Here is a 56795-nt window from a genome sequence, read left to right on the forward strand (position 1 = left end):
TGGCCGTTTTCGGCTAAGGACGGGCCGATGGGCAAGGCGCCGCTGGAACTCGGCACGCGCGGCAACGCCATGGTGACGGCGGTCGCTTGCCACCCGAGCCAGGATGTCGTCGCCGTCGGCTATGACGACGGCATGGTCATGGCGGTGCGCTTTTCCGACGCCAAGGAAGTGCTTTTGCGGCGCCCGGGCAAAGGCGCCATCACCGCGATGATGTGGGACAAGGAAGAACGCCGCGTCGCCTTCGGCAGTGCCGCCGGCGACTGCGGCGTCATCGACATCACTGCGTAGTTTCGAAACAGCGGATTACTCGGCGCCGCAGGAAATCTTGCCGGTCAGATCGACCGGCTTGCCATCGCTGTCCTTGTCGGCCGTGCTGTCATAGACGGCGAGTTTGTAGTCTCCATCATAGACGCCCTCGTCGCTGGCCCTGGTCAGGATCGTGAGTTCGACCGAACTGTAGGTCTTGGCCACCTCCTGCTCGTGGTAGATGTTCAGCCGCAGCTCCTTGTTGTCGAGCCAGTATTGGGTGAGGTTGGAGTTCTCGAAAGTGGCCTTGCGCAGCTGATCGCCGGCCGGCCCTGCCTTGATCTCCAGGTCGCCGCGAAAATTGAAGGTCGGGCCGCCCATGCCAGTGGTGACGCCAGCATCGACCTGGAATTTCACCTGTGAATCATCGACGGAGCACCAGATGCCGCCGGTCGCAAAAGCCGTACCGGCCGACAGGAACAGTGCCGTCACGCAGATGATCGTCCGCATTTCCCTTGCCCCAATTGCCGTTCCCATTGGCGCCGACTTCGCGCAGAGCGTCAAGCGCCGCCAGCTAGAGCTGAGCCAATGCAGAACGGCCGCGCGGCCAATTGCCGTTGCGGAGGTGGATTGGCTAAGAGGAACGTGCCAGAGGGGTTTTCATGCACAGCGACAGTTCAAAAACCATCGGCGGTATCAGCCGCGACCGCATCGCGCAATTGCGCGAGACGGAAGGTGCCGTATTCCGCAAGGTGCGGCCAAAATCGCAGGCCAAGGTCGGCAACGGTGTCCCCGGCTTCTTCGGCGGCGTGCCGATGCACTGGATGAACGACTGGCCGACGCCGTTTCCGATCCTGGTCGACAGTGCCCGCGGCGCCACGATTACCGATATGGACGGCAACAAGCTCGACGATTTCTGCCTCGGCGACACCGGTTCGATGTTCGGCCATTCGCCTCCGCCGGTGGCACGCGCCATTCGCCGCCAGGCTGGGCGCGGCTTGACTTACATGCTGCCTTCGGAAGACGCGCTCGCCATCGGGCCGCTGCTGCAGCAGCGCTTCGGCCTGCCTTTCTGGCAGATCGCGACGACGGCGACCGACGCCAACCGGTTCGCGCTACGCGTCGCCCGCGCCATCACTGGGAGAGAAAAAATCCTGGTCTTCAACGGCTGCTATCACGGCTCGGTGGACGAGACGATGGTGCGGCTGATCGACGGCAAACCGATCAACCGGCCCGGACTGGCGGGCGAATTCCGCGACCTGACCCGAACGGCCAAGGTCATCGAATTCAACGATGTCGCCGCTCTCGAAGCGGCGCTGAAGGACAGGGATGTCGCTTGCGTCATCGCCGAGCCGGTGCTGACCAATTCCTGCATGGTGCTTGCCGATCCCGGCTACCATGATGCGCTGCGAAAGTTGACGCGCGAAGCGGGCACGCTGCTTTTGATCGACGAGACGCACACGATCTCGACCGGCCCGGGCGGCTACACCAGGAAATATGGGCTGGAACCGGACTTGTTCGTGCTGGGCAAGCCGATTGCCGGCGGCGTGCCGGCGAGCGTCTGGGGGATGAGCGAGGAGGTCGCGTCGCGCTATGCCGACTACAACAGGACGAAAGAGCCTGGCTATTCCGGCATGGGCACGACGCTGTCGGCCAACCCGCTGCAGTTCGCGGCGATGCGCGCCACGCTCGAGGAGGTGATGACGCAGGAGAATTACGACCGCATGGATCATCTGGCGCGGCGGCTCGATGCCGGGCTGACCGGCGTGATCGATCGCTATCGTCTGCCCTGGCATGTCTCCCGTGTCGGGGCCCGCGTCGAGTTCATCTGCGCGCCCGGCCCGCTGTGCAATGGCGCCGAGGCCGAGGGTGCACATGCACCGGAACTGGAGGCCGCCATCCATGTCGCGCTGGTCAATCGCGGCGTGCTGATCGCACCCTTCCACAACATGATGCTGATCTCACCGGCAACGTCAGGCGCCCAGGTCAACCGGCTGATCACCGCTTTTGGCTCGGTTGCGGCAAAGCTTGCGGCATGAGACAAGCCACCAAGCCAAACCCGAGTTCCATCATGACTTCACCTTCGGGCTCGACGCCCACCGAGGCGCAAGCCTTCCTCGACGCCCATCCCGAGGTCGAGGCCTTCGATATCGTGCTGACCGACGCCAACGGCGTCGGGCGCGGCAAGATCGTGCGCCGGCATGAGCTGAAAAGCATTTTCGAAGGCGGCCGGCATATGCCGATCTCGATCCTCGGCCTCGACATCACCGGCGAGGATGTGCACGAAACCGGGCTGATCTGGGACAGCGGCGATGGCGATCTGAGGGCCTGGCCGATTCCCGGCACGCTGGTGCCGCTTTACGGCACGAACCCGCCCCGCGGCCAGGTGCTGATGGCGATGCACCATCTCGACGGCCAGCCAATGTCGTCGGACCCGCGGCTGGCGCTTGCCCGGCAGGTCGACATACTGGCGGCCAAGGGCCTCCATCCGGCTGGCGCCTTCGAGCTGGAGTTTTTTCTGCTGGCCAATGAGCGCGATGTCGAGGGCAAGGTGCAGCCGGCGCGCGCGGTGCTTGATGGCCGCGTCTCGGGCAAAACGGAAGTCTATTCCGTCGACCATCTGCACGGCATGGAGCCGCTGTTCTCCGACATCTACGCCGCCGCCAAGGCGCAAGGCATTCCGGCCGAGACGGTGATCTCGGAATATGCACCTGGCCAGTACGAATTGACGCTGAACTACCGCAAGGACGTGATCCGGGCGGCGGACGATCTGGTCATGCTGAAGCGGCTGGTGCGGGCGCAGGCGCGCCGCCACGGCGTCACCGCCTGCTTCATGGCCAAGCCGATCGAGAAATATGCCGGCTCCGGCATGCATTTCCATGTCTCGCTGCAGGACAAGGACGGCCGAAACGTCTTTTCGGAAGCAGCCGGCGAGAACTGGTCGTTGCCGCTGCTGCGTGGCCTCGGCGGGCTGATCCAGACCATGGCGGAATCGATGCTGGTGTTTGCGCCGCACGCCAATTCCTGGCGCCGCTTCGTCTCGCAATCCTATGCACCGGTCGCGCCGACCTGGGGCGTCAACAACCGCTCGGTGGCGCTGCGCGTGCCGGCGGGCGATACGAAAAACCGGCGCATCGAACATCGTCCGTCCGGCGTCGACGCCAACCCCTATCTGATTGCGGCCACGGTACTCGCCGGCATCGTCAAAGGCCTCGATGAAGGGCTCGATCCAGGCCCCGAAACGACCGGCAATGGCTATGAGGCGTCCGTCACCCGTACGACGATGCCGGCCGATTGGCGCGCCGCCATCGAAGCAGCCAAGGCGTCCAGCTTTCTGAAAGGCGCGCTCGGCGAGGACCTGCACCGCACCTTCGTGGCGATCAAGCAGTCCGAATACCTGCGCGTGGCGCGCACGGTCAGCGAACTGGACTATCATCTTTACCTGCACGAAGTCTGATGGCTGCGTGACCCGGCGACGATCACTTTTCGCCGTTGTCATCAAAATGAGGTGGCGTATCGGCCTACCCATAGAAATATTGGCGGAACCTTCCCGAGGGCTCGCTCATTCCTGACTTGATCGCGAGAGCGGACAAGGCCGCCAGAGATATGATTGCGAAGATGCCGACAACGCCGGCGCCGCACCACGCCAAGGTGCAGGCGAGGCACTGGCCGAAGCAGCAGCCAGCCGAAATACCTGATGACGATGCCGCTGACACGGTTTCCGAATTGCGAGAGGTCGCCAAGGGATGCCGCCGCTGTCCGCTTTGGCGCGATGCGACGCAGACGGTATTCGGTGAAGGGCCTGACAATGCCAAGGTGATTTTTGTCGGCGAACAGCCGGGCGACCAGGAAGACATCGCCGGCCAGCCATTCGTCGGCCCGGCGGGCAAGGTGTTCGATGCCATATTGGACGATGCCGGGGTCGATCGCCTGAAGGTCTACGTCACCAACGCGGTCAAGCACTTCAAATTCGAGCCGCGCGGCAAGCGGCGCATCCATTCCAAGCCGAATGTCGGCGAGGTTCAAGCCTGCCGCTGGTGGCTCGACCAGGAGTTTGACCTGATCAAGCCGAACGTGGCCGTGGCGCTCGGCGCTACGGCGGCGCTGTCCCTGCTTGGCAAGGCGATACCGGTGACCAAGATGCGCGGCCAGGTGATCGAACGCGAGGATGGCTTGCGGGTCTTCATCACCATTCATCCCTCCTTCATCCTGCGCATTCGTGATCACGCCGACAAAGAGGCCGAACGCGAGCGGTTCTTGCAGGATATGAAGCAGGTGAAGCGGCTTATGGCCGCGTGATTACGGCCTAAAGCGCGTCGCGTCGAAACGGACTCATGCGACGCGCTTTAGGTCTTTGTTTTGATGAATGTCCTTCCCCCAAAACCGAGGTCACTTGGGCGACATGCATTAGCGGACGAGAATTGCCCTGAGATCGTTGACGTTCGTGCCGGTCGGGCCGGGCACGAAGAGATCGCCGACGGCATTGAAGGCCGTCCAGGCGTTGTTGCCGGCGAGCATCGCCTTGGCATCCACGCCCGCCGCGCGCATGCGCGAAACGGTCGAGCCGTCGGCGAAGGCGCCGGCATTGTTTTCCGAACCGTCGATGCCGTCGGTGTCGGCCCCCAAGGCATGAATACCCTCCATGCCATTGATGCCGATGGCGAAGGCGAGCAGGAATTCCGAGTTGCGGCCACCCTTGCCTTTGGCCCGCAAGGTCACGGTGGTCTCACCGCCAGAAAGGATCAGAACCGGCTTTTGGAAGGGCCGGTTGCGCGTCGCCACTTCGCGGGCAATCGCGGCGTGGACGCCGCCGACCTCGCGCGCTTCGCCTTCAACGGCATCGGAGAGGATGACGGCTTCTATGCCTTGCCGCCTCGCTTCCACTGCTGCCGCTTCCAGCGACACACCGGCGGAGGCGATCAGATGCACTTCGTTACGCGCAAAGCGCTTGTCGTCGGGATCTGGCGCGTCGGCCGCAGGCGACCGGATGTGCGCCATGACCGCGTCCGGTAGTTTCATGCCATAGGCTGATATCGAAGCCAGGGCATCTTCACGGCTGCCGGTATCGGGAACGGTTGGGCCGGACGCGACAAGGGCCGGATTGTCGCCGGGGATGTCGGAGACCACCAGCGACACCACCTTGGCCGGCCATGCGGCGGCAGCCAGCCGGCCGCCCTTGATGGTGGAGAGATGCTTGCGGATGGTGTTCATCGCCGCGATCGGCGCGCCGGAGGCGAGCAGCGCCTCGTTGACGGCGATCTCGTCGGCCAGCGTCAGGCCGGCGGCTGGAGACGGCAGCAGCGCCGAACCGCCGCCGGAGATCAGCGCCACGACCAGATCGTCCGCTGTCAGCCCTTGCACCTTGTCCAGCAGCCGCCGCGAGGCCTCGAGCCCGGCGGCGTCCGGCACCGGATGCGCCGCCTCGATGATCTCGATGCGCTCGCATTTGGCACCATAGCCGTAGCGGGTGACGACCAGCCCTTCGATCGGGCCATCCCAGACCTTTTCGAAGGCCGCAGCCATCTGCGCCGAGCCCTTGCCGGCGCCGATGACGATGGTGCGGCCCCTTGGCTTGGCCGGCAAATGGTCGCGGATGGTACGCTCCGGATCGGCGGCGGCGACGGCGGCATTGAAGATCGAGGTAAGAAAAACCTTGGGATCGGGCACGGTCATTCGGGGTCCGGGGACAGCGCCAGCTCGCGCCTGTCCATGCCCAAGTGATCGCATAGCGCATCGATCACCACGCCATGATCCTGGCGCTCCGGCAGGCCAGACACCGCGATCACACCGATGACACCGGCGCCCTTGACCGTGACCGGGAAGCCGCCGCCGGCCAGCACGTAGTCAGCAATATCCAGCCCCTCGCCGATCTTGAAGGTGCGGTCAGGACGTTGCTGTTCAAGCACCAGACGGTAAGTGCTTCTGAGATAGCGCTTCACGACATTGATCTTGCGCCGCGCCCAGTCGGGGTTGGAAGCGTTCGAACCCGGCATGGCGGCATAGAAAAGCGGCCGGTCCCATAGCCTGATGTCGACGATGATCGGCAGGTTCTCGGCCATTGCACGACCACGGATGGCTGCGCCTATCTCGAAGGCGACGGCCTCGTCGAAGGCTGCGAAGACAAGTGTCTCTTCCTGTCTCTTGATCAGAGCGATGTCATCAGCAACGGCCATGTCTCTTTTCTCCGAAAATCGTGACGTGTCGTTTGTACGACAACATCGGCCGGGTCAAGCTTGCATCGCGGCGCGCCCTCATCCGGCCGCTGCGCGGCCGCGTTCTCCCGGTTGGGAGAAGAGCCTGGCGCCAGCGCCGGCGGCCTCCTCTCTCCTTGGGGAGAGGCCGGATTGCCCCGAATTGCCCTTCGCAATTCGGTTGGCAAGACGGGGTTCACCCCGCGATCATGTCGCTCTTGGCCGCGCGCCCCGCCACATAGACCTCGCGCACGGCGCGGTCGTCGCCAAGCGTCTGCAGCAGAAACAATTCCTGCGCCAGCGTCTCGACCGTTTCCATCCTGAGCCGCATGGCGGGCGTCGCCCTGGCATCGAGCACGACGATGTCTGCATCGGTGCCTTCCTCCAGCGTGCCGATCTTGTCCGCCACCGACAGTGCCTCTGCATTGCCGCGCGTGATCTGCCAGAAGGACTGGAACGGGTTCAGCTTCTCGCCATTGAGCGCGATGACCTTGTAGCCCTCGTCCATGGTGCGCAGCATCGAATAGCTTGTGCCGCCGCCGACATCGGTGGCGGCTCCTATGCGCAACGGCTTGTCGCGGCGACGAAAGCGCTGATAGTCGAACAGGCCGGAACCGAGGAACAGGTTCGAGGTCGGGCAGAACACAGCCACCGAACCGCTGTCCGACAGCGCGTCCGCCTCGCGCTCCGACAAATGGATGCAGTGGCCGAACAGGCTCTTTTTGCCCAGCAGCCCATAGTGCTCGTAAACATCGGTGTAGTCGCTCGACCAGGGGTAGAGTTCCCCGGTGAAGGCGATCTCGGCGTGGTTTTCCGACAGATGCGTCTGCATGTGCAGGTCGGGATGTTCGCGGCACAACGCGCCGGCCATCTCCATCTGCTCCGCTGACGAGGTGATGGCGAAACGTGGCGTGATGGCATAAAGCTGGCGGCCCTTGCCGTGCCATTCGGCGATCAGCGCCTTGGTGTCGTCATAGCCTGATTGCGGCGTATCGAGCACGCCTTCGGGCGCGTTGCGGTCCATCATCACCTTGCCGGCGATGTTGAGCATATCGCGCGCATGCGACTCGGCGAAGAACGCTTCCGCCGACGCCTTGTGCACCGAGCAGTAGGCGGCAACCGTGGTGGTGCCATGGCGCACCGTCTCATCAAGGAACAGGCGCGCGATGCGGCGGCCATGCTGGGCGTTGGCGAATTTTGTCTCCTCGGGAAAGGTGTAGGTGTTCAGCCAATCGAGCAGTTCGGCGCCATAGGACGCGATGACCTGCATCTGCGGGAAATGCACATGGGCATCGATGAAGCCCGGCAGCAGCAAATGCGGCCGGTGGTCGATTTTTTTCGCCGTCTCACCGGCCTGTTTCTCGACATCGGCATAGGCGCCTGCTGCAACGATCCTGCCGTCGCTTATCAGCAGCCCGCCGTCCTCCTCGTAGCGCCAGGCGGAGTGGTCGTCGATGGTTTGCGGCCAGCGCACGAAGGACAGCGTGCGGCCACGCAGAAGTGTCAAGGTCATGCTTATTTCCCCGCGCCTTCGAACCACGCCACCAGCAACGCCCGTTCCTTGTCGGTGATCTGGCTGACATTGGCTGGCGGCATGGCGTGGCTGCGGCCGGCCTGCAGATAGATCTCGCGGGCATGCTCGGCGATGCCGGCGTCGGTATCCAGCATCACCCCCTTGGGTGCGTGATAGATGCCTTCATAGACCGGCTCCTGCGCATGACACATAGAGCAGCGGCCGAGCACGGTGTCACGCACCGCCGGGAAATGCGCCGATGCCATATAGACCTCAGCCGCGGCGGAGGCCTTGGGCTCGCCAGTCAGCACCTTCGGCACGGTCGACAGCCAGATGATGATGAGGAACAGGACAAGGGCACCCAGCCACGTCCAGTGCGGATTGCCGGCACGCTTGTGCACGGTGTTGAAATAATGCCGGATCAGGACGCCGATGATGAACACCAGCGAGGCGATGACCCAGTTGAACTCGGTGCCGAACGCCAGCGGATAATGGTTCGACAGCATCAGGAACAGCACCGGCAACGTCAGATAGTTGTTGTGGAGCGAACGCTGCTTGGCGATCTTGCCGTATTTCGGGTCCGGCTTGCGGCCGGCGATGAGGTCGGCGACGACGATCTTCTGGTTGGGAATGATGACCATGAAGACATTGGCCGACATGATCGTCGCGGTGATGGCACCCAGATGCAGGAAGGCGGCGCGGCCGGTGAACAGATGCGTCAGCCCCCAGGCGATGAACACCAGCACGCCATAGAGCACCAGCATCAGGCCGGTATCGCTTTTTCCGAGCGGCGAGCGGCACAAGAGATCATAGACCACCCAGCCGACGCCGATCGTCGCCATCGACAGCAGGATGCCGACCGGCACTGACATCGGCAGCACGTTGGGATCAATCAGGAACAGGTCAGCGCCGGCGTAATAAACCACGCACAGCATCGCGAAACCGGACAGCCAGGTGGCGTAGGATTCCCATTTGAACCAAGTCAGGTGTTCCGGCATCTCGGACGGCGCCACCAGATATTTCTGGATGTGGTAGAAGCCGCCGCCATGCACCTGCCATTCCTCGCCGAAGGCGCCGACCGGCATGTCCGGGCGCTGGCGCAGGCCAAGATCGAGTGCGACGAAGTAGAAGGACGAGCCGATCCAGGCGATGCCGGTAACGACGTGCAGCCAGCGCACGGCGAAGCTCAGCCAGTCCCAGAAAATCGCGAAATCCGTCATTGAAGTCGTCCCTGCCGATCCGGTGACTTTACGGTGTAGTGCGCAAACGAAAAGAGGCGAGGTGTACGATGACTTTCAAAAAAAATTGGAAAATACTAGGTTGATGGCCACAAACCGGCGAAGGTGCTCCGCATGGCCTATCTCGACAACATCGCCGTCTTCGTCCGCGTCGTCGAGCTCGGCAATCTGTCGGCGGCCGGCCGCGACATGCGTATTTCGCCGGCTGTCGCCTCCAATCGCATCAAGGAACTGGAGAAGCATCTCGGCGTGCGGCTGTTCAACCGCACCACCCGACAGTTGATGCCAACAGAACACGGCACCGTTTTCTATTCCGGCGCCAAGCAGGTGCTGGAAGCGATCACCGAGGCGGAGGCTGCCGTCTCGGCGCTGTCCGGCCAGCCGCGCGGCACCATCCGCGTCACCGCGCCGCTCGGTCTCGGGCGACGGCTGGTGGCGTCGGGCATTCCCGATTTCCATGACAAATACCCTGACATCGAGGTGCGGCTCAGGCTATCGGACCACAATGTCGACATCATGAAGGAAGGCATCGACGTCGCCTTCCGGCTCGGCATCATCGAGGATTCCAGTCTTCGGATGCGTGGCATCATGGAATGCGAACGCGTGCTGGTCGCCGCACCAAAATATCTGGAGGCGCGCGGCGAGCCGATGGAGCCGCAGGAGCTGATCGGCAGGAAACATGACTGCCTGATGCTGCGCTATTCCGGCGCGCGCGAATATGTCTGGACCTTGCAGACCCCAACCGGGCCACAAAAGTTCGAGGTACACGGCCCCTACGACACCGATGATGGCGACGTGCTGACCGGTTGGGCGCTGTCAGGGCGCGGCATCATCAACAAGCCGCGCTTCGAGGTCGAGCCTTTCATCCGCGACCGCCGGCTGAAGGTGATCCTGAGCAATACGCCACCAACGCCGGTGCAGTTCGCGGCCGTTTATCCGCACAAGAAGCTGCAGGATCCCAAGGTGCGGCTGCTGCTCGATTTCATGGCGGAGCGCTGCCAGCGGCTGATCAAGGACATTCTGGCCGGCAAGTAGGCGGAAGAGCGAACTGGCCTGCAAGTGATCGCCTCGTGGCTTATCCGATCCGGTTGCCTTGCGTGAAAGCCAGCCTAGCCTGGTCTAGCCGGGCCATCACCCTGCCCTGCAGAGCCCGATGATCCGCGGTCACGTAGCTGACCAGCGCCGTCATGATCTCGGCGGCGGCCAGCGCGGCGATGACGGGCGGGCGCTTGTCCTTGACCGCATCGCCGCCGATCGGCGAGACGAGGCGGGCGAATTCAGCCTCCGTACCGTCCGCCGACTTCAGGAACCAGCTCCTGAACGTGGCTTTCTTGGTCTTCGAACCGATCATGCCGACATAGGCCGCGTCGTCGCGTTTCAGCGCTTCGGCGACGATCAGGAAATCGAGCGCATGGTCATGAGTGAGGATGGCGAAGGCGGTGCCGGCCGGGGCGTTGCGCACCTCGGCCTCCGGCATGGGGGTCAGCCGTGTCTCCACGGTTTCCGGCATTCCTTCCAGCGCCTCGGCGCGTGTTTCGATGACGACGCCGCGCACGGGAAGGAGCGCAATGGTCGACGCCAGCGCCTGGCCGACATGACCGCCGCCGAAAATATAGACATGCGGCATATGAGCTTCCTCGGCTTCCGCCGCCGCGACCAGTTCGGCGGCCAATGCGGTATCGATCAACCGGATCAGCACCTCGACCCGCCCGCCACAGCACTGGCCGATTTCGGGGCCGAGCGGGACGTCAAGCGTGGTGCGGACTTCGTCGACCGCGACGCGGGACGTCGACTGCAGGCGGTTGGATCCACCCGATGGCGCCATCATCTGCCGCGCCTTGTCGATGGCCATGTATTCGAGTTGACCGCCGCCGATCGTGCCAAGGATCGCCGTTCGCGAGACGAGCATGAAGGCGCCCTTCTCACGCGGTGTCGAGCCCTTGGTGCCGGCCACTTCGACCAGGGCAAGACGGCCGGCGCCGCCGAGAAAGGCTTTCAGGTTTTGTACTTTCGAGGTCATGGTTTCACGGTTCCCGAATGGGAAATATAGGCTTTTTCGGTCCGAATTGCACGTTCTGCCCGATTCAGGCGCCAGCCTTGATCGCTTTCTTCAGCCGCTCGATTGCCATCAGCACGCGTTCCGGCGTTGCCGGGGCGTCGAGGCGCGGGCAGATCTTGTGGTCGGCGACGCTGGCCACTGCGTCCGACAGGGCGTGCAGCACCGCCATGCCATGCGGCAGCGGCGGTTCGCCGACCGCCTTGGAGCGATGGATGGTCGGTTCATAGGCCTGCGACCAGTCAGTCAGCGCCACGTTGAAGATCTTCGGTCGGTCGGACGCCAGCGGGATCTTGTAGGTCGACGGCGCATGCGTGCGCAGCCGGCCCTTGTCGTCCCACCACAATTCCTCCGTGGTCAGCCACCCCATGCCCTGGATGAAGCCGCCCTCGACCTGGCCGAGGTCGATGGCCCGGTTCAACGAACGGCCGCAATCGTGCAGGATATCGGCGCGCTCGACGACATATTCGCCGGTTAGCGTGTCCACCGACACTTCGGCGCAGGCCGCGCCATAGGCGTAGTAATAAAAGGCGTGGCCCTGGCCCTTGCCGCGGTCCCAGTGGATTTTCGGCGTCTTGTAGAAGCCGGCTGCCGAGAGCTGCACACGCGCAATATAGGCCTGCTTAACCAGATCGTTGAAGCTGACCTCCTGGTTGCCGACGCGCACCCGGTTTGGCAGGAACACCACCTGGTCGACAGGGATCTGGTATCTCTCGGCGGCAAAGTCGGTCAGCCGCTGGCGGATCTGGCGCGCCGCGTTCTGTGCCGCCATGCCATTGAGGTCGGCGCCCGAGGACGCCGCCGTCGGCGCGGTGTTGGGCACCTTGGCGGTGGTGGTGGCGGTGATCTTCACGCGGTCGAGGTCGATCTGGAATTCCTCGGCCACGACCTGCGCCACCTTGAGGTGCAGGCCCTGCCCCATTTCGGTTCCGCCATGGTTCATGTGCACCGAGCCGTCGGCATAGACATGCACCAGCGCGCCGGCCTGGTTGGACTCGGTCTTGGTGAAGGAAATGCCAAACTTGACCGGCGTCAGTGCCAAGCCGCGCTTGATGAAGCGGCTGTTGGCGTTGAACGCGGAAATCTCGCGACGGCGGCGTGCATAACTGGCGCTCTCTTCCAGTTCCGCCACGATGCGCTGGATGATGCAGTCCTCGACCTTCTGGTGATAGGGCGTGACGTTGCGGCCGCCGGTCGCTTCCATCGGATCGTAGAAATTCAGCTTGCGGATCTCGAGCGAATCCTTGCCGACCGAAAAGGCGACCTCGTCGATGACGCGCTCGGCGCCGATCATGCCTTGCGGGCCGCCGAAGCCACGAAAGGCGGTGTTGGAGACGGTGTTGGTAAAGAGCGGCGCCGATTTGGCCAGCACCGCTGGATAGAAATAGGCGTTGTCGCAGTGGAACAGCGCACGATCGCCGACCGGGCCGGACAGGTCGGCTGAAAAGCCGCAGCGCAAAGCGTAGGTGAAGTCGACGCCAAGGATGTTGCCCTCGTCGTCGAAGCCGACCTCGTAGTCGATGGCGAAATCATGCCGCTTACCGGTGGCGGTCATGTCCTCGTCGCGGTCGAGCCGGATCTTGACCGCGCGCTTCAGCCTCTTGGCGGCAATGGCGGCGATCGCGGCGCACTGATTGGCCTGCGTTTCCTTGCCGCCGAAGCCGCCGCCCATGCGACGCACCTCCACCGTCACCGCGTTACTCGGCACGCCGAGCGTGTGGGCGACCAGATGCTGCGTCTCGCTCGGCCCCTGGGTCGAACAGTAGACGGTCACCTCGTCGTCCTCGCCGGGGATGGCGAGCGACACCTGGCCTTCGAGGTAGAAATGGTCCTGGCCGCCAAGCCACATGCGGCTCCTAATGCGGCGGGGCGCTGCCTTGATTGCCGCGGCCGCATCGCCGCGCTTCAGGACCAGCGGCGTGGTCACCTGTTTGTCCCTCGTTGGATCAAGGTCCCAGATGTCGATCACGGCGGGAAGCTCGTCATACTCGATCCTGGCCAGGCGCGCGGCGCGCCGGGCTGCCTCGCGCGTCTCGGCAATCACCGCAAAGATCGGCTGGCCGAAGAACTGCACCTTGCCTTCCGCCAGCACCGGATCGTCATGCATGTTGCTGGGCGAGACATCGTTCTCACCCGGTACGTCGGCATAGGTGAGCACGTCGACGACACCAGGGGCCGCGCGTACCGCCGAGAGATCGACGCTTTTCAGAACGCCATGCGCCACCTTGGACAGGCCAAGGCCGGCATGCAGCGTGCCGGCCGGTTCCGGCATGTCGTCGATATAGACGGCGCCGCCGCTGACATGCTTGTGGGCGGAATCATGCCGCTGGTCGGTAGCGATGCCGCCGACGATCTTCTCGGCTTTGAGGTTTGATGTGGCGTGCTTGTTCATCAGGCCGCCTCGCTGCGCGATACCTGCACCGGCACCTTGGTGCCCGTGGTTTCCACATAAAAGCGCAACAAAAGGTTTTTCGCTGCCAGCGCTCGATATTCGGCGCTCGCGCGCATGTCGGTGAGCGGCGTAAAGTCCTTGGCGTATTCGGCCATCGCAGCCTCCACCGTCGCTTCGCTCCAGGCCTTGCCGATCAAAGCCTGTTCAACGGCCGTAGCCCGCTTCGGCGTTGCCGCCATGCCGCCATAGGCGATGCGGATATCGGCCACCGTGCCGTCCTTAGCCAGAGCCAGGCAGAAGGCCCCAAGGGTCGCGGTGATGTCCTCGTCGCGGCGCTTGGTGACCTTGTAGACGGCGAATTTCACGTCCTTTGCCGGCACCGGCACATGCACGGCCTCGACGAACTCGCCTGGCTGGCGGTCCTGCTTGCCATAGGCGATAAAGAAATCCTGCAATGGGATCGTGCGCCGCGTCTTGCCCTTGCGCAAAGTCAGCCGTGCGCCGAGTGCGATCAACGGCGGCGGCGTGTCGCCGATCGGCGAGCCGTTGGCGACGTTGCCGCCGATCGTGCCCATGTTGCGAACCTGTTCGCCGCCGATGCGGTCGAACAACGGCCCCAACGCCGGGATGCGTTTCGACAGTGTCGAAAAAGCTTCGGTATAGGTGACGCCGGCGCCGATCGACATGACACTATTGTCTTCCGTGACGGTGCAAAGCCCCGGCAGATTGCCGATGAAGATCGCCGGCGAGATTTCGCGCATATGCTTGGTCACCCACAGGCCAACGTCGGTCGAACCGGCGACGACGGTGGCTGTGGGTTCTTTTTCGAAGACGGTCGCGAAATCGTCGGCATCGGTCGGCACGACCAGTCGCGTCCCGCCGGCGCCAATCTCGACCCTGGCGCCGTCGCGCAACGCCTGCAGCCGTGTGGTGATGTCCCGGCGCTCCACCGCCAGCACGTCTTTTGCCGCCTTGCCGTAGCCCGATATGGCATGCGCGGCGCGCATGATCGCCTCGTAACCGGTGCAACGGCAGAGATTGCCTTGCAAGGCTTTTTCGATGGCCGCGTTCGAAGGGTCCGGTGATTTCATCCACAGGCCATAGAGCGACATGATGAAACCCGGCGTGCAGAAGCCGCATTGCGAGCCGTGGAAATCGACCATCGCCTGCTGCACAGGATGCAACTGGCCAGCTTCGCCACGCAGATGCTCGACCGTCACGACATGGGTGCCGTCGAGCGAGCCGAGGAAGCGGATGCAGGCATTGACGCTTTCATAGACCAGTCCGGCGGCCGAAAGCTTGCCGATGAGCACGGTGCAGGCGCCGCAATCGCCCTCGGCACAGCCTTCCTTGGTGCCGCGCAGCGAACGGTCGAGCCGCAGCCAGTCGAGCAAGGTCGCATCGGGCGCCACGGATGACAGCGCGATATCCCTGCCATTCAGAATGAAGCGGATTTCGTTGCGGATGTTGACCTTGGCCATGCCTCAGCTCCCCCTGTAGGTGGAATAGCCGTACGGCGAGATCAGCAATGGTACATGATAATGCATCGCCTCCGCCATGCCGAAGCGGATCGGCACGCTGTCCAGGAAGGCAGGCGCGGGCAGCTTCGTGCCCTGGCCGCGCAGATAGTCGCCAGCCGCGAACACCAGTTCGTATTCTCCGGTGCGGAAGTCGGCACCCGCCAGCAGCGGCGCGTCGCAGCGGCCGTCGGCGTTGGTGACGACCTCCTTCAGAAGCGTGCGATCGGCACCGTCGAGACGGTAGAGCGCGATCGACAATCCCGCCGCCGGCCTGCCGGTCGCGGTATCCAGGACATGGGTCGTCAGACGCCCGCCATCGGCTTTCGACGTTTCTGCCATTGGCCGCCTCCCATTTTCCAATAAATTGGTCGGTACAATCGAGCACTAACGATGAATTGTGCGCCAATTAAAGGCGATGCATAAGTCCCGGTCGAGCGGAGTGCGACAAAAACACTTTCAAAAATTTTGAGGGGAATGCGAGAAGCACCCTTTCGATATCCTGATCATACTTCCGGTGATGCCGGGCGCGGAGGGACGATGCGTTACACCAGGGACATGCGTGGCTACGGAGCCAATCCGCCGGATCCGAAATGGCCTGGCGGCGCGCATGTCGCCGTGCAGTTCGTCGTCAACTACGAAGAGGGCGGCGAGAACTGCGTGCTCCACGGCGACAAGGCTTCGGAAGCCTTCCTGTCGGAAATCGTCGGCGCGGCGCCCTGGGTGGGCCAGCGCCACTGGAACATGGAATCAATCTACGAATATGGAGCGCGGGCCGGCTTCTGGCGGCTGCTGCGCCTGTTCAGCGAAGAGCAAGTGCCTGTGACCTGCTATGGCGTCGCCACGGCGCTCGCGCGCTCACCCGACCAGGTCACGGCCATGCAGGAAGCCGGCTGGGAAATCGCCTCGCACGGGCTGAAGTGGATCGATTACCGCGACCACGACGCCGAGGACGAGCGCCGCGACCTCGAAGCGGCGATCAAGCTGCATTACGAGGTGACCGGCCAGCGCCCGACCGGCTGGTACACGGGCCGCACATCGGTCAACACGGTGCGGCTGGTGGCCGAAGAAGGCGGCTTCGATTACGTCTCGGACACCTATGACGACGAACTGCCTTACTGGTTCGAGCATGCGGACGGCACGCAGCTCATCATCCCCTACACGCTCGACGCCAACGACATGCGCTTTGCCACGCCGCAGGGTTTCAACTCGGGCGACCAGTTCTTTGCCTACCTCAGGGATAGTTTCGATACGCTCTATGCCGAGGGCAAGGCAGGCAGGCCGCGCATGATGAACATCGGTCTGCACTGCCGCCTCGTCGGGCGGCCGGGCCGGGTGGCGGCGCTGAAACGCTTCGTTGATTATGTCAAATCGCACGACAAGGTCTGGCTGGCACGGCGCATCGACATCGCCAAGCACTGGCAAGAGAACCATCCCTATAAGCCGGCCGCTCTGCGCCCGTCGAAAATGGAATTCGAGACGTTCGTTCACACCTTCGGCGGCGTGTTCGAGCATTCGCCCTGGATTGCCGAACGTGCCTACGAGCTGGAGCTCGGCCCGGCGCACGACACGGCCGGCGGCGTGCACAATGCGCTCTGCCGTATCTTCCGTTCCGCCAGCGAAACCGAGCGGCTCGGCGTGCTCAACGCCCATCCCGACCTCGCCGGCAAGCTGGCCAAAGCCAGGCGGCTGACGGCGGAATCGACCAGGGAACAGGCTTCCGCCGGTCTCGACGCGCTGACCGACAAGGAGCGTGAATTGTTCTCCAAGCTCAACGCCGCCTATGTCACCACCTTCGGCTTCCCCTTCATCATCGCGGTGAAAGGCAAGACAAAGGAGGAAATCCTCGCCGAATTCGAAGCCCGCATCGGCAACGGCCGCGGCGTCGAATTCGAAACCGCCTGCAAGCAGGTCGAGCGCATCGCGCTGCTCCGCCTCAAGGACATGCTTCCACAATAGGTTTGAACCATGGATACGATCAGGATGCCCGAGCGCACCTATTATGCCCCACAGGGCGGCCATCCCGGCCAGAACGAACTTCTGACCGGACGCGCCGTCTTCACCGAGGCCTATGCCGTCATTCCCAAGGGCGTGATGCAGGACATCGTCACCAGCGCCTTGCCGTTCTGGGACAAGACGCGTGTCTGGATCCTGTCGCGGCCGCTGTCCGGCTTCGCCGAGACGTTTTCGCAATACATCGTCGAGGTCGCGCCCGGCGGCGGCAGCGACCGGCCCGAGCCCGATGCCGGCGCCGAGGGCGCCCTGTTCGTGGTCGAGGGCGAACTGACGGTTCTGCTCGACGGCAAGAAACATGTGTTGCGCCCCGGCGGTTTTGCCTTCCTGCCGCCGGCCAGCAGCTGGACGGTCCGCAACGAAGGCAAGGCGGCTGTCCGCTTCCACTGGATACGCAAGGCTTATGAGGAGGTCGATGGCCTTGAGATTCCCAGGGCCTTCTTCGCCAACGAACAGGAGATCGCGCCGACGTCGATGCCGGGCACCGAAGGCCGCTGGGCAACGACGCGGTTCGTCGATCCCGCCGATCTGCGCCACGACATGCATATGACCATCGTCACGCTCGAGCCCGGCGCGGTCATTCCTTTCGCCGAGACACATGTCATGGAACACGGGCTCTATGTGCTCGAAGGCAAGGCTGTCTACCGGCTCAACCAGGACTGGGTCGAAGTCGAGGCCGGCGACTATATGTGGCTGCGCGCCTTCTGCCCGCAGGCCTGCTATGCCGGCGGCCCCGGCAAATTCCGCTATCTGCTCTACAAGGATGTCAACCGGCATGCCAAGCTCGGCGGGGCTGGCATCGCGAAGCGGACGTCATGACCCGCATCGTCGCGCGGCCGCTTACCCGTGAGGCCTTTGCCGAATTCGGCGACGTCATCGACATGGGCGGCGACAATCACTATCCGATCAATGGCGGCAAGGCCGAGCGCTACCACGCCCTCGCCACCGCTGAAGCTGCAGGGCATAACGCCCGCGTGCTGATTTCCATGGTACGCGGCACGCCCTACGAGATGCCGCTGAAGCTAACCATGGTCGAGCGTCATCCCTTGGGCAGTCAGGCGTTCATCCCGCTGTCGCCGCGTCCGTTCCTGGTCGTCGTCTGCCATGACGGCAAGGAGGGGCCGGGCGAACCACATGCCTTCATCACCGCACCGGGGCAAGGCATCAACTATTCCCGCAATCTGTGGCACGGCGTGCTGACGCCCATCAGAGAGCCTCAGGACTTTTTGATTGTCGACCGTGGCGGCGACGGCGCCAATCTCGAGGAATTCCATTTCTCGCACGCCTACGAGATCCATATCCCCGACGAGAGCTTGTGATGACCGACATTTCGCTGATCGACCGCCTGCTCGACGTGATCGAGCACGAAATCGTGCCGAAGACGGCAGAAGGCGTCGCGCACGGCAACAAGCTGTTCGGCGCGGCGATCCTGCGCAAGGGCGACCGGTCGCTGGTGCTGGCCGAAACCAACAACGAGATGGAAAACCCGCTCTGGCATGGCGAGGTGCATTGCCTGAAGCGCTTTTACGAAATGCCCAAGGCCGAACGTGTCGACACGAAAGATGCCATCTTCATTGCCACGCATGAACCCTGTTCGCTCTGCCTGTCGGCGATCACCTGGACCGGCTTCGACAATTTCTACTATTTGTTCAGCCACGAGGATTCGCGCGACAGTTTCGCCATCCCGCATGATCTCAAAATCCTGAAAGAGGTCTTCACCCTCGACCCCGGCGGCTACAACGCCGAGAACGCCTATTGGAAAAGTTTTTCGATTCGCAGGCTGGTGAGAGCGCTGCCCGAGGTCGAGCGCCAGCGGCTGGAGGAGCGGATCGGCAGGATTTCCAGACGCTATGACGAGCTGTCCGGCGCCTATCAGGCGAACAAGGCCGAAAACGACATTCCGCTAAATTGACGCGGACCTCATATGAATGGAACTTGAGTTGCCACCTTTATGGTGGCAAATTGAGATATGGAGAATAGGACCATGATTTCCCCCGAAACCGGGGAGATGCTGATGGGCGGGGTCCGTTCATTCACCGTAACCTATAAGGGCGAGAGCATGATCATCGACCTGCCCGGTTATTATCCGCCATCGGATCGCGAGGGTGTGCATGTCGGCGACGACATGGCCGCTGTCGATGCCGCCTTGCGCGCGCTCAAGGAGAAGGTCGACGGCGTGCCGGCGCCGTCAACCATCCGCCGCATGCGCACGAAGCTCAAGCTGTCGCAACGCGAGGCCGGATCCCTGTTCAAGGTCGGCGAGAACGCCTTCGACAAGTATGAAAGAGGCTTGATCGAACCGAGTGGCCCGACCATTCAATTGATGACATTGCTGGAGAAACATCCCGAACTGCTCGACGAATTGCGGTAGCGGCACAGGTCGCATATTTCGCTGCTCCAGTCGCGAATGACGATTGAAAGTTCTCGTGCCGCGGAGCGTTATGCCTGCCATGAAAACCATCACCGAATTTCCCCGCAAGGTCGTCGAATTTCCCGACATGGGCATCGTCATGCCCGATGGCTGCCGGCTGTCGGCGCGGGTATGGATGCCGGAGGATGCGGGCGACGATCCAGTACCTGTCATCCTTGAGCACCTGCCTTACCGCAAGCGCGACGGCACGATCTTTCGCGATCAGCTTACCCATCCCTATTTCGCCGGCCACGGCTACGCCTCGATCCGCGTCGACATGCGCGGCAACGGTGATTCCGAAGGGCTGATGGACGACGAATATTCCGAGCAGGAACTGCAGGACGCCTGCGATGTCATTGCCTGGGCGGCGGCGCAGCCCTGGTGCAACGGCAATGTCGGCATGATGGGCATCTCCTGGGGCGGCTTCAATTGCCTGCAGGTGGCGGCCAAACAGCCGCCGGCGCTGAAGGCAGTGATCAGCCTGTGCTCGACCGTCGACCGCTATGCCGACGACATCCACTACAAGGGCGGCTGCCTGCTGCTCGAGAATTTCGGCTGGGCCTCGACCATGCTGTCCTATTCGTCGCGGCCACCGGATCCGCTGATTGCCGGCGACGACAAATGGCGCGATCTGTGGCTGAAACGGCTGGAGAACCAGTCGTTCCTTTTGCCGCTGTGGCTCAGCCACCAGCATCGCGACGCCTATTGGAAACGCGGTTCGATCTGCGAGGATTTTTCCGCTGTTCATGCTGCAGTGCTGTCGATCGGCGGCTGGCACGACGGATACCGCAACACGATATCGCACCTCGTCAGCAACATCGAGGCACCAGTCAAGGGCATCGTCGGACCGTGGATTCACAAATACCCGCACTATGCCGAACCCAAGCCCGCGATCGGCTTCCTGCAGGAAGCGTTGCGCTGGTGGGACCACTGGCTTAAGGGCGCCGAGACCGGCGTCGAGGCCGATCCCGACTACCGCGCCTATGTGATGGACAGCGTGCGTCCCGCCCGATGGCATCCGGAGCGACCCGGCCGCTGGATAGCCGAGCAGGAGTGGCCGTCGTCCAATATAGCGGTCGAAGCGATCGAACTCATTTCCCCTGATGCGGGGCCTTCAACCGTCGCTTCGCCGCAGACCTGCGGGCTTGCCGGCGGCGAATACTTTCCGTTCACCTTCGGGCCGGAATTGCCGGGTGATCAGCGCCCTGACGATGGGCTGTCGGCGTGTTTCGACCAGCCTGAGCTCACCAAGCCGATCGAGATCGTCGGCGCGCCGGAGTTTGAGGTCCTGCTTGCCTCCGATCGGCCCCAGGCCAACATCGCGGTCCGGCTTTGCGACGTGCATCCCGACGGCGCCTCGGAACTTATCTCCTATGGCGTGCTCAATCTGACGCACCGCAACTCGCATGAATTGCCCGAGGTGCTGGTTCCCGGGGAGGAGGTTTCGGCGCGTGTCGTGCTCGACCAATGCGCCTACCGCGTGCCGGCCGGCCACCGTCTGCGCGTCGCCGTTTCGACCGCCTACTGGCCAATGATCTGGCCTTCGCCGGAACCGGCACGACTGACCTTGTCGGAGGCCACGCTATCGGTGCCGTTGCGACTGCTGGCAACAGGTGACGAAGCCGTTTTCGCCGAGCCGGAAGGGGCCGCGCCCTGGGCGACCGAGACGATCCGTCCGGCCAATTCCGAACGCCATGTCGACCGCGACGAAAAGACGGGAATCGTCACGCTTTCCATTGCCGATGATTTCGGCGAAGTGCGCGATCTCGACCACGGCCTGGTCAACGGCAGCATCGCCCGCGAAACCTGGACCATCCATCCCGACGATCCTCTGTCAGCCTCGGGGAAAACACACTGGACGCAGACCCTGTCGCGAAATGGATGGTCGGTCCGCACCGAAACATGGGCCCAGATGCGGTCGGACGCACAAAACTTCATCGTCAGCGCCAGAATCGAGGCCTACGAAGGTGAAAACCTCGTCTTCGAGCGCGATTTCGACGAAAAGGTCCCGCGCGCGCTGGTTTGAGTGCTGAAATCGTTGGTCCAAATGCGACGTGCGATTTACGCCACGGCATGTCGCATTCGGTCTTGCTTACCGCTTTCCCTTGCGGTCATTATTCCCTTTAACAACAAGCAAGAAAATCGACCGCAGAGTCGAACCAACAGAGTGAGGAACTCAAATGTCAAATGAACTGGAATTCCTTAGCCGGCGGGTTGCGTCGGGCAAACTGAGCCGTCGTGATTTTCTCGGCCGGGCGGCCGCGCTCGGCATCGCCGCACCCTTCGCCAACGCGCTGCTTTCAAGCGCTGCGCGCGCGGCGGGTCCGGTCAAGGGCGGTACGCTGAAGGCCGGCCTGGTCGGCGGTGAATCCACCAACAGCCTCGATCCGGCGCTGATGATGACGCAGGTGCCGTTCGCTTTCGGCAAGTGCTGGGGCGAATTGATCGTCGAGCTGTCGCCGGACGGCAAGCTCGAGAACCGCATCGCCGAAGAGATCGGCTCTTCGGACGATGCGAAGACCTGGACGTTGAAGATCCGCGACGGCGTCGAATTCCACAACGGCAAGACGGTGACCGCCGAAGATGTCGCCGCCACGCTCGAGCGCCATTCGGACGAGAAATCGAAATCCGGCGCACTCGGCTATATGAAGGGCATCGAGACCATCAAGGCCAGCGGCAAGGAAGTGGTGCTGACGCTGAAGGAAGCCAACGCCGACCTTCCGTATTTGCTCAGCGACTATCACCTGATCGTGCAGCCCAATGGCGGCAAGGACAAGCCCGACGCCGGCATCTCGGCCGGTCCATACGTGGTCAAGACCAACGAGCCGGGCGTGCGCCATGGCGGCGAGCGCTTCGCCAATTACTGGCAGGGCGACAAGATGGGCCATGCCGACCAGATCGAGGTCATCGTCATCAACGACGCGACGGCGCGCACGGCAGCACTGCAGGGCGGCCAGGTCAACATGATCAACCGCGTCGAGCCGAAGATCGTCGACCTGATCAAGCGCGTGCCGGGCGTCACCATCCGCAACCACGCTGGCCCCGGCCACTACGTGTTCATCATGCATTGCGACACGGCGCCGTTCGACAACAACGACCTCAGGATGGCGCTGAAGCTGGCGATCGACCGCGAGGAGATGCTGACCAAGGTGCTGCGCGGCTACGGCTCGCTCGGCAACGACTTCCCGATCAACGCGTCCTATCCGCTGTTCAGCGAGATCGAGCAGCGCAAGTATGATCCCGACAAGGCCAAGTTCCACTACAAGAAATCTGGCCATGACGGCACCGTGCTGCTCAGGACCTCGGACGTTGCCTTCCCGGGCGCTGTCGACGCGTCACAGCTCTTCCAGCAGAGCGCGGCCAAGGCGGGCATCAAGATCGAGCTCAAGCGCGAGCCCGGCGACGGCTACTGGAACGAAGTCTGGAACAAGCAGCCCTTCTGCGCTTCTTATTGGGGCGGCCGCTCGACGCAGGACCAGATGTACTCGACCGCCTATCTGTCGACAGCCGACTGGAACGACACGCGTTTCAAGCGCCCGGATTTCGACAAGATGGTGCTGGCGGCTCGTGCCGAACTCGATGAGGCCAAGCGCAAGCAGATGTACCACGACATGGCTGTCATGGTGCGCGACGAAGGCGGCCTGATCCTGCCGATGTTCAACCAGTTCATCGACGCCACCGGCGCCAAGGTCGATGGCTGGGTGGACGACCCGCATCAGGAGCTGATGAACGGCTACGCCCTGGCGAAGTGCTGGCTGCAGGCCTGAGTCCGGCTTTGCAGAGATGTCTTCACCCATCCTGAAACTAATTGCCCAGCGCATTGCGCTGGGCATCCTGCTTCTGTTGGCCATCTCGGTCTTGATCTTCGCCGGCACGCAGATCCTGCCCGGCGACGTCGCGCAAGCCATTTTGGGACAATCGGCGACACCCGAGTCGCTGGCCAATTTGCGCGAGCAGCTTGGGCTGAACGACCCGGCCTATGTCAGGTATTTCCATTGGCTCGGCGGCGTCTTGACCGGCGACCTCGGCACTGCGATGTCGAGCGGGCAGGATATCGCGACCTCGATCAAGTCGCGCTTGTGGAACACACTGTTCCTCGCCTTCTGGGCGGCGATCGTGGCTGTACCGCTGGCCATCATTCTCGGGCTGATCGCGGTGCGCTACCGCAATGGCTGGGTCGACAAGCTGATCTCCGGCCTGGCGCTCGCCTCGACCTCCTTCCCGGAATTCTTCATCGGCTATGTGCTGGTCTATTTCTTCGCCGTGAAGTGGCAGATCTTTCCCGGCATTTCGACCGTCTATGAAGGCATGCCATTCGGTGAGCGGATGCAGGCGATCGCGCTGCCGGCGACGGCGCTGACGCTGGTGGTGCTCGCCCACATGATGCGCATGACGCGAGCTGCGATCCTCAATGTCATGCAGTCGGCCTATGTCGAGACGGCGGAACTGAAAGGCCTGTCAGCCTTCAACGTCATCCGCAAGCACGCCTTCCCCAATGCCATCGCGCCGATCATCAACGTCGTCATGCTCAACCTCGCTTATCTCATCGTCGGCGTCGTCGTGGTCGAGGTGATTTTCGTCTATCCCGGCATGGGACAATATCTCGTCGATCACGTGACCAAGCGTGACGTGCCGGTGGTACAGGCCGTCGGCCTGATCTTCGCCGCCGTCTACATCAGTCTCAACATCATCGCGGACATAGCGGCGATCGTCGCCAATCCGCGTCTGCGACATCCGAAATAGGGGGCGGGCATGCTCGATATCAAACGCATCCCCATCCCCGCGTTGATCGGCATTATCCTGACGGCACTGTTCGTGCTGGCGGCGATCTTCGCGCCGTGGATTTCGCCGCATGACAACGCCGAAATTGTGGGCGATGTCTGGGAGCCGATGTCGGCGGGGCATTGGCTGGGCACCGACAATCTCGGCCGCGATTTGCTGTCCCGGATGATCTATGGCGCCCGCATCACCTTGTTCATCGCGGTGCTGGCCACCGCGCTGTCGTTCTCGCTCGGCGCCATCCTTGGCTTTTCGGCTGCGGTGTTCGGCGGCTGGTTCGACACAATCTTGTCGCGCCTCGTCGACCTCCTGATGTCGATCCCGACACTGATCATGGGCCTGGTGGTGCTCTCGGTGCTGCCAACCAACCTGGTGACGCTGATCCTGGTGATGGGCATTCTCGACTCGACGCGCGTCTATCGTTTGTCGCGCGCGGTCGCCGTCGACATCAACGTCATGGACTATGTCGAAGCCGCCAAGCTGCGCGGCGAGGGCAGCGTCTGGATCATCTTCCGTGAAATCCTGCCCAACGCGTTGTCGCCGCTGATCTCCGAGCTCGGCCTGCGCTTCATTTACGCGGTGCTGTTCCTGTCGACGCTTTCCTTTCTCGGCCTTGGCGTGCAGCCGCCGGACGCCGACTGGGGCGGCATGGTGAAGGAGAACAAGGACGGCATCGTGTTCGGCATAGGCGCAGCGCTCATTCCCGCGGCCGCGATCGCGGCGCTGGCGATCTCGGTCAATCTTGTCGCCGACTGGGTGCTGAACCGCACGACAAGTCTGAAGGGAGGACGCGGGTGATGGCCGACGGCAAGGCAAAGTCCACCCCTCTGCTCGACATCCGCAATTTGCGCATCGAGGCGACGGTCTATCCGCCCGGTGAGGCGCCGAAGACCATCACGCTGGTGCACGACGTCTCGCTGACACTGGAGAAGGGCAAGGTGCTCGGCCTGATCGGCGAATCCGGTGCCGGCAAGTCGACCATCGGCCTGTCATCCATGGGCTATGGCCGTGGTGGCGTGCGCATCACCGGCGGCGAGGTGCTCCTCAACGGCCGCGACATCCTCAAGGGCGGCAAGGAGGACTTTCGCAAGCTGCGCGGTCGCGAGGTCTGCTATGTCGCGCAGTCGGCGGCGGCCGCTTTCAATCCCGCGCACAGGCTGATGGACCAGGTGGTGGAAGCCACGCTGCTGCACGGAACGGCGACACGAGCGGAGGCCGAGAAGCGCGCCGTCGCGTTGTTCAAGAAGCTCAGCCTGCCCAACCCGGAAGCCATCGGCGAACGCTTTCCGCACCAGGTTTCAGGCGGCCAGCTGCAGCGTGTGATGACGGCGATGGCACTGTGCTCGGAGCCTGACCTGATCGTCTTCGACGAGCCGACCACGGCGCTCGATGTGACGACGCAGATCGACGTGCTGGCGGCAATCAAGGATGCTATCCGCGACACCCATGTGGCGGCGCTCTACATCACGCACGACCTGGCCGTCGTCGCCCAGGTTTCGGACGAGATCATGGTGCTGCGTCACGGCCGGCTGGTCGAATGGGGAGGCACCCGCCAGATCATCAAGGAACCGCGGCAGGAATACACCAATGCGCTGGTTTCGGTGCACGAGATCGAACATGCCGAACAAAAACCCGGCACCGCGCCGTTCCTGTCGGTCAAGAACGTGACCGCCGCCTATGGCGGCGGCCACGTCAAGGTGCTGAAGAACGTCTCGGTCGACATCTACCCCGGCCAGACGCTGGCCGTGGTTGGCGAATCCGGCTCCGGAAAGTCGACGCTGGCGCGCGCCATAACCGGACTTTTGCCGCCCGAGCAAGGCACCGTTACATTCGACGGGCGCCCCTTGGCCAACCGGCTTGCCGACCGGCCGAAGGAAGACCTGCGCCAGCTGCAGATGATCTATCAGATGGCCGACGTGGCGATGAACCCGCGCCAGACCGTCGGCACCATCATCGGCCGGCCGCTCGAATTCTATTTCGGCATGCGCGGCAGGCAGCGCGATGCCCGCGTCGCCGAACTGCTCGACAAGATCGAAATGGGCAAGGGCTTTGTCGACCGCTACCCGGCCGAGCTTTCCGGCGGCCAGAAGCAGCGTGTCTGCATCGCCCGCTCGCTCGCGGCAAAACCCAAGCTGATCATTTGTGACGAGGTGACCTCGGCGCTTGACCCCCTGGTGGCGCACGGCATCCTGAAGCTTCTGCTTGAACTGCAGAAGGAGGAGAACGTCGCCTATCTGTTCATCACCCACGACCTCGCGACGGTGAAGTCGATCGCCGATTCGATCGCGGTGATGTATCGCGGCGAGGTGGTGCGCTATGGTTCGAAAAGCAAGGTGCTGACGCCCCCCTTCGATGACTACACCGACCTTCTCTTGTCATCGGTCCCGGAGATGGAGATCGGGTGGCTGGAAAAAGCGATCAAGGGGCGGCGCATGGCCAGCGCGGGGAACTAGCGCGGTTCACCGTTTCACGGAAACGATGAACTGCTCTATCTCTTTGTTTTTACGCAATTCCGGACGGAAACCGTTCACACTTTTGGAATTGCTCTAGCCAGCCGGCGATCCGCCAGCCAGGGAGATGGCGGCCGTCATCCGCATGCAACACTAGGACGCCACACGTCCTTTGGACGGGCGCCACTGGTGCGACGTTGTTTTCAACAAGGGGTAGGACATGAAAGCTGAACTCGACCATCTCGCTGAACTCGCCGGCCGGGGCCGGATATCGCGCCGCGACTTCCTTGGCCGTACCGCGGCACTGGGCGTGTCGGCGGCGCTGGCCACGACGCTGGCCGGCAGGGCCTTCGCACAGACGCCTGTCAAGGGCGGCGTCCTCAAGGCCGGCCTGCAGGGCGGTGAATCGACCAACAGCCTCGATCCAGCGCTGAACCTCAGCCAGGTCACCTACAGTTTTTGCAAGCAGTGGGGCGAATATCTGGTCCGGCTGATGCCGGACAACAGCCTGACTCACCTGATTGCCGAGGAGATCGGCGCATCCAAGGACGCCAAGACCTGGACGATCAAGGTGCGCGACGGCATCGAATTCCATAATGGCAAGACCGTTGCCGCCGAAGACGTCGCCGCCACGCTCGAGCGCCATGCCGACGAGAAATCGAAGTCGGGCGCGCTCGGCGTTCTCAAGAACATCAAAGGCATCAAGGCCAGCGGCAAGGAAGTCATCGTCACGCTCGGCGCCGCCGACGCCGATTTCCCCTATCTGATGGCCGACTACCATCTCGTCATCCAGCCGAATGGCGGCAAGGACAACCCCAACGCGGGCATCAGCGCCGGTCCTTACAAAGTCACCGTCAACCAGCCCGGCGTGCGCCATGGCGGCGAGCGTTTCGCCAATTACTGGCGTGGCGACAAGGCGGGGCATGCCGACCAGATCGAGATCGTCGTCATCAACGACGCCACGGCCAGGCTGGCGGCGCTGCAGGGCGGCCAGGTCCACATGATCAACCGTATCGAGCCGAAGGTCGTCGACCTGGTCAAGCGCATTCCAGGCGTCAGCATCGAGAACGTGTCGGGCCGGGGCTATTACCCGTTCAACATGTTCTGCGACACCGCACCGTTCGACAACAATGATCTGAGGATGGCGCTGAAGCTCGCCATCGACCGCGACGAAATGCTTGAGAAGATCCTGCGCGGCTACGGCTCGGTCGGCAACGACTTCCCGATCAACGAGGCCTATCCGCTATTTACCGCCATCGAACAGCGCAAGTTCGACCCGGAGAAGGCCGCGGCAGCCTACAAGAAATCGGGCCACAGCGGCTCCATCCTGCTGCGCACCTCCGACGTCGCCTTCCCCGGCGCCGTCGACGCCGCCCAGCTCTACCAGCAGTCCTGCGCAAAGGCGGGCATCAAGATCGAGATCAAGCGCGAGCCGGGCGACGGCTATTGGTCGGAAGTCTGGAACAAGCAGCCCTTCTCTCTTTCCTACTGGGGCGGACGCCCGACGCAGGACCAGATGTATTCCACCGGCTATGTCTCGACGGCCGACTGGAACGACACACGCTTCAAGCGGCCGGAATTCGACAAGATGCTGTTCGCGGCGCGCGGCGAACTCGACCAGGACAAGCGCAAGGCGATCTACCACGACATGGCGGTGATGATGCGCGATGAAGGCGGATTGATCGTGCCCTTCTTCAACCAGTTCATCGACGCGGCCGCCACCAACAAGATCAGCGGATGGGTCAAGAACCCGATCGGCGAAATGATGGATGGGTACGCGCTGGGAGAATGCTGGCTGAACGCGTGACATCTGTCTCATAGCGAAAGCGCCGCGTGTCCGAACGACACGCGGCGCACTCGTTTCAACAGACAATCGCATGGAGCAACCCGTGGCGATCCAATCCAAGCTTCTGCTGATCATCCTCGATGGCGTTCCCTACCGGAACTGGCGCCGGCTGATGGGCAATCTCGAAGGCTGGGTGCAGTCGGGCGGGGCACGAGTGTGGAAGATGCGCTCGGTGCTGCCGTCGACCTCGGCCTGCTGCTATGCCTCGATCCACACCGGCGTGTCGCCGCAGGTGCACGGCATCCTGTCCAACGAGAACCGCTTTCGCGTCGTGCAGCCCGACATCTTCTCGGAAGTCAGCAAGGCCGGCGGCAAGACCGGCGCGGTCACCCATTCCTACTGGTCCGAATTCTTCCGCTCCTACCCGTTCGATCTCGTCGAGGACATGGAATATGACGAGCCGGACGGCCCGATCAAGCATGGCCGCTTCCACACCATGACCGGCTACAATCTCAAGAACCAGATGACGCCGAGCGATGTCGACCTGTTCGCGACGCTGACCATGCTCACCCGGCGCCACGGCATCGACTATGGTGTCCTGCACACCTGCACGCTGGACTCGATGGGCCACCGTTTCGGCCATGACTGCCACGAGATGGACCATGCCTGCTACGCCATGGACGGCATGCTGGCGGCCTTCCTGCCGGGCTGGATCGAGGCCGGCTACGAGGTCATGGTCACCGCCGACCACGGCCAGACCGACCGCGGCCACCATGGCGGCCATGACGACGAGATGCAGGATTTCGCGCTGTATTATTTCGGACAGGGCGAAGGGCCGGACGCCGATACGCTGCTCGACCAGTTGCAACTGGCGCCAACGGTTCTGAGCCGGCTTGGCGTGCCGGTGCCGGCGACGATGAAAGCGAAGGCTTTTCTGTCCTGAAAGCGAAGGCTTTTCTGTCCTGATCGAGTGGCTGGCGCCGCCCCTCATCCGCCTGCCGGCACCTTCTCCCCGTAAATGGCGAAAAGGGATGCTCTGGCAACCGTCCCGCTCTTCGGTTAGCCTCCCAGAATTCCTTGGCGGAGGATGAACCTTTTTGGATCGATCGGCGACAGAGCGGACAGGAGCCAGGCGGCTCGACCGGCCATGACGGCGGCGACGGAGACCGATCGCGCGCTTGTCGACCGGGTCGCGAAGGGCGACCGGGCTGCCGTGCGGCTCCTGTTCATGCGTCATCACGCGCGGGTCTACCGCTTCGTGGCGCGCCAGACGGGATCGGAAATGATGGCTGACGATATCGCGAACGAAGTGTTCCTCGAACTGTGGCGCCAGGCGCCGAGCTTCGAAGGGCGGTCCGAAGTCTCGACATGGCTGCTCGGCATCGCCCGCTTCAAGGCGCTCTCGCTGCTGCGCAAGAAGAAGGAAGATTGGATCGACGACGAGGCCGCCGCGGCGGTGCCCGATAGCGCCGACACGCCTGAGGTCGTCACCATGAAGGAGGACAAGGCCGCCGCCTTGCGCCGCCTCATCGACGCCTTGCCTGAGGAGCACCGCACGGTGATCGACCTCGCCTATTATCAAGGGCAATCGGTGACCGAGATCGCACAGGTGCTCGGCACCCCGGTCGCGACCGTAAAGACCCGTATGTTCTACGCCCGCAAGAAACTCGGCGAAGCCTTGAAGGCCGCCGGTTACGACAGGGGGTGGCCATGAGCGCCGCTGAAAAGATGTCGCGCCGCGACGAAATGGAAACGCTGCTGCCGTTCTACCTGAACGGTTCGCTCGAAGGTTCGGATCTGGAAGCCATCGAAGAATGGCTGGCCACAGATCCGGCGGCACTTGTCGCGCTCGGCGAGGCGGAAGCCGAGTTCTCCGGCACGGCGGCGGCCAATGAGGCGATCCGCCCGCCGGCCGATGCGCTCAGCCGCTTCGCCAAGGCGCTCGACGCGGAGGCAGGGCCGGTTCGGGCGCCCGCAAGCGCATCCTGGTTGGCGCAGACCTGGGGCCGTCTTATGGCGGTGCCGGTCGGCGTCGCCTGGGCGGCGGCAGCGGTCCTGCTGGCCTTGATCGCGGTCCAGTCTCTGGTGCAGCCTGGCGGCAAGGGCGGCAATTTCGAGATCGCCGGCGCACAAGACGATCTGGCCAAATTGCCGTTCGCGCTGATCAAATTCAAGCCGGACGCCAGGATGGCCGATATTGCGGCCTTTCTCGACGCCAACAAGCTCAAGATCATCGGCGGGCCGACCGCCGACGGCGTCTTCAGGCTCGCCATTCCGGCGACGACAGCCGCCGACTATGAGAAACTGCGGGGCCTTATTGCCGCCCAGCCTTTCGCGGAGGCTGTGATCGAGGGAAGGAAACCTGTTGATGGCGGTTGAGGCGGTCATTCGATTTGCGGCTATCCTGGCGGCGGCGATGACGATCGCCGCCGTGCCTGCGTCGGCGCAGAGCAACGATGCCACTCCCGACCGGACGCAAATCGATTGCAGCAACGAGGCCAAGGCGGCCGCGGCCGACTGCGTCAAGGACGGCGGCGATAAGGGTGGGTCGGGTGCGGCCCAGGCCGGCGCCGTTTTTCTGCCCGCCTTGATCATTGACCTCTTCCCCAACCCGGCCGCCCTTCCTGCACCGGTTCCGGCACCACGGCCGGAGCCCGCGACAGCCCCCGCCGGGAACCAGGCAGGCCCGCCATCCGGTGGCCCGATCATCTCGCCGACCGATCTCATCGCCGTCCAGTCGCGACGCGCCGTGACCGGCGACTTCGTACCCGACGAGGTGTTGGTGACCGTCGAAGGCGATGCCGAAGCCGTGCAGCAGATCGCCGCTTCCTTCGGCCTTGAAGTGCGCTCGCAGCGCCAGTCCCGGCTGCTCGGCACCACGCTGGTGCGTTTCGGCATTCCCGATGGCCGCCCCGTCGGCGTCGTGCTGGCGCAGCTTGCCGCCGACGGCCGCACGCAGCGCCGCGAGCCCAATCATATCTATTCGCTGCAGCAGGCGGCCGGCATCGTCAACTATGCCTTCGACCGTATCGCGCTCGACGCCAAACAGGCCAGTGGCGAGAACGTGCGTGTCGCCGTCATCGATACCGGCATCGACGATACCAATCCGGCTCTGGCCGGGGTCATCGCCGCGCAGTTCGACGCGATGCCCGACGTCCCGATCGAAAAGCGCGACCACGGCACTTCGATCGATGGTCTGATTGCCGGCGTCGGCCCGCTGGAAGGCATGGCGCCGGGCGCGAAAATCTACCACGCGCGTGCCTTCGAGGGCGGCAAGTCGACCATGGACGTCATCCTGTCGGCGCTCGACTGGGCGGCGGACCAGAATGTCAGCATCATCAATATGAGCTTCGTCGGCCCGAAAAACGACCTGCTCGGCACCGCCTGCCGTAATGCACGGGCGCTCGGCATGGTGCTGGTCGCCGCCGCCGGCAACAACGGCCCGAAGGCGCCCTATGGCTATCCGGCCGCCTTTGACGGTGTCATCGCGGTGACGGCCACCGACGCCAGTGACGGACTGATGCCGCAGGCCAATCGCGGCGCTTATGTCTTCATCTCGGCGCCGGGCGTCGAGATGGTGGCACCGAGCGGCGCCGGCTCGGACGTGGTGACGGGCACCTCGTTTGCCGCGGCGATCGTCAGCGGCGCCATCGCCAACCTCATCCACGCCACGCCCGACCGCTCGGCCAACGACATCGAGAAGGCACTTGCAGTGACGGCGAGAGATCTCGGGCCCAAGGGGCGCGACAATGATTTCGGCTACGGGCTGCTGGATCTTAAGGCGGCCGACGCCGTGAGGGAGTAGGTTTTTCGCTTCAGGCGTCGATTTCGTCGATCTGCGGCCGATCAACCTGTCGCCAGTTGGCCGGGTTCGACGGAATAGCGGAAGCAACGCCACTCCAAGACAAAGCCCGGCGACAGCCAAACCGATTATTGCCAGCCATCGCATTAATACCGCCTGCTCATCGCTGCCAATAACCCGGTAAAGGCCGTTGATCTCGATCATTTCCGAGTTGGACAACCGCTTCTTGGGCAGCCTTCGATCGGAATAGAAATATTTGATCATGGCGTTGAATTCGAGTTCACTTCCGATGAACATTTCGGTGGGGTTCAGGTCTGACGTGACATGGCCTTCATAGGTGAGTTCCTGTGTGGGACATCAACATTGTTGAAGTCCGGGGTTGTGGTTGACGATCTCGACCACTTTCCGCTCTGCTCGCCCGGCTTCCAGATTCATTTTTCGATGCCAGGCAACGTCCAGAAGACAGCGCCGGCCACGGTGAGCAGGAACGCCACTAAGCCAAGCAGACGCACAAGATGGCCTATGGTGCGCGTCGGTTCGACCGTGCGGCCAACCAAGGCAGCCGGTACGCTGGCTTCGCGCCCGCGTTGGCCGAAAACCGCATTTGGCTGATCGATTTTCATCCGGCCATGTTGGGCTAAGCGCGCTAAACGCGGGGTTAAGAGGGCACTCTGGCGACCCTAGGCCGGCGCGCCGGCGACCGATCCCCTGACCACCAGGTCGACCGGCCAGACCTCCCCGCGCGCACCCTCCTCCAGTCCCGATATCCGCGCCGCCAGCCGCTCGGCGATGCGCGCGCCGGCCAGCCGGATCGACGAGCGCGTCGTCGACAGCGGCACGGAAAAATTCTCCGGCTTCAGCCAGGGAAAGACGTCGTCATGGGCGATCAGCGAGATGTCGCCGGGAATGCTGAGGCCAAGGTCGCGCACCGCGCGCACGACGCCGAGCGCCATGATCAGGCTGGAGCAGGCGATTGCCGTCGGCGCGCCGTCCTGTTCAAGCAGGCGCCGGGCGGCGCGATAGCCGTTCTCCTCGGTCATGACGACGGAGCAGACATGGCGATCGTCCAATGTCAGGCCGCTTGCTGCCAGTGCCCGGCGCAGGCCGCGCTCGCGATGAATGGCGAAGGTTTCCCCGTCATCGCCATTGATCAGTGCCAGCCGCCGGTGGCCGAGCTGGACGAGCAGCCGGGCGGCCTCGTGGAAAGCGCCTTCATTGTCGATGTCGAGAAAGGGATAGTCGAAGTCCAAGCCCTCGCTGCGGCCATGGACGATGAAGGGAATGCCGAGCGTATTGACCAGCGCCACGCGCCGGTCGGCGGGCCTGGGCGAAGAGATGTAGACGGCATCGACCTGCCGGTTGGCGACGACGCGCCGGTAGGTCGTCTCCTGATCGTCGGCGTCGGTCGGGGACAGGACAAGGTCGAGTTCGTGCGAGCGGGCATAGTCGCCGAGGCCGGACAGGAATTCGACGAAGTGGGGGTCGATGTCGACGGCGGCACCCGTCGGCAGCACGTAGCCGATCATTCCGGACTTGCCCGTGGCCAGCCGACGCGCGCTCGGATTGGGACGATAGCCGTGGCGCTTGGCGGCGTCCATGACGCGCCTGCGGGTTTCCTCGTTGACTTCGGGATAGCCGTTCAGCGCCCGGCTTACCGTTGTCTGCGAAAGCGCCAGCATATGTGCGAGTTGCTTGAGGTTCACGAGAGGCCTCCCTGCCTCAAAGCGCTTTTAGATTGAACCGACCAAAACACTAACCGAGATGCGGCCACATCGCGGAGACCATATGCGTGCGGGGGTCCGCTTTGAAACAGAAATTGCTGTTGCGCCGCCAAAAAAGCATGTTGCGACGCACCTTTCGAGCGCAGACTGCTGGCAATTAAATCGATTAGTTCGCGAACACTCTTGACTCTTGATTGATTCAATGGCGAGATCGGCAAAGCCAAAGCGCTTTGGAAGGCTCTTCGAAAGGTTGCGGTTCCCTTGCGAGTGAGTCACAGTCCTGCGGCGTCGGCGGGCGGAATGGAGGTTCCGTCCTGTATGTGTGACCCACTGGGAGGAATACCGATGAAGAAGTTGCTTTTGCTGGGCGTTGCGTCTGCCGCGTTCGCCCTGAGCGCGCCCGCGCAGGCCGAACTGAAGTTCAAGCCCGGCGAAGATCAGCACTTTCACTGGGCAAATTATGAAGACCTCAAGAAAGTCGACCTCAAGGGTGAGACCTTGTCGATCTTCGGCCCATGGCGTGGCGAGGACGAGGCGCTTGTCCGGTCGGTACTCGATTATTTCTCCGAGGCCACCGGCGCAGAGGTCAAATATTCCTCGTCCGAGAATTACGAGCAGCAGATCGTCATCGACACCCAGGCCGGCAGCCCGCCCAACATCGCCGTCCTGCCGCAGCCGGGCCTCATCCAGGACCTCGCTTCCAAGGGCGTGCTGACCCCGCTCGGCGACGACGTCGCGGCCTGGGTCAAGGAGAATTACGCCGCCGGCGACTCCTGGGCCAAGCTCGGCACCTATACGGGCAAGGACGGCAAGCCGGGCTTCTATGCCTTTCCCTACAAGATCGACGTGAAGGGGCTTGTCTGGTACTCGCCCGACAATTTCGAGGAAGCCGGCTACAAGGTGCCGAAGACGCAGGAAGAACTGGCCGAGCTCGAAAAGAAGATCATCGCCGATGGCGGCAAGCCCTGGTGCATCGGCCTTGGCTCGGGCGGCGCGACCGGCTGGCCGGCGACCGACTGGGTCGAGGATATCATGCTCAGGACGCAGCCGCCTGAAGTCTACGACAAGTGGGTGAAGAACGAGATCCCGTTCACCGATCCGGCAGTGGTCAACGCCATCGACATCTTCGGCAAGATCGCCACCGACGACAAGATGGTCGACGGCGGCGCCAAGGCGGTCGCGGCGACCGACTTCCGCGACAGCCCGAAGGGCCTCTTCACCGTGCCGCCGAAGTGCTACATGCACCATCAGGCATCGTTCATCCCTTCCTTCTTCCCGGAGGGCGTGAAGCTTGGCCAGGATGCGGACTTCTTCCCCTATCCGCCCTACGCCTCCAAGCCGGAACTCGGGACGCCGCTGGAGGTGGCCGGAACGCTGGTGATGATCACCAAGGATTCCAAGGCGTCGCGCGAATTCATCAAGTTCCTGCAGATGCCGCTCGCGCATGAATTGTGGATGGCGCAGAAGAGCTTCGTCACCCCCTTCAAAGGCGCCAACAAGGACGCCTATGGCAGCGATGCGTTGAAGAAGCAGGGCGAGATCCTGGTCGGCGCCACGACGGTGCGCTTCGACGGCTCCGACCTGATGCCCGGCAAGGTGGGCGCCGGTTCGTTCTGGACCGGCATGATCGACCTGGTCGGCGGCAAGTCCGCCCAGGACGTCGCCACCGACATCCAGAAGAGCTGGGACGCTATCAAATAGGCCGCTCCGGCGCGACCTAACCCTTCCTGATCTTGCTAATGGATCCGGGCCATAGCCCGGATCCGACTGGCGGTGCATGCCGGAAGCTTCGCGTTTCGATTGTTCCGAATAACTGAAAGTCAGCGCATCGGTCGCCAGCATCGCTGGCCGGTCACGCGCAGGGAGAGGGACCCATGGCGGCTCAGATTTTCTCGGCAATATTCGTCATCATCATCGGCGTCGGCGGCTGCGTCGCCTATTTCTGGGGCGCCAACAAACTGCTCGACCTGATCTTCCCCGCGCGCGGGGTGTCCGGGACGACCGCCGTTAACAATCTGCGCCGGCAGGGATTGGTGCGGCCCTGGTTATTCGTGGGTCCGGCGCTGATCATCCTGACCATCTACCTGATTTACCCGGTGATCGCGACGCTGTGGCTGTCTTTCTTCGACCGCGGCGGCACGAGTTTCGTGGGGTCCGCCAACTACGAGTGGGCGCTGCGCGATCCGGATCTGCGAAACGCCATCCGGAACAACATACTGTGGCTGGCGGTGGTGCCGGCGGCCTGCACCTTCCTCGGCCTGATCATCGCCGTGCTCACCGACAAGATATGGTGGGGCACGATTGCCAAGAGCCTGATCTTCCTGCCGCTGGCCATCTCCTTCGTCGGCGCCAGCGTGATCTGGAAGTTCATCTACGAATATCGCGGCCAGGGCCAGACCCAGATCGGCCTGCTCAACGCCATCATCCAGCATTTCGGCGGCCAGCCGCAGGTCTGGATATCGCTGCCGTTCTGGAACAACTTCTTCCTGATGGTCATCCTGATCTGGATCCAGACCGGCTTCGCCATGGTCATCCTGTCCTCGGCGCTGCGCGGCATCCCCGAAGAAACACTGGAAGCCGCGGTCATCGACGGCGCCAACCCGTTCCAGATCTTCTGGAAGATCATGGTGCCGCAGATCTGGGGCACCATCGCGGTGGTATGGACCACCATCACCATCCTGGTTCTGAAAGTGTTCGACATCGTCCTGACCATGACCAACGGTCAATGGAACAGCCAGGTGCTGGCCAATCTGATGTTCGACTGGATGTTCCGCGGCGGCGGCGATTTCGGCCGCGGCGCGACCATTGCCATCATCATCATGATCGCTGTCATTCCAATCATGATCTGGAACATTCGCCAGGCCAACAAAGAGACGGGAGGGCACTGAGATGGCCGTCGCGACCGGAAATTCGTTCGCCAGCCGTTTCGGCGTCCATATCGCGGTGCTCGTCTTCGTGGTGATCTGGACCATCCCGACGCTCGGCATCCTCGTCTCGTCGCTGCGCGACAAGGACCAGATCATCGCCTCGGGCTGGTGGAATTCCTTCGCCAGTTCCAGCCAAACAGAAGCCGGGCGACTGCCGGCCGCCTCGACACAAGCAGAAAAGGACGGCAAGTTCGTTCTCCAGGGCAATATCTTCGGCGACGGGGCCAAGCGCGCTATAAGCGCCTTCGGCGTCAAGGCGGCGGCACCGACGCAGTATCCTGCCGGCACATCAGCCGATCTCGGTGACGGCGTGACCCTGCAACTCAACGCCGACGGCAGCTTCGTCATGGCCTCGCCAAAGGCATTCGAAGGCGACCGGGGCCAGCGCGTCTACTACGCTTCGTCGGCGCCGCCGAAATTCACCACCGACAATTATCAGACCGTGCTGTTTTCCGAAGGCATCGGCCGCTCCTTCATGAATTCGCTGACGGTCACCATCCCGGCGACCGTCATCCCGATCCTGATCGCGGCGTTTGCCGCCTATGCGCTGGCCTGGATGCGCTTTCCGGGCCGCGCGCTCTTGATCGCTGTCGTCATCGGCCTGCTGGTGGTGCCGCTGCAGATGTCGCTTATCCCGCTCCTGAAGCTCTACAACGGCGTCGGGACGTTCTTCGGCGTGCCGTCCAAGACCTATCTCGGCATCTGGCTGGCGCATACCGGTTTCGGCCTGCCCTTCGCCATCTATCTGCTTCGAAGCTACATTGCCGGCCTGCCGCGCGAGATCATGGAATCGGCGCGCATCGACGGCGCCAGCGATTTCGAGATCTTCGTCAAGATCGTGCTGCCGCTGTCCTTCCCGGTGCTTGCCTCCTTCGCCATCTTCCAATTCCTGTGGGTATGGAACGATCTCCTGGTGGCAATGGTTTTCCTCGGAACGGCGCCCGACCAGATCGTGCTGACGGCCAAGCTCAATGCGCTGCTCGGCTCGCGTGGCGGCAACTGGGAGATCCTGACGACATCGGCCTTCATCACCATTATCGTGCCGCTGATCGTTTTCTTCTCGCTGCAGCGTTATTTCGTCCGCGGGCTGCTGGCCGGCTCGGTGAAAGGAGGTTGAGACAATGCACTCGGCTTTGAAGGCGACTTCGAAACCAGATCCCGCCATTGATCGCGACTGGTGGCGGGGCGCGGTGATCTACCAGATCTATCCGCGCAGCTATCAGGACTCCAACGGCGACGGCATCGGTGACCTCAAGGGCATCATCGGCAGGCTGCCCTACATTGCGGCCCTTGGCGCGGATGCCATCTGGATCTCGCCTTTCTTCAAATCGCCAATGAAGGATTTCGGCTACGACGTCTCGGATTATTGTGACGTCGACCCGATGTTCGGCACACTGGCCGACTTCGACGCGCTGACGGCGGAGGCGCACCGGCTGGGTCTCAAGGTGATGATCGACGAGGTGCTGTCGCATACCGCCGATATCCATCCCTGGTTCATGGAAAGTCGCTCGAGCCGCACCAATCCGAAGGCCGACTGGTATGTCTGGGCCGACGCAAGGCCCGACGGCACGCCGCCCAATAACTGGCTGTCGATCTTCGGCGGCTCGGCGTGGCAATGGGACACCAGCCGCCAGCAATATTACCTGCACAATTTCCTGGCCGAGCAGCCCGACCTCAACTTCCATAGCCGCCAAGTCCAGGACGCGCTGCTCGACGTCACCCGCTTCTGGCTGGAGCGCGGCGTCGACGGCTTCCGTCTCGATACCATCAATTTCTACTTCCACAGCCAGGGGCTGGAAAACAATCCGCCGCTGCCGCCGGAAGAGCGCAACGACCAGACCGCGCCGGCGGTCAACCCCTACAACTACCAGGATCATATCTACGACAAGAGCCGGCCGGAGAACCTCGCTTTCCTCGAGCGCTTCAGGGCGCTGCTCGACGAGTATCCGGCGACCGCGGCGGTCGGCGAAGTCGGCGATTCGCAGCGCGGGCTGGACGTGGTCGCCGCCTATACCGCCGGCGGCAAGCGCGTGCATATGTGCTATTCCTTCGACTTCCTGGCGCCGGAAAAGATCAGCGCCGCCAAAGTGCGCTCGGTGCTGGAAACCTTTGGCAGGGTCGCCAGCGACGGCTGGTCGTGCTGGGCGTTTTCCAACCATGACGTGATGCGCCCGGCCTCGCGCTGGGCCGCCGACGAAGCCGACCCGTCCGCCTATCTCAAGGTCATCTCGGCATTGCTGATGTCGCTGCGCGGCTCGGTCTGCATCTACCAGGGCGAAGAACTCGGGCTCGGCGAGGCCGACCTGCGCTTCGAGGACCTGCAGGACCCCTACGGCATCCGCTTCTGGCCGGAATTCAAGGGCCGCGACGGCTGCCGCACGCCCATGGTGTGGGATGGCGGCGCCAGGAATGGCGGCTTCTCCCCGGCAAAACCCTGGCTGCCGGTGCCGGCCAAGCATCTGTCACAGGCGGTCAACGTGCAGCAAGGCGATGAGACCTCCCTGCTTGAGCATTACCGGCGCTTTCTCGCCTTCCGCCGCGCCCATCCGGCGCTGGCAAAGGGCGACATCACCTTCATCGAAAGCGAGGGCGACACCGTCGCCTTCACCCGCCGGGCGGGCAATGAGGAGGTCGTCTGCGTTTTCAATCTGGGCGCCAGGCCGACGAAGGTTGACCTCGGCAACCGAACCCTGCAACCTTTGGTGGGACACGGGTTTTCCGGGCAGGCGAGCACCGGTTCGGTCGAACTCGGCGGTTACGACGCCTGGTTCGGACGCATAGGCTGAAACATCCGAGGAATCACTGGAGGAAATCAATGGCCGATGTCAATTTGAGACAAGTGAAGAAGTCCTACGGCAATCTCAACATTCTCCACGGCATCGACCTCGACATCAAATCGGGCGAATTCATCGTCTTCGTCGGCCCGTCGGGCTGCGGCAAGTCCACCTTGCTGCGCTCGATCGCCGGGCTTGAGGAAATCACCTCGGGTGAACTCAGGATCGACGGTCAGGTGGTCAACGACGTGCCGCCGTCGAAGCGCGGCATCGCCATGGTGTTCCAGTCCTACGCGCTCTATCCGCACATGACCGTCTACGATAACATGGCCTTCTCGATGAAGATCGGTGGGGAAAGCAAGGCCGAGATTGACAAGCGGGTACGACAGGCGGCCGAGATCCTGCAGTTGACCAAATATCTCGATCGCCTGCCCAAGGCGATGTCGGGCGGCCAGCGCCAGCGTGTCGCCATCGGCCGAGCCATCGTGCGCAATCCGAAAGTGTTCCTGTTCGACGAACCGCTGTCGAACCTTGACGCGGCGCTGCGCGTCGCCACGCGCATCGAGATCGCCAAGCTCAAGGAATCGATGCCCAACACGACTATGATCTATGTCACGCACGACCAGGTCGAGGCGATGACGCTGGCCGACCGCATCGTCGTGCTGAAGGATGGCCACATCGAGCAGGTCGGCACGCCGATGGAGCTCTACAAGAACCCCGGCAACCTCTTCGTCGCCCAGTTCATCGGCTCACCGGCCATGAATATCCTGCCGGCGACGGTCGACAAGACGGGCAATCCGACCATCGTCAGTCATGTCGGCGGCCGCAAGGCGACGGTACCGATCGCGACGCCTGCTTCGGCAAAGGGAGCGGCGGTCAGCTTCGGCGTGCGGCCGGAAGATCTCGCGATCGCCAGTGGTAGCGATTATCTGTTCGAGGGGACGGTCGATTATCTCGAGCAGCTCGGTGAGGTTCAGCTGGTCTATATCGACATCGGCCGTGCCGACCTGCCGCTGGTGACCAAGTTGCCGGGCAATGTCGAGGTCAAGCGCGGCTCGACGCTGCGGCTGACCGCCAATGCCGGAGATCTTCATATCTTCGATGCGGATGGACGGTCGTTCGCCCTGCAGGAAGCGGAAGCAAAAGCCGCCTGAGACCACAAGCTGTCTCGACAACGCAAAAAGAGAGCGGCGGGCAAGCCCGCCGCTCTCTTTGTATATTACCACGGCGGGTTAGTTGTTGCCGAAGAGGTTGCGGTCTGCGCCCTGAGGGGCGGACTTCTGTACGTCGCCCGACGAATTGAGCAGCTTGTAGACGGGCGATTCGCTCTTGCGGATCGAGCCCGTATGCGAGGTGTCGACGTTGACGGTCGCCAGCTTGTTGATGTCGGTGCCGCCAACGTTGTCGTTGCCGGCATAGGCGCTGCCAGCGGCAATCAGAAGAGCGGCGGCGGTAAGAACAATCTTTTTCATTTTGGTACTCCGATTTTTTCGAATTCAAGGGGCGGGCTGAGCGCGCTGTCCTTGCTTGAAGAGATGTTAGTTGTTGCCGAACAGGTTGCGATCGGCGCCGTGCTGGACGGGCTCCTGGCTGGCAGGAGCCGACTTATCGACCGACGCGGTGTACGAGTTGTCCACCGCGGCGGCAGGCTGGTTGGCGCCGTTGGAGCCATAGTTGTCGCTGGCAAAAGCGCTGCCGGAAATGGCCAGAACGGCGGCGGCGGCAATAAGGATCTTGCTCATTTTAGACACTCCTGAATTTCTTGAATTCTACCGGATCGGCGGGCAAGCCCGCCGTCCGTGGGGACAGGCCGTTAGCGGCCGAAGAGGTTGCGATCGCTGCCCTGAGCAGGCGTTTGAGCACCCGGCTCCGACGTCTTGGTGGAGGTGGAAGCGGTGTACGAGCTGTCCACCGCGGCAGCAGGCTGGTTGGCGCCGTTCGAACCGTAGTTGTCGCTACCAGCGAAGGCGCTGCCGGAAACAGCCAGAAGGGCGGCGGCAGTGAGAATGATCTTTTTCATTTTTTGGCACTCCAGTATTTTTCCGTCCATCTAGCGGCGTGTCTTGGGATTAAATCGCGTCGTTCGGACAGCCCCGATGTGGGAGAGCACCCTTGCCGTTTCCAATCACGAAGTTGTTCAGCGTGGACCATGACTCCACTACTTGAAATTGTACCAGCGCCTTCCGCATCTCTTATTTTCTCTTGTGATATCAGCTAGTTACCTTAAAACAGCATCCTGATCACCAACTGTGTCGGAGGCTCGGCGTTCACAGCGTCTTGCACGCACCGTCAACAGAAACGAACCGTTCGGTTCGATTTTAGACTGCTCTAATAGTCACTTTTTGAAACTGTTAACCTATTTGCTGCCGGCAAAGGGGTCGAAGACGGTGCCGGCGCGGCTTGGCGACAGAAGGCGATTCCAACGGCTACAAGCCTGTCATGACGATCCAGCATGCGTGTCGCGCCGCATGGATGCGATGTCGCTTTCGTGCCGATGTCGCAAAGCCTGTCGTGATTAGATCAGGCATCTCAGGTGCCGCTGCGTGACGACGGAGCGGAGAATTGGGAAGCCGGTCAGATTCCGGCGCTGCCCCCGCAACGGTGGTGGAGTTCAAGTCGCAACGGGAGACCACTGGGCTAAAGCCTGGGAAGGTGTCGCGATGGTCCGCAAGGACAACTCCAGAGCCCGGAAACCAGCCCGAGATCGCTAGAACTCGACTGATCGCGGTGGGCGGTCAAGAGGCGGATGGTGTTTGTCCGGCTTTTCGCCGATCTGCGCCCAGTCCTTCCTCAATCACCACCAGTTCAGTCCTTGAAACTGAGGACAGGACATGGACGCGCGCAACGACATGCTGAGGCTCTTGAACAGCCGCAGACAAGGCTTTTCGCTGGAACAGCCCTTTTACACCGACCCGGACTACTTCAAGCTGGACATGGCGTTGATCTGGTATCGCGACTGGCTGTTCATCGGCCATGATTGCGAATTGCCCAAGCCGGGCAGCTTCATCACCGTGCAGATCGGGGATTATCCGGTCGTGCTGGTGCGCGATCAGCAGGGCAAGATCAACGCCTTCCACAATTCCTGCCGCCATCGCGGCAGCCGCGTCTGCAATTCCGACAAGGGCACGGCCGCCAAGCTGGTCTGTCCCTATCATCAATGGACCTACGAGCTCGACGGCCGGCTGCTGTTCGCCCGCCAGATGGCCGATGGGTTCGACAAGAGCCAGTTCGGGCTGAAGCCGGTCGCCTGCGAAAGCGTCGCCGGCTATGTCTTCATCTGCCTGGCCAAGGAGCCAGCCGACTTCGCGCCGATGCGGGCGATGATCGAGCCCTACCTTTTGCCGCACCGGCTGCGTGAGGCAAAAGTCGCCTTCGAGAGCACCATCATCGAGAAGGGCAACTGGAAGCTGGTCTGGGAAAACAACCGCGAATGCTATCATTGCGCCGGCAATCATCCCGAACTCTGCAAGACCTTCCCGGAAGCACCGACGGTAACCGGCGTGCAAGGCGCCGACAGCGATCCGGAGATGCTGGCGCACTGGGCGAAATGCGAAGCGGCCGGCCTGCCGAGCAAGTTCCGCATCGATCCGGCCGGCCAGTATCGCGCGACCCGCGCACCGCTGCTGCGCGATGCCGTCAGCTATACGATGACGGGAAAGCGCGCGGTCGAGAGGAACCTTTCCGACAGCGTTTCAACCAACCGCATCGGTTCGTTGCTGCTTTACCACTATCCGACGACCTGGAACCACATCCTGGGCGACCACGCCGTCACCTTCCGGGTGCTGCCGATCAGCGCCACGGAAACGGCGGTGACGACCAAATGGCTGGTGCATAAGGATGCGGTCGAGGGCGTCGATTACGATCTCGCAGAACTCACCCATGTCTGGACCGAGACCAACGACCAGGATCGCCGCATCGTCGAGGAAAACGCCTTCGGCATCCTGTCGCCGGCCTACGAGCCAGGCCCCTATTCGGAGCTCCATGAGGGCGGCGTGACCCAGTTCGTCGAGTGGTACGCGTCCTTCATCGGGCCACGGCTTGCCGAAGGCGGCCGGCCGGCCCTGCGCAGCGTTGCCTAGGCATATCGCTAAAGACGGCGGTTTTGGGCATGCGCAGAACAAAAGGGACAAGAGGATGAATGCGATGACGGACCTCGGCCTCTATCGCCATCTCGACCAGATGGCGCCCTGGAACGACAGGCTGCAGGTGCTGGAAGTGACCGGCGTCACCGACGAGGCGCCCGACGTGAAGACCTTCACCTTCCGCTCCGACAACCAGACCTGGTTCCGCTACAAGCCGGGCCAGTTCGTGACGCTGGAATTGCCGACACCGGACGGGCCGCTGATGCGCACCTATACGCTGTCATCGTCACCGTCGCGGCCATTCTCGATCGCGGTGACGGTGAAGGCGCAGGTGGGCAGCATCGGCACACGCTGGATGTTCGATCACCTGGCGCCCGGCTCGCACGTCAAGGCCTATGGACCGGGCGGCGACTTTTCACTGCACAGCCATCCGGCGGCGAAATATCTGTTCATCTCGGCCGGTTCCGGCGTGACGCCGATGATGTCGATGCTGCGCTGGCTGAACGACTGCGCACCATGGACCGATGTCGGCTTCGTCAACTGCGCGCGGCGCCCGGAAGAGATCATCTTCCGCAAGGAGCTGGAGCTGCTCGGCGGCCACATGCCGGGCCTGTCGCTCGGCTTCATGATCGAGGAACGGTCGAGCCGCGAGGGCTGGTATGGCCATATGGGCCGCATCGACGCTATCCGGCTGCCACTGCTGGCGCCCGATTTCCGCGAACGCGAAATCTTCTGCTGCGGCCCCGATCCCTTCATGCGCGCCGTGCGCGGCATGCTCGAAGCCGCCGGCTTCGACATGGCAAAGTACCATCAGGAGAGCTTTGCCGCGCCGACCGTTGAGGAAATCCCGGCGCCATTCGCGGCGCCGGCGCAGGACGGTGTGGCTGTCCCCGTCGAAGCCGCAACGCCGATCCGCTTCGCGCTTTCGGACGTCGACGCCGACTGTGTCGCCGGCCAGACCGTGCTGCAGACGGCGCGTGCTTCGGGCGTGCGGATACCGGCGGCCTGCGAATTCGGCCTGTGCGGAACTTGCAAGGTGAAGAAAGTCTCCGGCAGCGTCGAGATGAGCCACAATGGCGGCATCCTCGATCACGAGATCGATGATGGCTTCATCCTGGCCTGCTGTTCAAAGCCACTGTCGGCACTGGAAATCGAGGCTTGATCCGCCCTATGACGGTTCGCAGCAAAGCGACGAGGACGACCAGGCGATCTGGCGGCGAGCGGCGGCCCAATTCAGCGGCGTCGGCGTGCTGGTGCCGTCGCCTGCGGACCGCATCGCGATCGCCATCGCGCATGCCGGGCTCGACGCTCACACGCACAGCGATTGGCTGGTCAATTGCGCTGTAGCCATTCGCGCCGGCGATGTCGACTGGGACGTGTTCCTCGACGTTGTCGCCAGGCGTGGCCTTGCCGTGGCCGCGGCGGCGGCGCTCTCCTACCTCGCGCTCGATATTGGCGCGGCGGTGCCGAACAGGGTGCTGGCGCGCGTGCTTGACATGGCCGACCTCACCGGCCTTTCGCGCTGGTCGGCGGTGCTGCAGGCCAAGCCGCGAACCGATTTCGGCAGGCTGGCCTGGCTGTCGCGCGGCTTTGCCAAGCAGTTGCGGCTGAGACGCAAGAGCGGCGGCTGCGGCAGGAGCCGCCCGCCAGGGCATGGCGCGGCAAAGCATGGCGCGGCGGACCGACCCGCCGCGAGCCGCCAGAGGGACCGCCGCCCCTGGTCTTCTTGCAGACCATACCTTGCCCGCCGACGGTGGGAGAGATGATGCTGGACATCACGGTCAGGATCAGCGTTCCGCCGGTCCGGCGCCGCATCGGCGCGCCTGCGGCCGGTTCCCACGTTCGCGGCCCTGATCCCCGCAAGCATCCAGGCCGATAGCGACGCGCCGTGCAATCTGTGGCGGTCAAGTGGCGTTCAACCGCCAGGTTAGAACACCCTTAACTGCTGTCTGCTAGAAACTCACCGATACTGGTTGTGCCGGTGATGAAAGCCCATTTGCATGAATGCGCCGCTCGTTGCTCAGGGCAAGCTGGCAAGCTTCAAATCCAGCAAGGCTGTATTTCGACTCGTCGGGCCGGCTGTCGCAACGTTGTTGATCACCATTTATGCGGTCGTCGTCTCGCTCTTCGTGGTGCCGAGCAATGTAGACGTGTCCTGGCTGCTGACGGTTGGCGACCGTGTCCTCAACGGCGAACGCCTTTACGTCGATATCGCCGAGGGTAATCCACCTTTTTCAACCTGGCTCTATCTGCCTTTTCTCGCCATGGAACGCCTGACCGGGCTGTCGGCGGAATTTTGGGTGAGTGTGGGCGTGGCGGCACTCGCGGCTGCTTCCGTCTGCTTTTCGGCTCGCATTCTTGCACGGACCGACGAGGTTCTGAAGCGGTGCGTCTGGATCATTCCGGCGGCGGTGTTTGTCGTGCTGTTCCTGTTTCCGCCGGATTTCGGCCAGCGCGAGCAGATTGCCGTGATCGCCTTGCTGCCGTGGCTGGCATTGCTTTCGGCACGTGATCGAACGGCGGATTTTCGTGCCGGCAGCATCGCCGAGCGGATGGTTGCCGGTGTCGGCGCCGGTATCTTCGTGATGATCAAACCACCCTACAGCGTGCTGGCTCTGGCGCTGCCGGCCCTTGTGATTGCGCTACAGCGACGCTCGCTGCGTCCGCTTTTTACGACCGAGAGCGTGGTCGGTGGTATTCTGACCGTTGGCTATCTGATCGCACTCGCTGTTTTCATGCAGCCTTTCTTCGCCGGGGTTCTGCCCTTGTTGCGTCAAGTCTATTTGCCGATGCGGATGCCGGTCATGGACATGTTGATGCTATGGCCTATCCCTATGTTCGCGGCCATGGCAGGGGCCACACTGGTGATGGCTTATCCCGGTCGGCCCCATCGCGATGCGCAAATACTGCTTTTGGCTGGAGCGGCCTATGTCCCTGCCTTCGTCATCATGGGCAAGGGGTGGACGTATCAGGCGCTGCCGTTCCTGACAGTCGGCGTCCTGGCATTGATGCTGCAGTCTATCAGGTTGAAACCATTGCGAAGCCTGCCCCTGCCGGCCGTGTTTGGGGCCGCGCTTGGGCTGTTTTCGATCGTGAAATTGGTCGTGGCGCAACAAGGTCTGGCATTCACTCAGCCACGCGGCGGTCTCGACGCCGCGGCGGTCGCCGTCAGCCGCGTAGTCGACCATCCAACCTTCATGTCGATCGGCTCGCGGCTGCAGGCCGGCAATCCGCTCGCCCGGATGACTGGCGCCCGTGTCGTGGCACGCAACCCCTCCGCCTGGATGGTCAGCGATGCCGAGATCCTCATCCGGTTGGCGCAGGACCCTGCCCAACGGCTGGATCTGGAGACCTTGCGCCAGCAATATACCGCGGCGATCGCCGGCGAACTTGCCGCGAAACGGCCCGACATTGTGGTCGACGACGGGACGGCGGAGCCGCGTGCGCCAATACCTTTGAGGGACAACATCGCAATCGCCAAGAGCTTGGCGGATTACCGCCCGCTGCTTCAGAACGGGTCGGTGACCCTGCTCATCCGCGCCGACGTCAAAGCTCGCCAATAGGTATCGCAACCAAGCGTCCTACGTCGGCATGTCGATGCCTGGCGTGCCGCCAACCGTGGGCCCGCGCTCGCGGGCTATTATGTCGGCAAGCATCCATGCCGACAGGAACAGCGGTACCAGCACGCCGATGCCAAGCCCGGCATTGTTCACCAGATGCGCGATAGCCGGGTATAGCCAGATCAGTGCCAGAAAAATCCTCGGCATGGCGTTGCGCGTCGAGAACAGATAGGCGACGGCAACGGCTAGGCCGATCGTATCGTAGCTGTAGCCGTAAGGCGTCGCCAGCGTTGCCAGCACGGCGGTGAGCACGACCCGTTCGCGATGCTCGACCCGCCGCCATGGCAACCAGATCCAGATCGCCGTTGCGATCGCCGCGACCGTCGCAATGGCTTGCAGCGCATAGGCCGCAGTCAGTCCCAGACCGGACGCACGAGCCAGGAAGAACATGGTCGCCGCATTCGACTGATAGGGCTGCGGGTAGGGAGCCTCGAGAATCGCCGTCATCAGGGGACGGGTCTCGGTCCAGAACAGCGTCCAGACCTCGGAGCCAAGCAGCAGGCCGGTCAGGGCGAACAGGGCGAACGACGACAGCGCCGCGGCAACAATGGCGCGCCAGTTGCCGTTCGCCAGCAAGCAGAACGGCACCAGTATGCCGAGATGCGGTTTTACCGTCAGCAGGCCGAAGAGCAGCCCTGCCAGGACCGGCCGCTTCGGCACCGCCGCCAATCCGCCGATGAGCAAGGCCGTCGTCAGGGCGCCGTTCTGGCCGAAGGCCGCGTTGATCAGTACGGCCGGACAAAAGAGGATGGCTGCTTCGGCAGCCTTGCCCAGTTGCAGCGGCCGGAGGGCCAGCCAGAGACAAAAGACCGTGCCCAAGGTCCACACGAGATAGGCGGGGAATATCGGCAGCAGCGCAAGCGGCGCGCCGAAAATCAGGATGCTGGGCGGGTAGCTCCACTCCTGGTTGGGAAGGTCTGGCGAAAACATCCGCCGCAGGGTTGCGCGATAGCTGTCCATATCGAACAGGAACGCGACATGCCCGTCGAGCGCCATGCGTCCGCCCGCCCACAGGTTTGTGAAGTCCCAATAGGGCATTCCGTGGCTAACCACGGACAAGCCGCGCTCGTCGGATGTCCACAATCCAAGGTGATAACGCAGCCCGATCAGAATCCCGGTGCACAGCACAAGTGCCGCGAAACGGATATCGGATCGAAAGAGGGCAGTCTGGTTGACTGGTGCCATTGCGCTGTTTTCCAAGACCTGGCAGTCTTGATAGGGGACGCGCGTTAAGATCGGCTTATTTGGAGGCCTCATCGGGCTTCGTCACCCGCCGCAGCGTCAGATTGATCCTGCCGCCGTTTTTGAGCAGCGCCGAGGTCGAAGGGTAGATGCGGTCGACGCCATGGAAGGCAAGGCGACCCTCGCCGCCAAGCACGACGACATCGCCGCTTTTCAGCCTGAACGATTTGGTAGCGCCATCGCGCGTTGTCTGGCCGACCCTGAACAGGCAATCGTCACCCAGAGAGACAGAGACGACGGGCGCCGAGAAATCGGCCTCGTCGCGATCCTGATGCAGGCCCATCTTCGCATCAGGCGTGTAGAAATTGACCAAGCAGGCCTCTGGCGGATTCGGATAACCCGACACCTGCCGCCACAGGTCGAGCAGGCTGTCGGGGATGGGCGGCCAAGGCTCTCTGGTCAGCGGATGCGTCGGCTGGTAGCGATAGCCGCGTTCCTTGTCGGTGACCCAGCCGAGCGGACCGCAATTGGTCATGCGCACGCTCATCTCCTTGCCGGTCCGCGGCATGGCCGGCACGAACAGCGGCGCTTGCTGGACGATGCTCCTCACCTCCTCGACCAGCGCCTCCTGGACGGCGCGGGACAGCTGGGCCGGCATGTGGCGTACGCCCTTGGGCAGAACGAGCATGGATTTGGCTCATGTGAATGGTTCGGAGCCCAGCATGCCACCAGCGGACGAAAACGGCGACCCGAAAGCCGTCGTGGTTTTTGCCAGATGCCGCGCGCCGAATTCGTCTTTCCATTCGCCAATGGCGGTTGACGAATAAGACTAAGCGCCGCTGGTAATGCAACGCCGCGCGGCCTTTCGGACGCACGGCGCACTGATTTCTGCCCTGTGGCTCAGCCAAGCTCGGGAATACGCAGGACCTGGCCCGGATAGATCTTGTCGGGATGGGTCAGCATCGGCTTGTTGGCCTCGAAGATGACCGTGTTCTTGGCGCCCCGGTCCTTGCCATAGCTCTTTTCGGCGATCTTCCAGAGATTATCGCCCTTCTGGACGGTGTAGAAGGTCGGCTCCTTGGCAGGGGCCGCCGTGCCGGAAGCCGGCGCGACCTGCAACTCGTCAGCCTGCACCTTGGAGACGCCCAATGTGTTGCCGACGGCAATGACCGCCTTTTCGAAGATCGACTGGTCCTTGACCACACCCTTCAGCACCGCCGTATCGCCCTGGACGACGACCTGCACGCCATCGGTACCGAGCTTGTGTGAATCGAGCTCTTTCTTGAGCGTGTCGGCGGTGGGTGCGGCTTCTTCGTCGCCGCCGATGCCGAGCTTCTTGCCGACGCTCTTGACGAAATCGAACATACCCATCTCTAGGTCTCCCTTGCTGTGGCAATGGGGAAACCTCGCATCTGCGATGCGAAATGGGAAGCCGTTTTGTACACGCGCCTGGTGTGGTGCTTAATCGTTCTCCACCCGGCCGCGCAGCTTCTTGATCGTGCCGCGTCCCGCCTTGCTCTTCAGCCGTCGCTCAACCGCGCCTTTCGACGGCCGTGTCTTCTTGCGCGGCGGCGGCGGTGGTTCGGCGGCCTTGGCGACCAGTGCCGTGAGCCTCGCCCGCGCATCGGCGCGGTTCTGTTCTTGGGTTCGGAAGCGCCCGGCTTCGATGACGATGACACCGTCCTTGGTGGCGCGCTGGCCGGCAAGTTTTATGGTCCGCTCGCGCACGCGCTCGGACAGGCCCTCCGCGTTCTGCGCGTCGAAGCGAAGCTGCACCGCCGTCGCCACCTTGTTGACGTTCTGGCCGCCGGGACCGGACGAGCGGATGAAATCCTCGTGCAGGTCGCCCGGGTGGATCACGGCTTCGCCCGATATGATGATGTCGTCGTCGATCGGCATGCCGCAGTCATGGCGCGGCGGACCGAAAAAGAAAAGGCCCGATCGAAAGCCCAGCCCCTAACTCAAATATGATGATCCTGATCACGATGCCCAGGCGAGTTCGCCAAGATGGCGACGGACCCATTTCGTCTCTTCCGACGCCGTGCGCCCGAAATGCCGTTTGAAGTCGCGGCTGAATTGAGACGGGCTCGCGTAGCCCACCGAAGCCGCGACCTCAGCGATCGTCTTGTTCTGGCGTGCAATCATCAATCGTGCTTCGTGGAGCCGTATCGCTTTCACGTACTGCATTGGACTGTTGCCGGTTAGGTCCTTGAAATGGACGTGGTAGGAAGGAACGCTCATGCCCACGTCTTTTGCCAGATCGCCGATCGAAATTTCAGAACTGTAGTTCTCTCGCAACCAGGCCAGGCTCTGGATCATCCTTCCGGACGTGCCTTTCTGCTGCAGTGCCGCGATCATTGCACCGCCCTGCGGGCCGACCAGCACCCGGTAATGCAGTTCGCGCAGAATGCCGTCACCAAGGACGAGAGCTTCAACGGGGCTGCGAAGCGCCACAAGAAGGCGCAGCAGGACATCCTCCATTTCGGGGGCCATCCTGCTTGAAACGAGACCTCGCGGTCTGCCGCTCGCCGGTCCGGCATGCATCTGCGCTTGTATGGCGAGCTCGGCTGCCATCTGCATATCGAACTCAACATAGACCGCAAGCAATGGTCGCTCCGGACTGGCCGTCGATTTCATGCGGAATGGAACAGGCACCGAAACCGCCAGATAGTGTTCCTCGTCGTAGAGGTAGATTTCCCTTTCGAGGATGCCTTGCTTGCTCCCCTGTAATACGAACACCGCGCCTGGCTTATAGAGGACCGGGACGTCGTGAAGCACGGCTTCCGTCCTGAGTATGCGGACGCGGTTGAACGCGGTCGGATTATAGCCGTGACGAGGGGCGAGAGCTCCGGCCAACTCGACCAGCTCGTCTCGTCTGGATCGTTCGTGTTTGGCGGCAATAGGATTTGGCAACAAGTTCAGAGAATCCGCAATCGAAACGCTGGGTTCCTCATAATATTTGTCAATCCATCACCAATCAAGGAAAGCTTGCGGGTCATGTCACAGAAAACCTTCTTTATCACCGGCGCGAATTCCGGCTTCGGGTTGGCCATAGCTTCTGCCGCTATCCGGATCGGCCATACGGTGGTTGGCGCCGTTCGCTCGGAGACATCACGCGCAGCGCTCGCCGACGTTCTCCCCGCAGTTCGACCGGTACTGTGCGACGTAACGGAATTCGACATCATACCCGACGTCGTCAGGCAGGCGGAGAACGAACATGGACCGATTGACGTGCTGATCAACAATGCCGGCTACGGCCACGAGGGAGTGCTTGAAGAGTCGCCGATCGAAGAGATGCGGCGTCAGTTCGACGTGAATGTCTTCGGCGCTGTCGCCGTCGCCAAGGCTTTCCTCCCCCGGTTTCGCGAGCGACGTCGTGGATTCATCGTCAATGTCACGTCGATGGGAGGCATGATTACCATGCCGGGCATCGCTTACTATTGCGGCAGCAAGTTTGCGCTCCAAGGCATATCGGAAGTGATGCGTTCGGAAATGGCCCCGTTCGGCGTCCGCGTGACCGCGGTCTGCCCCGGCTCCTTCCGGACGGACTGGGCTGGGCGATCAATGGTCCGCACAGAGAGATCAATTACCGACTATGACGCACTTTTTGATCCGATACGGGAGGCGCGACAGGTAAAGAGCGGCAAGCAGCTCGGTGACCCCGACAAACTGGCAGCCGCCGTTTTAGGCCTGGTCGAATCCAGTGACCCGCCGCCGCAGCTTCTGCTTGGCAGCGATGCCCTCAAGCTCGTGTCGGACAGAATCGAACGTCTCCAGCAGGAAATCGAGGTGTGGAAATCCGTCACCGTCTCGACCGACGGCTGACGGCATGCGGTCCGACATCGATGTTCTGCCCGGCGCCTATTCGGCGGCTTCCTGCATGCGGGGCGCCGCGCCCATGACGGTTGCATCGACATGGCTTTCAAATTTCTCGAAGTTGACGGCGAACATGCCGACCAGCCTTGCCGCCTGCCGGTCGTAGGCAGCCTTGTCGATCCAGGTGGAGCGCGGATCGAGAATGGCGCTGTCGACGCCAGGCACCGCCATCGGCACCTCGAAGCCGAAATTGGCATCCGTGCGGAACGCGCCTGCCTTCAGCGAGCCGTCGAGGGCGGCGGCGAGCAGCGCGCGCGTCGCCTTGATCGGCATGCGCTTGCCGGTGCCGTGGGCGCCACCGGTCCAGCCGGTGTTGACCAGCCAGCAATCGGCGCCATGGCGCGCGATCAACTCGCGCAGCAGATTGCCGTATTCCGAGGGATGGCGCGGCATGAACGGCGCGCCGAAACAGGTCGAGAAGGTCGCTTCGGGCTCGGTCACGCCCTTTTCGGTGCCGGCCACCTTGGCCGTGTAGCCGGAGAGGAAATGATACATCGCCTGCGCCGGCGTCAGCCGAGCGATCGGCGGCATCACACCGAAAGCGTCGGCGGTCAGCATGATGATGTTCTTCGGGTGATTGGCGCGTCCGGTCTTCGAGGCATTGGGGATGAAGTCGAGCGGGTAGGCGCAGCGTGTGTTTTCGGTGAGCCGGCCGTCATTGAAGTCCGGCACGGCGTCGGCATCGAGCACGACGTTTTCCAGCACCGTGCCGAAGCGCTGCGTGGTGGCGAAGATCTCCGGCTCGGCTTCCGCCGACAGCTTGATGGTCTTGGCGTAGCAGCCGCCTTCGAAATTGAAGATACCATGCGGACCCCAGCCATGTTCGTCGTCGCCGATCAAAGTGCGCGACGGATCGGCCGACAGCGTGGTCTTGCCGGTGCCCGACAGGCCGAAGAAGATGGCGGCATCGCCGGCCGGTCCCTCATTGGCCGAGCAGTGCATCGGCATCACGCCCTTCTCCGGCAGGAGGTAGTTGAGCATGGTGAACACCGACTTCTTCATCTCGCCGGCGTAGGAGGTGCCGCCGATCAGCACGATCTTGCGCGTCAGGTCGACGGCAATCACGGTTTCGGTGCGGCTGCCGTGACGGGCGGGATCGGCGCGGAAGGACGGCAGGTCGATGATGGTCATCCCGGGCACGAACTGTTCGAGTTCGGCCGCGTCGGGACGGATGAGCAGGTTGCGGATGAACAGCGAGTGCCAGGCAAATTCCGTGATCACCCTGGTGCGCAGGTTGAGCTCGGCGTCGGCACCGCCGACCAGATCCTGCACGTAAAGGTCCTTGTCCGCGGCATGGGCCTGGAAATCGGCGAGCAAAACGTCGAATTGGGCCGGCGAGATCGCCTTGTTGTTGTCCCACCAGACTTGCGGTTCGGTGGCGCCGTCGCGAACGACGAACTTGTCCTTGGGAGAGCGACCGGTGTGCTGGCCGGTCTCGGCGACAAGCGCGCCATGCGCGGTCAGCCGGGCTTCACCGCGCCGGATCGATTCCTGGTAGAGGGCGGCCGCACCGAAATTATAGCGCACCGTGCCGGAGGTTTTCAGACCGATACGATCGATCGCGCAGGCAGGATTGCGTTTGCCGAATTCCGACATTTGGTGACCCTTCTCAAGATTTGCCGCATCTTTGCCGGCATATTTCCGGCACACCTACTAAGCAGGTTAGATGGTCAGAACCAGAAAAGGCAAATGATATCAAATATTTAATCGATTTAAATATTTTGAAAGTTGTTTAAATCGTTTATATATGCAAAAAGTTCGGTGGTTGCCCAAAGGATTGGCGGTGCTCGTTCGTCCAATCGGTGTCGAGGTAGAATTGTGGCCGCCGGCACGCCGCTCGTGACAGCGGACAAGGCCTATGCCACATTTTGTACCTAATTTGTCCTGCAAAAGCCCCTTCTCTACGACAGAAGGGACAGCTCATGAGGGAGCCGCTTGAAATGGCAACAATCGCGCTTGTCGATGACGACCGCAACATTCTGACGTCGGTGTCGATCGCCCTCGAATCCGAGGGGTATCGTGTCGAGACCTATACGGATGGTGCGTCCGCGCTGGAAGGCCTGGCGGCCCGGCCGCCGAATCTCGCCATCCTCGACATCAAGATGCCGCGCATGGACGGCATGGAGCTTCTGCGCCGGATGCGCCAGAAATCCGACCTGCCGGTGATCTTCCTGACCTCCAAGGACGACGAGATCGATGAATTGTTCGGTCTCAAGATGGGCGCCGACGACTTCATCCGCAAACCGTTCTCGCAGCGCCTGCTTGTCGAGCGGGTACGCGCCGTATTGCGGCGGGCCAGCGCCCGCGAGGCCGCGGCAAAAGCGCCGAGCCAGCAGGCCCGCTCGCTCGAGCGCGGCCAGCTCGTCATGGACCAGGAACGCCATACCTGCACCTGGAAGGGCGAACCGGTGACGCTCACCGTCACCGAGTTCCTGATCCTGCACTCGCTGGCGCAACGTCCCGGTGTGGTAAAAAGCCGTGATGCTCTGATGGATTCGGCCTATGATGAGCAGGTCTATGTCGATGACCGCACGATCGACAGCCACATCAAGCGGCTGCGCAAGAAATTCAAGGCTGTCGACGACGACTTCGAGATGATCGAAACCCTTTACGGAGTCGGATATCGGTTCCGCGAAGCGTAATTTGATGTATGTCGAGCAAAAGCGGCCTCCGGCTTGGGGCTGCGACATATTTCAAACCTGGGACTAGCGGGAGCTGCTATTCGATGGCAGTGGAAGCACAGCGAAGCAGGCCGACGGGCGCCGCCAGGCGGCCGTCGCGCATCATGCCTTCCTTCGTGTCGAAAATCACGGTACCGATGCGCCGGTTCCTCGGGCACCACATCTTTTCCAGCCTGACGCGGCGCATCCTCTTCCTCAACCTTGCCGGCCTGGCGGTGCTCGTCACCGGCATCCTCTATCTCAACACCTTCCGCGACGGGCTGATCGACGCGCGCGTCGAAAGCCTGATGACGCAAGGCGAGATCATCGCCGGGGCGATCGCGGCGTCGGCGACGGTCGAGACGGACTCGATCAGCATCGACCCGGAAAAGCTGCTCGAGCTGCAGGCCGGCGAAAGCCTGGGGCCTGGCTCGGACCAGCTCGACAACCTCGATTTTCCGATCAATCCCGAGCGCGTGGCGCCGGTGCTGCGGCGACTGATCTCGCCGACCCGCACCCGCGCCCGCATCTATGACCGCGACGCCAACCTGCTGCTCGATTCGCGCCATCTCTATTCGCGCGGTCAGATCCTGCGCTACGACCTGCCGCCGGTGGACGAGGAAGAGCCGGACCTTGTCGAGCGCATCCAGAAGTTCATCTTCGACTTCTTCCGCAACACCGACCTGCCGGTCTATCACGAGCAGCCGGGCGGCAATGGCGCTGCCTTCCCGGAAGTGGTGAAGGCGCTGACCGGCAGCCCGTCGACCATCGTACGCGTCTCGGAACAGGGCGAGCAGATCGTCTCGGTGGCGGTGCCGATCCAGCGTTTTCGCGCGGTTCTCGGTGTGCTGATGCTGTCGACCGAAGGCGGCGATATCGACAAGATCGTCGCGGCGGAACGCAAGGCGATCCTGCGCGTCTTCGGCATCGCGGCGCTGGTCACGGCCATCTTGTCGATGCTCCTGGCCTCCACCATCGCCAACCCGCTGCGCCGGCTGTCAGCCGCTGCCGTGCGGGTCAGGCGCGGCGTCAAGAGCCGCGAGGAAATCCCCGACTTTTCCGACCGCCAGGACGAGATCGGCAATCTGTCGATCGCCGTACGCGACATGACCAACGCGCTCTATGCGCGCATCGAGGCGATCGAGAGTTTCGCCGCCGATGTTTCGCATGAGCTGAAGAACCCGCTGACGTCGTTGCGCAGCGCCGTCGAAACATTGCCCCTGGCGAAAAACGACACCTCACGCGCGCGTCTGATGGAGATCATCCAGCATGACGTCAAACGGCTGGACCGTCTCATCACGGACATTTCCGATGCCTCCCGCCTCGACGCCGAACTGGCGCGCGAGGACGCGGGAACCGTCGACCTGAAGAAATTCGTTACCGACCTCGTCGCTGTTTCGCGTGAAACGACGCGCAACAAGAAGGCGGTCGAGATCGAGCTCAAGGTTGCCAAGCTGCCGCAGGGCGCCAAGGGCTATGTCGTCGTCGGCCATGATCTGCGCATCGGCCAGGTCATCACCAACCTGATCGAGAACGCCCGCTCCTTCGTGCCGGAGGACC

52 protein-coding genes and 1 riboswitch (2 of these 53 only partly in view) are annotated in these 56795 nt (G+C 62.7%); of the genes, 32 read left to right on the forward strand and 20 right to left on the reverse strand.

What is annotated here, in order from left to right:
- Positions 1–288, forward strand: the final stretch of a protein-coding gene (locus FJ941_RS15255; protein WP_140506748.1) for a WD40 repeat domain-containing protein. Its footprint begins 687 nt before the window's first position; only the last 288 of its 975 coding nucleotides appear in the window; its start codon lies off the left edge, out of view; the stop codon is at positions 286–288.
- A gap of 15 nt (positions 289–303) precedes the next feature.
- Here FJ941_RS15255 and FJ941_RS15260 read toward each other — a convergent pair whose 3' ends face one another.
- A complete protein-coding gene (locus tag FJ941_RS15260; protein ID WP_140506749.1) occupies positions 304–756 on the reverse strand; it encodes a hypothetical protein in 453 nt (150 codons plus the stop codon).
- A gap of 152 nt (positions 757–908) precedes the next feature.
- On the opposite strand from FJ941_RS15260, the gene FJ941_RS15265 reads away from it, so the two are divergent.
- The 3 genes from FJ941_RS15265 (at position 909) to FJ941_RS15275 (ending at position 4545) form a co-directional block, all read left to right on the forward strand.
- On the forward strand, positions 909–2285 hold the full coding sequence (locus tag FJ941_RS15265) for an aspartate aminotransferase family protein (RefSeq protein ID WP_140506751.1): 1377 nt from the start codon (positions 909–911) through the stop codon (positions 2283–2285).
- 32 nt (positions 2286–2317) lie between these two features.
- The gene (locus FJ941_RS15270) at positions 2318–3703 is read left to right on the forward strand and encodes a glutamine synthetase family protein (RefSeq protein ID WP_181169821.1); all 1386 of its coding nucleotides are present in this window, start codon (positions 2318–2320) and stop codon (positions 3701–3703) included.
- Between the two features lie 116 nt (positions 3704–3819).
- Complete coding sequence (locus FJ941_RS15275; protein ID WP_281405570.1) at positions 3820–4545, forward strand: UdgX family uracil-DNA binding protein; 726 nt, start codon at positions 3820–3822, stop codon at positions 4543–4545.
- A gap of 108 nt (positions 4546–4653) precedes the next feature.
- Here the strand turns inward: FJ941_RS15275 and FJ941_RS15280 are convergent, their stop codons facing one another.
- The 4 genes from FJ941_RS15280 to FJ941_RS15295 all read right to left on the reverse strand — a co-directional run bounded on the left by FJ941_RS15280 (position 4654) and on the right by FJ941_RS15295 (position 9170).
- Positions 4654–5919, reverse strand: a complete 1266-nt coding sequence (locus tag FJ941_RS15280; protein WP_140506756.1) for a glycerate kinase — start codon at positions 5917–5919, stop codon at positions 4654–4656.
- Entirely contained in the window at positions 5916–6419 is a 504-nt protein-coding gene (locus FJ941_RS15285) for a heme-degrading domain-containing protein (protein ID WP_140506758.1), read from the reverse strand. Before FJ941_RS15285 ends, FJ941_RS15280 begins: the two co-directional genes overlap by 4 nt.
- A 214-nt stretch (positions 6420–6633) precedes the next feature.
- The gene (gene guaD / locus FJ941_RS15290; RefSeq protein ID WP_140506760.1) at positions 6634–7950 is read right to left on the reverse strand and encodes a guanine deaminase; all 1317 of its coding nucleotides are present in this window, start codon (positions 7948–7950) and stop codon (positions 6634–6636) included.
- Positions 7951–7952: 2 nt separating this feature from the next.
- Entirely contained in the window at positions 7953–9170 is a 1218-nt protein-coding gene (locus FJ941_RS15295) for a urate hydroxylase PuuD (protein WP_140506762.1), read from the reverse strand.
- Positions 9171–9302: 132 nt separating this feature from the next.
- On the opposite strand from FJ941_RS15295, the gene FJ941_RS15300 reads away from it, so the two are divergent.
- A complete protein-coding gene (locus tag FJ941_RS15300; RefSeq protein WP_140506764.1) occupies positions 9303–10223 on the forward strand; it encodes a LysR family transcriptional regulator in 921 nt (306 codons plus the stop codon).
- A 40-nt stretch (positions 10224–10263) separates the two neighbouring features.
- On the opposite strand, the gene xdhC is transcribed toward FJ941_RS15300, so the two are convergent.
- The 4 genes from xdhC to uraH form a co-directional block, all read right to left on the reverse strand.
- Entirely contained in the window at positions 10264–11208 is a 945-nt protein-coding gene (gene xdhC / locus FJ941_RS15305; protein ID WP_140506766.1) for a xanthine dehydrogenase accessory protein XdhC, read from the reverse strand.
- A 64-nt stretch (positions 11209–11272) separates the two neighbouring features.
- On the reverse strand, positions 11273–13636 hold the full coding sequence (gene xdhB, locus FJ941_RS15310) for a xanthine dehydrogenase molybdopterin binding subunit (RefSeq protein WP_140506768.1): 2364 nt from the start codon (positions 13634–13636) through the stop codon (positions 11273–11275).
- The gene (gene xdhA, locus FJ941_RS15315; RefSeq protein ID WP_140506769.1) at positions 13636–15117 is read right to left on the reverse strand and encodes a xanthine dehydrogenase small subunit; all 1482 of its coding nucleotides are present in this window, start codon (positions 15115–15117) and stop codon (positions 13636–13638) included. Before xdhA ends, xdhB begins: the two co-directional genes overlap by 1 nt.
- A gap of 3 nt (positions 15118–15120) precedes the next feature.
- Complete coding sequence (uraH, locus tag FJ941_RS15320) at positions 15121–15495, reverse strand: hydroxyisourate hydrolase (protein ID WP_140506771.1); 375 nt, start codon at positions 15493–15495, stop codon at positions 15121–15123.
- 198 nt (positions 15496–15693) lie between these two features.
- On the opposite strand from uraH, the gene puuE reads away from it, so the two are divergent.
- The 15 genes from puuE (at position 15694) to FJ941_RS15395 (ending at position 32396) form a co-directional block, all read left to right on the forward strand.
- A complete protein-coding gene (gene puuE / locus FJ941_RS15325; RefSeq protein ID WP_140506773.1) occupies positions 15694–17112 on the forward strand; it encodes an allantoinase PuuE in 1419 nt (472 codons plus the stop codon).
- Positions 17113–17121: 9 nt separating this feature from the next.
- Positions 17122–17985, forward strand: coding sequence for a bifunctional allantoicase/(S)-ureidoglycine aminohydrolase (locus FJ941_RS15330; RefSeq protein ID WP_140506775.1), 864 nt, complete (start codon positions 17122–17124; stop codon positions 17983–17985).
- Positions 17982–18485: an ureidoglycolate lyase gene (locus tag FJ941_RS15335; protein ID WP_140506777.1), complete on the forward strand. Its 504-nt coding sequence runs from the start codon at positions 17982–17984 to the stop codon at positions 18483–18485. Before FJ941_RS15330 ends, FJ941_RS15335 begins: the two co-directional genes overlap by 4 nt.
- Positions 18485–19078: a nucleoside deaminase gene (locus FJ941_RS15340; RefSeq protein WP_140506779.1), complete on the forward strand. Its 594-nt coding sequence runs from the start codon at positions 18485–18487 to the stop codon at positions 19076–19078. Before FJ941_RS15335 ends, FJ941_RS15340 begins: the two co-directional genes overlap by 1 nt.
- 72 nt (positions 19079–19150) lie before the next feature.
- Entirely contained in the window at positions 19151–19537 is a 387-nt protein-coding gene (locus FJ941_RS15345; RefSeq protein ID WP_140506781.1) for a type II toxin-antitoxin system MqsA family antitoxin, read from the forward strand.
- A gap of 79 nt (positions 19538–19616) precedes the next feature.
- On the forward strand, positions 19617–21602 hold the full coding sequence (locus FJ941_RS15350) for a CocE/NonD family hydrolase (protein ID WP_140506783.1): 1986 nt from the start codon (positions 19617–19619) through the stop codon (positions 21600–21602).
- A 154-nt stretch (positions 21603–21756) separates the two neighbouring features.
- Positions 21757–23343 carry an ABC transporter substrate-binding protein gene (locus FJ941_RS15355; RefSeq protein ID WP_140506785.1) on the forward strand — a complete coding sequence of 529 codons (1587 nt, stop codon included), beginning with the start codon at positions 21757–21759 and terminating at the stop codon, positions 23341–23343.
- A gap of 16 nt (positions 23344–23359) precedes the next feature.
- The gene (locus FJ941_RS15360; RefSeq protein WP_015314326.1) at positions 23360–24319 is read left to right on the forward strand and encodes an ABC transporter permease; all 960 of its coding nucleotides are present in this window, start codon (positions 23360–23362) and stop codon (positions 24317–24319) included.
- 9 nt (positions 24320–24328) lie between these two features.
- Positions 24329–25153: an ABC transporter permease gene (locus FJ941_RS15365; RefSeq protein WP_140506787.1), complete on the forward strand. Its 825-nt coding sequence runs from the start codon at positions 24329–24331 to the stop codon at positions 25151–25153.
- The gene (locus FJ941_RS15370; RefSeq protein ID WP_140506789.1) at positions 25153–26808 is read left to right on the forward strand and encodes an ABC transporter ATP-binding protein; all 1656 of its coding nucleotides are present in this window, start codon (positions 25153–25155) and stop codon (positions 26806–26808) included. The genes FJ941_RS15365 and FJ941_RS15370 overlap by 1 nt, the downstream gene beginning before the upstream one ends.
- Before the next feature lie 217 nt (positions 26809–27025).
- Positions 27026–28612, forward strand: coding sequence for an ABC transporter substrate-binding protein (locus tag FJ941_RS15375; RefSeq protein ID WP_140506791.1), 1587 nt, complete (start codon positions 27026–27028; stop codon positions 28610–28612).
- 82 nt (positions 28613–28694) lie between these two features.
- Entirely contained in the window at positions 28695–29534 is an 840-nt protein-coding gene (locus tag FJ941_RS15380) for an alkaline phosphatase family protein (RefSeq protein WP_140506793.1), read from the forward strand.
- A 204-nt stretch (positions 29535–29738) separates the two neighbouring features.
- Positions 29739–30305 (forward strand): sigma-70 family RNA polymerase sigma factor, encoded by a 567-nt coding sequence (locus FJ941_RS15385; protein WP_140506795.1) that lies wholly within the window; start codon positions 29739–29741, stop codon positions 30303–30305.
- A complete protein-coding gene (locus tag FJ941_RS15390) occupies positions 30302–30970 on the forward strand; it encodes an anti-sigma factor (protein ID WP_140506797.1) in 669 nt (222 codons plus the stop codon). The genes FJ941_RS15385 and FJ941_RS15390 overlap by 4 nt, the downstream gene beginning before the upstream one ends.
- On the forward strand, positions 30960–32396 hold the full coding sequence (locus FJ941_RS15395; protein WP_140506799.1) for a S8 family serine peptidase: 1437 nt from the start codon (positions 30960–30962) through the stop codon (positions 32394–32396). The genes FJ941_RS15390 and FJ941_RS15395 overlap by 11 nt, the downstream gene beginning before the upstream one ends.
- Positions 32397–32824: 428 nt before the next feature.
- Here the strand turns inward: FJ941_RS15395 and FJ941_RS15400 are convergent, their stop codons facing one another.
- Entirely contained in the window at positions 32825–33016 is a 192-nt protein-coding gene (locus tag FJ941_RS15400) for a hypothetical protein (protein ID WP_140506801.1), read from the reverse strand.
- A gap of 57 nt (positions 33017–33073) precedes the next feature.
- Positions 33074–34096: a substrate-binding domain-containing protein gene (locus FJ941_RS15405; RefSeq protein WP_140506803.1), complete on the reverse strand. Its 1023-nt coding sequence runs from the start codon at positions 34094–34096 to the stop codon at positions 33074–33076.
- A gap of 363 nt (positions 34097–34459) precedes the next feature.
- On the opposite strand from FJ941_RS15405, the gene FJ941_RS15410 reads away from it, so the two are divergent.
- The 5 genes from FJ941_RS15410 (at position 34460) to ugpC (ending at position 40969) form a co-directional block, all read left to right on the forward strand.
- Positions 34460–35815: an ABC transporter substrate-binding protein gene (locus FJ941_RS15410; protein ID WP_140506805.1), complete on the forward strand. Its 1356-nt coding sequence runs from the start codon at positions 34460–34462 to the stop codon at positions 35813–35815.
- Positions 35816–35988: 173 nt separating this feature from the next.
- Positions 35989–37002, forward strand: a complete 1014-nt coding sequence (locus FJ941_RS15415; protein WP_140506807.1) for a sugar ABC transporter permease — start codon at positions 35989–35991, stop codon at positions 37000–37002.
- A gap of 1 nt (position 37003) precedes the next feature.
- Complete coding sequence (locus FJ941_RS15420; protein ID WP_140506809.1) at positions 37004–38158, forward strand: carbohydrate ABC transporter permease; 1155 nt, start codon at positions 37004–37006, stop codon at positions 38156–38158.
- Positions 38159–38162: 4 nt separating this feature from the next.
- Positions 38163–39827, forward strand: a complete 1665-nt coding sequence (locus FJ941_RS15425) for an alpha-glucosidase (protein WP_140506811.1) — start codon at positions 38163–38165, stop codon at positions 39825–39827.
- Between the two features lie 29 nt (positions 39828–39856).
- A complete protein-coding gene (gene ugpC, locus FJ941_RS15430) occupies positions 39857–40969 on the forward strand; it encodes a sn-glycerol-3-phosphate ABC transporter ATP-binding protein UgpC (RefSeq protein ID WP_140506813.1) in 1113 nt (370 codons plus the stop codon).
- Between the two features lie 78 nt (positions 40970–41047).
- Here the strand turns inward: ugpC and FJ941_RS15435 are convergent, their stop codons facing one another.
- From FJ941_RS15435 to FJ941_RS15445, 3 genes are all read right to left on the reverse strand, one after another.
- Positions 41048–41287 carry a DUF680 domain-containing protein gene (locus FJ941_RS15435; RefSeq protein WP_140506815.1) on the reverse strand — a complete coding sequence of 80 codons (240 nt, stop codon included), beginning with the start codon at positions 41285–41287 and terminating at the stop codon, positions 41048–41050.
- Positions 41288–41353: 66 nt separating this feature from the next.
- Positions 41354–41557, reverse strand: coding sequence for a DUF680 domain-containing protein (locus FJ941_RS15440; protein ID WP_140506817.1), 204 nt, complete (start codon positions 41555–41557; stop codon positions 41354–41356).
- Between the two features lie 71 nt (positions 41558–41628).
- On the reverse strand, positions 41629–41835 hold the full coding sequence (locus FJ941_RS15445; protein ID WP_140506819.1) for a DUF680 domain-containing protein: 207 nt from the start codon (positions 41833–41835) through the stop codon (positions 41629–41631).
- 494 nt (positions 41836–42329) lie between these two features.
- Positions 42330–42532, forward strand: a riboswitch (cobalamin riboswitch).
- A 114-nt stretch (positions 42533–42646) separates the two neighbouring features.
- Here FJ941_RS15445 and FJ941_RS15450 point away from each other — a divergent pair.
- From FJ941_RS15450 to FJ941_RS15465, 4 genes are all read left to right on the forward strand, one after another.
- Positions 42647–43894 carry an aromatic ring-hydroxylating dioxygenase subunit alpha gene (locus tag FJ941_RS15450; protein ID WP_140506821.1) on the forward strand — a complete coding sequence of 416 codons (1248 nt, stop codon included), beginning with the start codon at positions 42647–42649 and terminating at the stop codon, positions 43892–43894.
- Positions 43895–43958: 64 nt separating this feature from the next.
- Positions 43959–45059 (forward strand): hybrid-cluster NAD(P)-dependent oxidoreductase, encoded by a 1101-nt coding sequence (locus FJ941_RS15455; RefSeq protein WP_140506823.1) that lies wholly within the window; start codon positions 43959–43961, stop codon positions 45057–45059.
- Positions 45001–45663: a hypothetical protein gene (locus tag FJ941_RS15460; RefSeq protein ID WP_246673841.1), complete on the forward strand. Its 663-nt coding sequence runs from the start codon at positions 45001–45003 to the stop codon at positions 45661–45663. Before FJ941_RS15455 ends, FJ941_RS15460 begins: the two co-directional genes overlap by 59 nt.
- A 234-nt stretch (positions 45664–45897) precedes the next feature.
- Positions 45898–47460, forward strand: coding sequence for a hypothetical protein (locus FJ941_RS15465; RefSeq protein WP_140506825.1), 1563 nt, complete (start codon positions 45898–45900; stop codon positions 47458–47460).
- Between the two features lie 18 nt (positions 47461–47478).
- Here FJ941_RS15465 and FJ941_RS15470 read toward each other — a convergent pair whose 3' ends face one another.
- The 5 genes from FJ941_RS15470 to FJ941_RS15490 form a co-directional block, all read right to left on the reverse strand.
- The gene (locus tag FJ941_RS15470; RefSeq protein WP_181167445.1) at positions 47479–48702 is read right to left on the reverse strand and encodes a glycosyltransferase family 87 protein; all 1224 of its coding nucleotides are present in this window, start codon (positions 48700–48702) and stop codon (positions 47479–47481) included.
- A gap of 55 nt (positions 48703–48757) precedes the next feature.
- Positions 48758–49387, reverse strand: a complete 630-nt coding sequence (locus FJ941_RS15475; RefSeq protein ID WP_140506829.1) for an alpha-ketoglutarate-dependent dioxygenase AlkB — start codon at positions 49385–49387, stop codon at positions 48758–48760.
- 212 nt (positions 49388–49599) lie between these two features.
- A complete protein-coding gene (gene lysM / locus FJ941_RS15480; protein ID WP_140506831.1) occupies positions 49600–50070 on the reverse strand; it encodes a peptidoglycan-binding protein LysM in 471 nt (156 codons plus the stop codon).
- A 90-nt stretch (positions 50071–50160) separates the two neighbouring features.
- Positions 50161–50598, reverse strand: a complete 438-nt coding sequence (gene arfB, locus FJ941_RS15485) for an alternative ribosome rescue aminoacyl-tRNA hydrolase ArfB (RefSeq protein WP_140506833.1) — start codon at positions 50596–50598, stop codon at positions 50161–50163.
- Positions 50599–50679: 81 nt separating this feature from the next.
- Entirely contained in the window at positions 50680–51615 is a 936-nt protein-coding gene (locus FJ941_RS15490; protein ID WP_140506835.1) for an AraC family transcriptional regulator, read from the reverse strand.
- Positions 51616–51696: 81 nt separating this feature from the next.
- Between FJ941_RS15490 and FJ941_RS15495 the strand changes: the two genes are divergently transcribed.
- Positions 51697–52524: an oxidoreductase gene (locus FJ941_RS15495; RefSeq protein ID WP_140506837.1), complete on the forward strand. Its 828-nt coding sequence runs from the start codon at positions 51697–51699 to the stop codon at positions 52522–52524.
- A 36-nt stretch (positions 52525–52560) separates the two neighbouring features.
- Here the strand turns inward: FJ941_RS15495 and FJ941_RS15500 are convergent, their stop codons facing one another.
- Positions 52561–54171 carry a phosphoenolpyruvate carboxykinase gene (locus tag FJ941_RS15500; protein WP_140506839.1) on the reverse strand — a complete coding sequence of 537 codons (1611 nt, stop codon included), beginning with the start codon at positions 54169–54171 and terminating at the stop codon, positions 52561–52563.
- Between the two features lie 344 nt (positions 54172–54515).
- On the opposite strand from FJ941_RS15500, the gene FJ941_RS15505 reads away from it, so the two are divergent.
- Together FJ941_RS15505 and FJ941_RS15510 are read left to right on the forward strand one after the other, a co-directional pair.
- Positions 54516–55217, forward strand: a complete 702-nt coding sequence (locus FJ941_RS15505) for a response regulator transcription factor (RefSeq protein WP_010912942.1) — start codon at positions 54516–54518, stop codon at positions 55215–55217.
- A gap of 83 nt (positions 55218–55300) precedes the next feature.
- Positions 55301–56795, forward strand: the 5' portion of a protein-coding gene (locus FJ941_RS15510) for a sensor histidine kinase (RefSeq protein ID WP_140506841.1). 290 nt of this gene lie beyond the right edge of the window; only the first 1495 of its 1785 coding nucleotides appear in the window; its start codon is at positions 55301–55303; its stop codon lies off the right edge, out of view.

The sequence above is a fragment of the Mesorhizobium sp. B2-3-13 genome, from assembly GCF_006442195.1.
Lineage (GTDB): Bacteria > Pseudomonadota > Alphaproteobacteria > Rhizobiales > Rhizobiaceae > Mesorhizobium > Mesorhizobium salmacidum.

Bases quoted from the DNA above. Each gene is read 5' to 3' on its own strand.
- FJ941_RS15260 (WP_140506749.1), bottom strand. From the start codon at position 756: ATGCGGACGATCATCTGCGTGACGGCACTGTTCCTGTCGGCCGGTACG.
- FJ941_RS15265 (WP_140506751.1), top strand. From the start codon at position 909: ATGCACAGCGACAGTTCAAAAACCATCGGCGGTATCAGCCGCGACCGC.
- FJ941_RS15270 (WP_181169821.1), top strand. From the start codon at position 2,318: ATGACTTCACCTTCGGGCTCGACGCCCACCGAGGCGCAAGCCTTCCTC.
- FJ941_RS15280 (WP_140506756.1), bottom strand. From the start codon at position 5,919: ATGACCGTGCCCGATCCCAAGGTTTTTCTTACCTCGATCTTCAATGCC.
- FJ941_RS15285 (WP_140506758.1), bottom strand. From the start codon at position 6,419: ATGGCCGTTGCTGATGACATCGCTCTGATCAAGAGACAGGAAGAGACA.
- guaD (WP_140506760.1), bottom strand. From the start codon at position 7,950: ATGACCTTGACACTTCTGCGTGGCCGCACGCTGTCCTTCGTGCGCTGG.
- FJ941_RS15295 (WP_140506762.1), bottom strand. From the start codon at position 9,170: ATGACGGATTTCGCGATTTTCTGGGACTGGCTGAGCTTCGCCGTGCGC.
- FJ941_RS15300 (WP_140506764.1), top strand. From the start codon at position 9,303: ATGGCCTATCTCGACAACATCGCCGTCTTCGTCCGCGTCGTCGAGCTC.
- xdhC (WP_140506766.1), bottom strand. From the start codon at position 11,208: ATGACCTCGAAAGTACAAAACCTGAAAGCCTTTCTCGGCGGCGCCGGC.
- xdhB (WP_140506768.1), bottom strand. From the start codon at position 13,636: ATGAACAAGCACGCCACATCAAACCTCAAAGCCGAGAAGATCGTCGGC.
- xdhA (WP_140506769.1), bottom strand. From the start codon at position 15,117: ATGGCCAAGGTCAACATCCGCAACGAAATCCGCTTCATTCTGAATGGC.
- uraH (WP_140506771.1), bottom strand. From the start codon at position 15,495: ATGGCAGAAACGTCGAAAGCCGATGGCGGGCGTCTGACGACCCATGTC.
- puuE (WP_140506773.1), top strand. From the start codon at position 15,694: ATGCGTTACACCAGGGACATGCGTGGCTACGGAGCCAATCCGCCGGAT.
- FJ941_RS15330 (WP_140506775.1), top strand. From the start codon at position 17,122: ATGGATACGATCAGGATGCCCGAGCGCACCTATTATGCCCCACAGGGC.
- FJ941_RS15335 (WP_140506777.1), top strand. From the start codon at position 17,982: ATGACCCGCATCGTCGCGCGGCCGCTTACCCGTGAGGCCTTTGCCGAA.
- FJ941_RS15340 (WP_140506779.1), top strand. From the start codon at position 18,485: ATGACCGACATTTCGCTGATCGACCGCCTGCTCGACGTGATCGAGCAC.
- FJ941_RS15345 (WP_140506781.1), top strand. From the start codon at position 19,151: ATGATTTCCCCCGAAACCGGGGAGATGCTGATGGGCGGGGTCCGTTCA.
- FJ941_RS15350 (WP_140506783.1), top strand. From the start codon at position 19,617: ATGAAAACCATCACCGAATTTCCCCGCAAGGTCGTCGAATTTCCCGAC.
- FJ941_RS15355 (WP_140506785.1), top strand. From the start codon at position 21,757: ATGTCAAATGAACTGGAATTCCTTAGCCGGCGGGTTGCGTCGGGCAAA.
- FJ941_RS15360 (WP_015314326.1), top strand. From the start codon at position 23,360: ATGTCTTCACCCATCCTGAAACTAATTGCCCAGCGCATTGCGCTGGGC.
- FJ941_RS15365 (WP_140506787.1), top strand. From the start codon at position 24,329: ATGCTCGATATCAAACGCATCCCCATCCCCGCGTTGATCGGCATTATC.
- FJ941_RS15370 (WP_140506789.1), top strand. From the start codon at position 25,153: ATGGCCGACGGCAAGGCAAAGTCCACCCCTCTGCTCGACATCCGCAAT.
- FJ941_RS15375 (WP_140506791.1), top strand. From the start codon at position 27,026: ATGAAAGCTGAACTCGACCATCTCGCTGAACTCGCCGGCCGGGGCCGG.
- FJ941_RS15385 (WP_140506795.1), top strand. From the start codon at position 29,739: ATGACGGCGGCGACGGAGACCGATCGCGCGCTTGTCGACCGGGTCGCG.
- FJ941_RS15390 (WP_140506797.1), top strand. From the start codon at position 30,302: ATGAGCGCCGCTGAAAAGATGTCGCGCCGCGACGAAATGGAAACGCTG.
- FJ941_RS15395 (WP_140506799.1), top strand. From the start codon at position 30,960: ATGGCGGTTGAGGCGGTCATTCGATTTGCGGCTATCCTGGCGGCGGCG.
- FJ941_RS15400 (WP_140506801.1), bottom strand. From the start codon at position 33,016: ATGAAAATCGATCAGCCAAATGCGGTTTTCGGCCAACGCGGGCGCGAA.
- FJ941_RS15410 (WP_140506805.1), top strand. From the start codon at position 34,460: ATGAAGAAGTTGCTTTTGCTGGGCGTTGCGTCTGCCGCGTTCGCCCTG.
- FJ941_RS15415 (WP_140506807.1), top strand. From the start codon at position 35,989: ATGGCGGCTCAGATTTTCTCGGCAATATTCGTCATCATCATCGGCGTC.
- FJ941_RS15420 (WP_140506809.1), top strand. From the start codon at position 37,004: ATGGCCGTCGCGACCGGAAATTCGTTCGCCAGCCGTTTCGGCGTCCAT.
- FJ941_RS15425 (WP_140506811.1), top strand. From the start codon at position 38,163: ATGCACTCGGCTTTGAAGGCGACTTCGAAACCAGATCCCGCCATTGAT.
- ugpC (WP_140506813.1), top strand. From the start codon at position 39,857: ATGGCCGATGTCAATTTGAGACAAGTGAAGAAGTCCTACGGCAATCTC.
- FJ941_RS15435 (WP_140506815.1), bottom strand. From the start codon at position 41,287: ATGAAAAAGATTGTTCTTACCGCCGCCGCTCTTCTGATTGCCGCTGGC.
- FJ941_RS15440 (WP_140506817.1), bottom strand. From the start codon at position 41,557: ATGAGCAAGATCCTTATTGCCGCCGCCGCCGTTCTGGCCATTTCCGGC.
- FJ941_RS15445 (WP_140506819.1), bottom strand. From the start codon at position 41,835: ATGAAAAAGATCATTCTCACTGCCGCCGCCCTTCTGGCTGTTTCCGGC.
- FJ941_RS15450 (WP_140506821.1), top strand. From the start codon at position 42,647: ATGGACGCGCGCAACGACATGCTGAGGCTCTTGAACAGCCGCAGACAA.
- FJ941_RS15455 (WP_140506823.1), top strand. From the start codon at position 43,959: ATGACGGACCTCGGCCTCTATCGCCATCTCGACCAGATGGCGCCCTGG.
- FJ941_RS15460 (WP_246673841.1), top strand. From the start codon at position 45,001: ATGGCTTCATCCTGGCCTGCTGTTCAAAGCCACTGTCGGCACTGGAAA.
- FJ941_RS15465 (WP_140506825.1), top strand. From the start codon at position 45,898: ATGAATGCGCCGCTCGTTGCTCAGGGCAAGCTGGCAAGCTTCAAATCC.
- FJ941_RS15470 (WP_181167445.1), bottom strand. From the start codon at position 48,702: ATGGCACCAGTCAACCAGACTGCCCTCTTTCGATCCGATATCCGTTTC.
- FJ941_RS15475 (WP_140506829.1), bottom strand. From the start codon at position 49,387: ATGCTCGTTCTGCCCAAGGGCGTACGCCACATGCCGGCCCAGCTGTCC.
- lysM (WP_140506831.1), bottom strand. From the start codon at position 50,070: ATGGGTATGTTCGATTTCGTCAAGAGCGTCGGCAAGAAGCTCGGCATC.
- arfB (WP_140506833.1), bottom strand. From the start codon at position 50,598: ATGCCGATCGACGACGACATCATCATATCGGGCGAAGCCGTGATCCAC.
- FJ941_RS15495 (WP_140506837.1), top strand. From the start codon at position 51,697: ATGTCACAGAAAACCTTCTTTATCACCGGCGCGAATTCCGGCTTCGGG.
- FJ941_RS15500 (WP_140506839.1), bottom strand. From the start codon at position 54,171: ATGTCGGAATTCGGCAAACGCAATCCTGCCTGCGCGATCGATCGTATC.
- FJ941_RS15505 (WP_010912942.1), top strand. From the start codon at position 54,516: ATGGCAACAATCGCGCTTGTCGATGACGACCGCAACATTCTGACGTCG.